The sequence below is a fragment of the Sciscionella sediminilitoris genome, assembly GCF_000737195.2.
GTDB classification, from domain to species: domain Bacteria; phylum Actinomycetota; class Actinomycetes; order Mycobacteriales; family Pseudonocardiaceae; genus Sciscionella; species Sciscionella sediminilitoris.
Window position 1 is genome coordinate 1 of record NZ_JALM01000016.1, and the last position, 57,127, is coordinate 57,127.

Annotated in this window: 55 protein-coding genes (1 of these 55 cut by a window edge); 36 read left to right on the top strand and 19 right to left on the bottom strand. The window is 69.0% G+C overall.

Annotated elements, in window-relative coordinates:
• A partial coding sequence (locus AD72_RS07435) for an alpha/beta fold hydrolase (RefSeq protein ID WP_031465669.1) occupies positions 1-264 on the bottom strand: 264 nt, incomplete at its 3' end.
• Positions 265-346: 82 nt separating this feature from the next.
• On the opposite strand from AD72_RS07435, the gene AD72_RS07440 reads away from it, so the two are divergent.
• A complete protein-coding gene (locus tag AD72_RS07440) occupies positions 347-1,243 on the top strand; it encodes a LysR family transcriptional regulator (RefSeq protein WP_037345121.1) in 897 nt (298 codons plus the stop codon).
• A gap of 9 nt (positions 1,244-1,252) precedes the next feature.
• Here AD72_RS07440 and AD72_RS07445 read toward each other — a convergent pair whose 3' ends face one another.
• The 5 genes from AD72_RS07445 to AD72_RS07465 all read right to left on the bottom strand — a co-directional run bounded on the left by AD72_RS07445 (position 1,253) and on the right by AD72_RS07465 (position 6,464).
• Positions 1,253-2,248 (bottom strand): TIGR03842 family LLM class F420-dependent oxidoreductase, encoded by a 996-nt coding sequence (locus tag AD72_RS07445; protein ID WP_031465671.1) that lies wholly within the window; start codon positions 2,246-2,248, stop codon positions 1,253-1,255.
• A 2-nt stretch (positions 2,249-2,250) separates the two neighbouring features.
• Positions 2,251-3,660: a dihydropyrimidinase gene (hydA, locus tag AD72_RS07450; RefSeq protein WP_031465672.1), complete on the bottom strand. Its 1,410-nt coding sequence runs from the start codon at positions 3,658-3,660 to the stop codon at positions 2,251-2,253.
• Positions 3,657-4,499, bottom strand: a complete 843-nt coding sequence (locus AD72_RS07455) for a nitrilase-related carbon-nitrogen hydrolase (RefSeq protein ID WP_031465673.1) — start codon at positions 4,497-4,499, stop codon at positions 3,657-3,659. The genes hydA and AD72_RS07455 overlap by 4 nt, the downstream gene beginning before the upstream one ends.
• A complete protein-coding gene (locus tag AD72_RS07460) occupies positions 4,496-5,983 on the bottom strand; it encodes an NCS1 family nucleobase:cation symporter-1 (protein ID WP_031465674.1) in 1,488 nt (495 codons plus the stop codon). Before AD72_RS07460 ends, AD72_RS07455 begins: the two co-directional genes overlap by 4 nt.
• Before the next feature lie 91 nt (positions 5,984-6,074).
• Positions 6,075-6,464: a cupin domain-containing protein gene (locus tag AD72_RS07465; RefSeq protein WP_031465675.1), complete on the bottom strand. Its 390-nt coding sequence runs from the start codon at positions 6,462-6,464 to the stop codon at positions 6,075-6,077.
• A 51-nt stretch (positions 6,465-6,515) separates the two neighbouring features.
• On the opposite strand from AD72_RS07465, the gene AD72_RS07470 reads away from it, so the two are divergent.
• A complete protein-coding gene (locus tag AD72_RS07470; protein ID WP_031465676.1) occupies positions 6,516-7,478 on the top strand; it encodes a helix-turn-helix domain-containing protein in 963 nt (320 codons plus the stop codon).
• A 15-nt stretch (positions 7,479-7,493) separates the two neighbouring features.
• Here the strand turns inward: AD72_RS07470 and AD72_RS07475 are convergent, their stop codons facing one another.
• On the bottom strand, positions 7,494-8,066 hold the full coding sequence (locus tag AD72_RS07475; RefSeq protein WP_031465677.1) for a TetR/AcrR family transcriptional regulator: 573 nt from the start codon (positions 8,064-8,066) through the stop codon (positions 7,494-7,496).
• 91 nt (positions 8,067-8,157) lie between these two features.
• Between AD72_RS07475 and AD72_RS07480 the strand changes: the two genes are divergently transcribed.
• Positions 8,158-9,297: an FAD-dependent monooxygenase gene (locus tag AD72_RS07480; protein ID WP_031465678.1), complete on the top strand. Its 1,140-nt coding sequence runs from the start codon at positions 8,158-8,160 to the stop codon at positions 9,295-9,297.
• On the opposite strand, the gene AD72_RS07485 is transcribed toward AD72_RS07480, so the two are convergent.
• The gene (locus tag AD72_RS07485; RefSeq protein WP_031465679.1) at positions 9,252-10,868 is read right to left on the bottom strand and encodes a PucR family transcriptional regulator; all 1,617 of its coding nucleotides are present in this window, start codon (positions 10,866-10,868) and stop codon (positions 9,252-9,254) included. The two genes, AD72_RS07480 and AD72_RS07485, sit on opposite strands and share 46 nt — an antisense overlap.
• Before the next feature lie 83 nt (positions 10,869-10,951).
• On the opposite strand from AD72_RS07485, the gene AD72_RS07490 reads away from it, so the two are divergent.
• Together AD72_RS07490 and AD72_RS07495 are read left to right on the top strand one after the other, a co-directional pair.
• Positions 10,952-12,448: a CoA-acylating methylmalonate-semialdehyde dehydrogenase gene (locus AD72_RS07490; protein WP_031465680.1), complete on the top strand. Its 1,497-nt coding sequence runs from the start codon at positions 10,952-10,954 to the stop codon at positions 12,446-12,448.
• Positions 12,449-12,508: 60 nt separating this feature from the next.
• Entirely contained in the window at positions 12,509-13,435 is a 927-nt protein-coding gene (locus AD72_RS07495) for a patatin-like phospholipase family protein (RefSeq protein ID WP_037345123.1), read from the top strand.
• A gap of 10 nt (positions 13,436-13,445) precedes the next feature.
• On the opposite strand, the gene AD72_RS07500 is transcribed toward AD72_RS07495, so the two are convergent.
• The 4 genes from AD72_RS07500 to AD72_RS07515 are packed head-to-tail and all read right to left on the bottom strand — an operon-like array spanning position 13,446 to position 16,902.
• Positions 13,446-14,777, bottom strand: a complete 1,332-nt coding sequence (locus tag AD72_RS07500; protein WP_031465682.1) for an acetyl-CoA carboxylase biotin carboxylase subunit — start codon at positions 14,775-14,777, stop codon at positions 13,446-13,448.
• A complete protein-coding gene (locus AD72_RS07505) occupies positions 14,774-15,013 on the bottom strand; it encodes an acetyl-CoA carboxylase (protein ID WP_031465683.1) in 240 nt (79 codons plus the stop codon). Before AD72_RS07505 ends, AD72_RS07500 begins: the two co-directional genes overlap by 4 nt.
• Positions 15,014-15,025: 12 nt before the next feature.
• Positions 15,026-16,006 carry a 5-oxoprolinase subunit C family protein gene (locus tag AD72_RS07510; protein ID WP_031465684.1) on the bottom strand — a complete coding sequence of 327 codons (981 nt, stop codon included), beginning with the start codon at positions 16,004-16,006 and terminating at the stop codon, positions 15,026-15,028.
• Positions 16,003-16,902, bottom strand: a complete 900-nt coding sequence (locus AD72_RS07515; protein ID WP_031465685.1) for a 5-oxoprolinase subunit B family protein — start codon at positions 16,900-16,902, stop codon at positions 16,003-16,005. The genes AD72_RS07510 and AD72_RS07515 overlap by 4 nt, the downstream gene beginning before the upstream one ends.
• 126 nt (positions 16,903-17,028) lie before the next feature.
• On the opposite strand from AD72_RS07515, the gene AD72_RS07520 reads away from it, so the two are divergent.
• The 3 genes from AD72_RS07520 (at position 17,029) to pdxS (ending at position 20,295) form a co-directional block, all read left to right on the top strand.
• Positions 17,029-18,495, top strand: coding sequence for a PucR family transcriptional regulator (locus tag AD72_RS07520; protein ID WP_051898160.1), 1,467 nt, complete (start codon positions 17,029-17,031; stop codon positions 18,493-18,495).
• A gap of 61 nt (positions 18,496-18,556) precedes the next feature.
• On the top strand, positions 18,557-19,327 hold the full coding sequence (locus AD72_RS07525) for a LamB/YcsF family protein (RefSeq protein WP_031465687.1): 771 nt from the start codon (positions 18,557-18,559) through the stop codon (positions 19,325-19,327).
• A 68-nt stretch (positions 19,328-19,395) separates the two neighbouring features.
• Positions 19,396-20,295 (top strand): pyridoxal 5'-phosphate synthase lyase subunit PdxS, encoded by a 900-nt coding sequence (pdxS, locus tag AD72_RS07530; protein ID WP_031465688.1) that lies wholly within the window; start codon positions 19,396-19,398, stop codon positions 20,293-20,295.
• 7 nt (positions 20,296-20,302) lie between these two features.
• Here pdxS and AD72_RS07535 read toward each other — a convergent pair whose 3' ends face one another.
• A complete protein-coding gene (locus AD72_RS07535; RefSeq protein ID WP_051898167.1) occupies positions 20,303-20,887 on the bottom strand; it encodes a helix-turn-helix domain-containing protein in 585 nt (194 codons plus the stop codon).
• Between the two features lie 51 nt (positions 20,888-20,938).
• Between AD72_RS07535 and AD72_RS07540 the strand changes: the two genes are divergently transcribed.
• From AD72_RS07540 to AD72_RS07565, 6 genes are read left to right on the top strand one after another with little or no spacing between them, the layout of a single operon-like run.
• A complete protein-coding gene (locus tag AD72_RS07540) occupies positions 20,939-21,640 on the top strand; it encodes an AzlC family ABC transporter permease (protein ID WP_031465690.1) in 702 nt (233 codons plus the stop codon).
• Entirely contained in the window at positions 21,631-21,939 is a 309-nt protein-coding gene (locus AD72_RS07545; RefSeq protein ID WP_031465691.1) for an AzlD domain-containing protein, read from the top strand. The genes AD72_RS07540 and AD72_RS07545 overlap by 10 nt, the downstream gene beginning before the upstream one ends.
• A gap of 53 nt (positions 21,940-21,992) precedes the next feature.
• Positions 21,993-23,432, top strand: a complete 1,440-nt coding sequence (locus AD72_RS07550) for an amino acid permease (protein ID WP_082468802.1) — start codon at positions 21,993-21,995, stop codon at positions 23,430-23,432.
• Between the two features lie 4 nt (positions 23,433-23,436).
• Entirely contained in the window at positions 23,437-24,045 is a 609-nt protein-coding gene (gene pdxT / locus AD72_RS07555; RefSeq protein WP_031465693.1) for a pyridoxal 5'-phosphate synthase glutaminase subunit PdxT, read from the top strand.
• A gap of 15 nt (positions 24,046-24,060) precedes the next feature.
• Positions 24,061-24,810 carry a YebC/PmpR family DNA-binding transcriptional regulator gene (locus AD72_RS07560; protein ID WP_031465694.1) on the top strand — a complete coding sequence of 250 codons (750 nt, stop codon included), beginning with the start codon at positions 24,061-24,063 and terminating at the stop codon, positions 24,808-24,810.
• Positions 24,811-24,864: 54 nt separating this feature from the next.
• Complete coding sequence (locus tag AD72_RS07565) at positions 24,865-25,386, top strand: DUF4262 domain-containing protein (RefSeq protein WP_031465695.1); 522 nt, start codon at positions 24,865-24,867, stop codon at positions 25,384-25,386.
• A gap of 19 nt (positions 25,387-25,405) precedes the next feature.
• On the opposite strand, the gene AD72_RS07570 is transcribed toward AD72_RS07565, so the two are convergent.
• Positions 25,406-25,840 carry a cupin domain-containing protein gene (locus tag AD72_RS07570; RefSeq protein WP_031465696.1) on the bottom strand — a complete coding sequence of 145 codons (435 nt, stop codon included), beginning with the start codon at positions 25,838-25,840 and terminating at the stop codon, positions 25,406-25,408.
• Between the two features lie 85 nt (positions 25,841-25,925).
• On the opposite strand from AD72_RS07570, the gene ruvC reads away from it, so the two are divergent.
• The 8 genes from ruvC to AD72_RS07610 all read left to right on the top strand — a co-directional run bounded on the left by ruvC (position 25,926) and on the right by AD72_RS07610 (position 34,802).
• On the top strand, positions 25,926-26,495 hold the full coding sequence (gene ruvC / locus AD72_RS07575; protein WP_031465697.1) for a crossover junction endodeoxyribonuclease RuvC: 570 nt from the start codon (positions 25,926-25,928) through the stop codon (positions 26,493-26,495).
• On the top strand, positions 26,492-27,085 hold the full coding sequence (gene ruvA / locus AD72_RS07580) for a Holliday junction branch migration protein RuvA (protein WP_031465698.1): 594 nt from the start codon (positions 26,492-26,494) through the stop codon (positions 27,083-27,085). Before ruvC ends, ruvA begins: the two co-directional genes overlap by 4 nt.
• Before the next feature lie 15 nt (positions 27,086-27,100).
• Complete coding sequence (ruvB, locus tag AD72_RS07585; RefSeq protein WP_031465699.1) at positions 27,101-28,150, top strand: Holliday junction branch migration DNA helicase RuvB; 1,050 nt, start codon at positions 27,101-27,103, stop codon at positions 28,148-28,150.
• Between the two features lie 165 nt (positions 28,151-28,315).
• Positions 28,316-28,702 (top strand): preprotein translocase subunit YajC, encoded by a 387-nt coding sequence (yajC, locus tag AD72_RS07590; RefSeq protein ID WP_031465700.1) that lies wholly within the window; start codon positions 28,316-28,318, stop codon positions 28,700-28,702.
• 197 nt (positions 28,703-28,899) lie between these two features.
• The gene (secD, locus tag AD72_RS07595; protein ID WP_031465701.1) at positions 28,900-30,546 is read left to right on the top strand and encodes a protein translocase subunit SecD; all 1,647 of its coding nucleotides are present in this window, start codon (positions 28,900-28,902) and stop codon (positions 30,544-30,546) included.
• Positions 30,543-31,853 carry a protein translocase subunit SecF gene (gene secF / locus AD72_RS07600; protein WP_037345126.1) on the top strand — a complete coding sequence of 437 codons (1,311 nt, stop codon included), beginning with the start codon at positions 30,543-30,545 and terminating at the stop codon, positions 31,851-31,853. The genes secD and secF overlap by 4 nt, the downstream gene beginning before the upstream one ends.
• 2 nt (positions 31,854-31,855) lie before the next feature.
• A complete protein-coding gene (locus AD72_RS07605; RefSeq protein ID WP_031465703.1) occupies positions 31,856-32,374 on the top strand; it encodes an adenine phosphoribosyltransferase in 519 nt (172 codons plus the stop codon).
• Between the two features lie 67 nt (positions 32,375-32,441).
• A complete protein-coding gene (locus tag AD72_RS07610) occupies positions 32,442-34,802 on the top strand; it encodes a RelA/SpoT family protein (RefSeq protein ID WP_037345128.1) in 2,361 nt (786 codons plus the stop codon).
• 54 nt (positions 34,803-34,856) lie between these two features.
• Here the strand turns inward: AD72_RS07610 and AD72_RS07615 are convergent, their stop codons facing one another.
• Positions 34,857-35,744, bottom strand: a complete 888-nt coding sequence (locus tag AD72_RS07615; RefSeq protein ID WP_031465705.1) for a peptidylprolyl isomerase — start codon at positions 35,742-35,744, stop codon at positions 34,857-34,859.
• Between the two features lie 168 nt (positions 35,745-35,912).
• Here AD72_RS07615 and AD72_RS07620 point away from each other — a divergent pair, with 168 nt between their 5' ends.
• The 3 genes from AD72_RS07620 (at position 35,913) to AD72_RS07630 (ending at position 38,600) form a co-directional block, all read left to right on the top strand.
• Entirely contained in the window at positions 35,913-36,605 is a 693-nt protein-coding gene (locus AD72_RS07620) for an MBL fold metallo-hydrolase (RefSeq protein ID WP_031465706.1), read from the top strand.
• Positions 36,606-36,691: 86 nt separating this feature from the next.
• The gene (hisS, locus tag AD72_RS07625) at positions 36,692-37,957 is read left to right on the top strand and encodes a histidine--tRNA ligase (RefSeq protein WP_031465707.1); all 1,266 of its coding nucleotides are present in this window, start codon (positions 36,692-36,694) and stop codon (positions 37,955-37,957) included.
• Positions 37,947-38,600, top strand: coding sequence for a hypothetical protein (locus tag AD72_RS07630; RefSeq protein ID WP_031465708.1), 654 nt, complete (start codon positions 37,947-37,949; stop codon positions 38,598-38,600). The genes hisS and AD72_RS07630 overlap by 11 nt, the downstream gene beginning before the upstream one ends.
• A 20-nt stretch (positions 38,601-38,620) precedes the next feature.
• On the opposite strand, the gene AD72_RS07635 is transcribed toward AD72_RS07630, so the two are convergent.
• Positions 38,621-39,163 (bottom strand): hypothetical protein, encoded by a 543-nt coding sequence (locus tag AD72_RS07635; RefSeq protein WP_156365079.1) that lies wholly within the window; start codon positions 39,161-39,163, stop codon positions 38,621-38,623.
• Between the two features lie 224 nt (positions 39,164-39,387).
• Here AD72_RS07635 and AD72_RS07645 point away from each other — a divergent pair, with 224 nt between their 5' ends.
• From AD72_RS07645 to AD72_RS07690, 10 genes are all read left to right on the top strand, one after another.
• Positions 39,388-40,374, top strand: coding sequence for an Rv2578c family radical SAM protein (locus AD72_RS07645; RefSeq protein WP_231644752.1), 987 nt, complete (start codon positions 39,388-39,390; stop codon positions 40,372-40,374).
• A 129-nt stretch (positions 40,375-40,503) separates the two neighbouring features.
• Positions 40,504-42,309 carry an aspartate--tRNA ligase gene (aspS, locus tag AD72_RS07650; RefSeq protein WP_031465712.1) on the top strand — a complete coding sequence of 602 codons (1,806 nt, stop codon included), beginning with the start codon at positions 40,504-40,506 and terminating at the stop codon, positions 42,307-42,309.
• Positions 42,310-42,315: 6 nt separating this feature from the next.
• On the top strand, positions 42,316-43,251 hold the full coding sequence (locus AD72_RS07655) for a DUF389 domain-containing protein (protein WP_031465713.1): 936 nt from the start codon (positions 42,316-42,318) through the stop codon (positions 43,249-43,251).
• A 109-nt stretch (positions 43,252-43,360) separates the two neighbouring features.
• Positions 43,361-44,569, top strand: a complete 1,209-nt coding sequence (locus AD72_RS07660) for a hypothetical protein (RefSeq protein WP_031465714.1) — start codon at positions 43,361-43,363, stop codon at positions 44,567-44,569.
• Positions 44,570-45,623: 1,054 nt separating this feature from the next.
• Complete coding sequence (locus AD72_RS07665) at positions 45,624-48,644, top strand: nitrate- and nitrite sensing domain-containing protein (RefSeq protein WP_031465715.1); 3,021 nt, start codon at positions 45,624-45,626, stop codon at positions 48,642-48,644.
• Between the two features lie 30 nt (positions 48,645-48,674).
• Positions 48,675-49,115, top strand: a complete 441-nt coding sequence (locus AD72_RS07670; RefSeq protein WP_020501899.1) for a roadblock/LC7 domain-containing protein — start codon at positions 48,675-48,677, stop codon at positions 49,113-49,115.
• Positions 49,116-49,122: 7 nt separating this feature from the next.
• Positions 49,123-49,620, top strand: coding sequence for a DUF742 domain-containing protein (locus tag AD72_RS07675; RefSeq protein ID WP_231644753.1), 498 nt, complete (start codon positions 49,123-49,125; stop codon positions 49,618-49,620).
• Positions 49,601-50,209 (top strand): GTP-binding protein, encoded by a 609-nt coding sequence (locus tag AD72_RS07680; protein ID WP_020501901.1) that lies wholly within the window; start codon positions 49,601-49,603, stop codon positions 50,207-50,209. Before AD72_RS07675 ends, AD72_RS07680 begins: the two co-directional genes overlap by 20 nt.
• Before the next feature lie 37 nt (positions 50,210-50,246).
• A complete protein-coding gene (locus tag AD72_RS07685; protein WP_031465717.1) occupies positions 50,247-51,344 on the top strand; it encodes a pyridoxal-phosphate-dependent aminotransferase family protein in 1,098 nt (365 codons plus the stop codon).
• A complete protein-coding gene (locus AD72_RS07690) occupies positions 51,341-52,510 on the top strand; it encodes a DNA glycosylase AlkZ-like family protein (RefSeq protein WP_031465718.1) in 1,170 nt (389 codons plus the stop codon). The genes AD72_RS07685 and AD72_RS07690 overlap by 4 nt, the downstream gene beginning before the upstream one ends.
• 15 nt (positions 52,511-52,525) lie before the next feature.
• On the opposite strand, the gene AD72_RS07695 is transcribed toward AD72_RS07690, so the two are convergent.
• From AD72_RS07695 to AD72_RS07705, 3 genes are all read right to left on the bottom strand, one after another.
• Positions 52,526-54,715 carry an FUSC family protein gene (locus AD72_RS07695; protein ID WP_031465719.1) on the bottom strand — a complete coding sequence of 730 codons (2,190 nt, stop codon included), beginning with the start codon at positions 54,713-54,715 and terminating at the stop codon, positions 52,526-52,528.
• Positions 54,716-54,738: 23 nt separating this feature from the next.
• Positions 54,739-56,100 (bottom strand): FAD-dependent oxidoreductase, encoded by a 1,362-nt coding sequence (locus AD72_RS07700; RefSeq protein ID WP_031465720.1) that lies wholly within the window; start codon positions 56,098-56,100, stop codon positions 54,739-54,741.
• 127 nt (positions 56,101-56,227) lie between these two features.
• Positions 56,228-56,848: a PadR family transcriptional regulator gene (locus AD72_RS07705; protein WP_037345133.1), complete on the bottom strand. Its 621-nt coding sequence runs from the start codon at positions 56,846-56,848 to the stop codon at positions 56,228-56,230.
• A 104-nt stretch (positions 56,849-56,952) separates the two neighbouring features.
• Between AD72_RS07705 and AD72_RS07710 the strand changes: the two genes are divergently transcribed.
• A protein-coding gene (locus AD72_RS07710) for a replication-associated recombination protein A (protein ID WP_051898233.1) crosses the window boundary here: on the top strand, positions 56,953-57,127 show its beginning. 1,157 nt of this gene lie beyond the right edge of the window; the window shows 175 of its 1,332 coding nt (coding positions 1-175); it begins with the start codon at positions 56,953-56,955; the stop codon falls past the right edge of the window.

Sequence of the window (57,127 nt, forward strand, 5' to 3'; positions counted from 1 at the left end):
CAGTAGTTCCCCGAGCACCCGGGCCTGCATGGGGTTGCTGACGTCCTGTCCCTCGTACCGATCGGACCGGCCGTAGCCGGGCAGGTCGTAGGTGTAGACGCGGAATCGGTCGGTGAGGCGGTCCACGACCCCGCGCCACAGGTAGGAGGAAGCGGGAGTGCCGTGCACGAGCACCAGCGGCTCTCCGGTGCCGCGCACGTCGTAGGCGACGGTTCCCGCGGAGGATTCGAATCGGTGCTCTGGCTGCCATGTCTTGTTCGTCATGCCTCGATCCTGCGTCCAGACACCGTTCGCGTCCAACGATGGTTCACGATAAGATCGATCGCAAATGTAGATGGGAGTGCGGATGGAACTGCGGCACCTGGTCACTTTCCGTGCGGTCGCGCAAGGGTTGAGCTTCACCGGGGCCGCCGGGCGGCTCGGCTATGTGCAGTCGGCGGTCACCCAGCACGTGAAGGCCCTGGAAGAAGAGCTCGGGGTGCCGCTGTTCGACCGGCTCGGCAGGCGGATCGCGCTGACCGAGGCGGGCACCCGGTTGTTCGACTACGCCACCCGGATCGACCGGCTCGCCGAGGAGGCCGCAGATGTGGTGCGCGGGCCCGGCGAACCGGAGGGGCCGGTCACCGTGATCGCGCCGGAAACGCTGTGCGCCTACCGCCTTCCGCCGTTGCTGCACCGGCTCTATCACGAACATCCGCGGGTCCGGCTCGCCTTCGAATCCAGCCCGAGCGGGGCACTCGACGCCGGGCTCGTACGGCGGCTCGCGGGTGGTGAACTCGATCTCGCCCTGGTGCTGGAGGAAACGCTCGAACCGGCCGCGCCACTGGCCGCCGAACTGTTCACCGAGGAACCGCTGTCCCTTGTCACCGCGCCGGATCATCGGCTCGCGGGCAACCGGCGGGTCACCGCGGCGGACCTGGACGGGGTGCCGATGTTGTTGACCGACAAGGGATGCCGGTTCCGGGCCGCCTTGGAGCGCGCGCTGGCCGGGCAACCCTGCCGCCCGGATGTGGTCGGCGAGTTCGCCAGCAACGAGACCATCAAGCGGGTGGCCGCGGCGGGTGGGACGGTCGGTGTGGTCGCCGCGGCCTCGGTCGAATCGGAACTTGCCTCGGGGAGCTTGCGGGAACTCGCCTGGGCGGGAAGCCCGCTCGCGGTGCGTTCCTACCTCGTCCGGAATGCCGCGCGCTGGCCCCGTCCCGCCGTCGAGGCGGTGCTCGGCACCTTCCGTTCGGTGCGCTGAGCGCGGTGCTCAGCGCACGGCGGGAATGATCTCGCTGCCGTAGGCGGCGAGGGTGCGCTCCCGCTGATCGTGCATGAGATAGAGGGCGAACTGGTCCACCCCGAGCTCGGCGAGCTCGGCCAACCGATCCCGGTGCGCGCTCGCCGGTCCGGTGAGGCAGAACCGGTCCACGATCTCGTCGGGGACGAACTCGGTGTCCGGATTGCCCGCGCGGCCGTGATGCGTGTAGTCGTAGCCCTCTCGCCCGGCGATGTAGTCGGTGAGCGCCTTCGGCACCGGTCCCTCGTCGCCGTACCGCTCGACCAGATCGGCCACATGATTGCCCACCATGCCGCCGAACCAGCGCAACTGTTCGCGCTGGTGTGCCAGATCGGTACCCACGTACGCGGGTGCGGCCACGCACATCCGCACCTCGGCGGGATCCCGCCCGGCCTGTTCGGCGGCCGCGCGCACCGAACCGATCGTCCAGCGCGCGATGTCCGGATCCGCGGTCTGCAGGATGAAACCGTCCGCGAGCTCGCCGACCATGCGCAGCGCCTTCGGCCCATAGGCGGCCATCCAGACCGGCAGCTGCCCGTCCCGCACCCAGGGCAGCCGCACCTTGGTCCCGTCCCGCTCGATTTCCCTTCCCTCGGCCAGGTCCCGGATCACCCCGATCGACTCGCCGAGCATGGCCAGGGTCACCGGTTTGCGCCCGATCACCCGCTGCGCCGAATCACCCCGCCCGATTCCGCACACGGTCCGATTGCCGTACATATCGTTGAGCGTGGCGAACAGGCTCGCGGTGACCGACCAGTCCCGGGTGATGGGGTTGGTCACCATCGGTCCGACGATCAGTTCACTGGTCGCGGCCAGGATGCTCGAGTAGATGACGAACGGTTCCTGCCACAGCACGCAGGAATCGAAGGTCCAGCCGTAGCCGAAACCGTTGTCCTCCGCGACCCGCATCAGTTCGACCACGGTGCTCGCCGGCGGATCCGTTTGCAGTACCAATCCGAAATCCATCGCTACCTCAACAATTGACAGGAATCGCGGGGAAGGTATTTGCCATGGCTCTTGCGGCCGCGGAATTCGTCACCGGAGATCACCACCGATCCGCGGGAGAGAACCGTGTCGACCTTACCGGTCACCCGCATTCCCTCGTACGCGGAATAGTCCACGTTCATGTGGTGCGTGTTCACCGAGAGCACCTGTTCGGCCGCCGGATCGTAGACCACGATGTCCGCGTCCGAACCGGGGGCCAGCACGCCCTTTCTCGGATAGAGTCCGAACATTCGTGCCGGGGTGGTCGCGCAGGTGTCCACCCAGCGGGCCAGCGAGAGCTCACCGGCGACCACGCCCTGGTGCAGCAGGTCCATCCGGTGTTCCACGCCGGGAATTCCGTTCGGGATCTTGGTGAAATCCTCGCGTCCGAGTTGTTTCTCCTCGTTGAAACAGAATGGGCAGTGGTCGGTGGAGACCACCGAGAGGTCATTCGTGCGCAGACCCTTCCACAGGCTCGGCTGATGGGATTTCTCCCGCAGCGGGGGAGAGGCGACGTATTTCGCGCCCTCGAAATCCGGGCGGGCCAGGTCGTCGAGGGAGAGATACAGATACTGCGGGCAGGTCTCGGCGAACACATCGCGTCCGGCGTCCCGGGCCTCGCTGACCGCCTCCAGGGCCTGATGCGCGGACAGGTGCACGATGTACAGCGGCGCACGGGTCACCTCGGCGAGGCGGATCGCCCGGGAAGTCGCCTCGCCCTCGAGCTCCGGCGGCCGGGTCAGCCCGTGCTGCACCGGTTCGGTGCGCCCGGAAGCGAGCGCCTTCGCGGCCAGCTCGTCGATCGCGATGCCGTTCTCCGCGTGCATCATGATCAGACCGCCGATCTCCGCGGCGGTGTCCATGGCGCGCAGGATCTCCCCGTCGGTGGAGTACAGCGCACCCGGATAGGCCATGAACAGCTTGAAGGAGTTCACCCCCCGATCCAGGCAGGTGCGCATCTCCTTGAGGGTGCCGTCGTTCACATCGGAGAGGATCATGTGGAAGCCGTAGTCGATGGCGCACTGCCCCTCGGCCTTGGCGTGCCAGGCGTCCAATGTGGACTCGAGCCCGGTTCCCTTCTCCTGCTTGGGGAAATCGATGATCGTGGTGGTGCCGCCCCAGGCCGCCGCCCGGGTCCCGGTCTCGAAGGTGTCCACCGCGAACGCCCCGCCGAAGGGCATCTCCATGTGCGTGTGCGCGTCGATCCCGCCGGGGAGCACGTACTTGCCGCGTGCGTCGATCCGCTCGTCGACCGCGCCGGGTTCGGCACCCGGCCGCAGCAGGGCGGCGATGGTCTCGCCCTCCACGAGCACGTCCGCGGCGAACGGGCCAGAGGCGGCGAGCACCGTGCCGCCGTGAATGAGCGTCCTGTTCACCGGCGATGATTCGCTCATGGCTGCACCAGCGTTTCGTAGGTTTCCGGGCGGCGATCGCGGTAGAACTGCCACAGATCACGCACCTCGGTAAGCGCGCCCATGTCCAGATCGCGCACGAGCAGTTCCTCCTCGTTCTCCGAGGCGATCTCCCCGACGTACTGACCGCGCGGATCGGCGAAATAGGACTGACCGTAGAAGTCGTTGTCGCCCAAGGGTTCGGTGCCGACCCGGTTGATCGTGCCGACGAAGTACTCGTTGGCCACTGCAGCGGCACGCTGCTCCAGGTGCCACAGATAGGCCGAAAGGCCGCGGGATGTGGCCGAGGGGTTGAACACGATCCGCGCACCGGCGAGCCCCAGAGCCCGCCAGCCTTCCGGGAAATGCCGCTCGTAGCAGATGTACACGCCGATCCGGCCGACCGCGGTGTCGAACACGGGATAGCCGCCGTTGCCCGGCCGGAAGTAGAACTTCTCCCAGAATCCCTTCACCTGCGGGATGTGGTTCTTGCGGTGCTTGCCGAGATACCGGCCGTCAGCGTCGATCACGGCAGCCGTGTTGTAGTACACGCCCGGCTGCTCCTGCTCGTACATCGGCGCCACGATCACGATGCCGTGATTCTTCGCGGTCTCGCACAGCAGCCGGGTGGTCGGCCCGTCCGGGATCTGCTCGGTGTAAGAGTAGTAGTCGGCGTCCTGTACCTGACAGAAATACGGTCCGTAGAACAGTTCCTGCAGGCACACCACACCGGCACCGGCCGATGCGGCCTGTTCCACGTAGCGCACCGCAGCCTCGGTCATCGACTCCTTGTCGCCGGTCCACCGCTGCTGGACGAGCGCCGCCCGAACGATCTCCGTCATTGCAGACCTCGCTTTCTCGAATTCGGCGGCGCGAGCAGCACCGCGATCACCAATCCCGCGACCAGACCGATTCCGGTGCTGTAGTCGTAAAGGGGACGGAGGAAGGGAATGAGACCGTCCACGGGGAACGGCCCCTTGCCCGGATCCGAATAGGCGCCGCCGACCGAGAGCACCGCGGCGAGCACGGTCGCCAATACCGCGCGCCAGTTCCACCCGCCGCGGTACCAGTAGCGCCCGCCCGCACCACGGAACAGATCCGGGACGTTCAGCTCGGTCCTGGCCACCACCCAGTAGCCGGCGATCAGCACACCGGCCACCGAGGCGACCACTCCGCCGTAGAAACCGAGCCAGGTGTAGATGTAGATGTTCGGGTCCGCCAGCAGCCGCCACGGCTGGATCACCACGGCGATCACGCTCGCGATCAGTGCCCCGGTGCGGAATCCGATGAACCGCGGTGCCGCATTGGCGAACACATAGGAGGGGCTGACCACATCGGCGGCGATGGTCGCGCTCATCGTGCCGAGCAGTGCGACCAGCAGGCCGAGGATCACCGCGACCGGGCTGTCGAAGCGGGCCGCGAGCTGCACCGGATCCCATATCGGTGCCCCGTAGACCACCGCGCTGGCCGAGGTCACCGCGATGGAGACCAGGGAGATCCAGGTCATCGCGGTCGGCAGGCCCAGTGCCTGGCCGAGTCCCTGCGCCCGCTGGCTTTTGGCGAACCGCGAGAAATCCGGCATGTTCAGCGACATGGTCGCCCAGAACGCGAGCATGCTCATGAGAGAGGGTGGGAAGACGGCCCAGAATTCCGCGCCCCAGCCCAGTTTCGACGGCTGGGACAGGATCGGCCCGACCCCACCGGCCCGGATCAGCATCCACACCAGCAGTGCCGCGAAGGTGAGCGTCAGCAGCGGGGCGGCGAACACCTCGAAGCGGCGCAGCGCCTGCATCCCGCGCCACAGCACGAACAGCTGCAGCAGCAGGAAAGCCGCGAAACACAGCCATTGGGTCCACGGATAGTCCCCGAGTTTCGCCGCCCGGGTCCAGCCCGGTCCGGCGAGCTGACCCACGATCACGTGGATCGCCTGCCCGCCGATCCAGGTCTGAATGCCGAACCAGCCGCAGGCGACCAGCCCGCGGGCGAGCCCGGCGAAGTGCGCCCCGCGCATCCCGAACACCGCGCGGGTGTAGACCGGGAAACCGATGCCGTACTTGGTTCCGGCGTGCGAGTTCAGCAGTAACGGGATGAGCACGAGCAGATTGGCGAGCGCCACGGTGATCAGCGCCTGCACCCAGTTCATCCCGACCGCGATGAGCCCGGAGGCGAGCAGATACGCCGGGATGCACTGCGACATGCTCGTCCACATCAGCGCGAAATGCCCGGTGCTCCAGGTCCGCGCAGCGGGCGGCACCGGTTTGGTGTCCTCGCTGAGATAGCGGGCATCCGGGGCCGCGTCCTCGGTGCTCAGCTCGGCGGCGTCCATGGCTTCATCCTGGTGTCGGGGACCAGGCCGCAAGAACTGACACCTTGTGCACTATTGAGTGATGCACGACACACAGTGCCCGTTGTGGCTGCTACACGGGTGTCCCCGTCGTCGCCGTGATGTGCGCGGGCAGCGCGTCGTGCCGGTCGCCGACATTGGCCGTCCCCGTCGGGTCGAGCAGCAGCACCGAGGCATCGTGCACCGAGGACGGCTTGTGCTCGGTCCCGCGCGGCACCACGAAGAGCGAACCGCGCCGCAAATGCACCGCGCGTTCCCCGGATTCCTCGCGCAGCCCGATCGTCAGCTCACCGTCCAGCACCAGGAACAGCTCATCGGTTTCCGCGTGCGAGTGCCACACGAACTCACCGGCGATCTTGGCGATCCGCACGTCGTAGTCGTTCATCCGGGTCACGATGCGCGGGCTGAACACCTCGCTGAACTCGTCGAGTGCCGCGTACAGATCGATGGCTTCGGTAGTCATGTGTCCTGTCTAGCGATGCGCGCGCCCGCCCGGTAGTGCTAGGAATCGCATATGCCGCATGGATCCTCGCATCGGATCGCGATGCTCGTCGACGAGTGCTCCAATCCGTTCGAACTGGGGGTCGCGACCGAGTTGTTCGGGCTCCGCCGCCCCGAGCTGGGCCGCGAGTGGTATCGCTTCGCGTTGTGCGGCACCCGGGAGCGGATCCGGATGCACCAGGGCCTGTTCACCATGTCCGCGATCGCACCGTTGAGCGAACTCGAACACGCGGACACGGTGATCGCCTCCAACCGGCCGGATCCGCTCGCCGAACCGGATCCCGCGGCGCTGGACGCGATCGCGCGGGCGGCCCAGCGTGGTGCCCGGATGGTCAGCTTCTGCACCGGCGCTTTCACCCTCGCCGCGGCAGGGGTGCTGGACGGGCGGCGCGCCACCACGCACTGGAACTGGAGTGCGGCGTTCACCGCGCGCTACCCACGGGTGCGCCTCGAACCCGAGGTGCTCTTCGTGGACGAGGGGAATGTGCTCACCTCGGCGGGCAGTGCCTCGGCGCTCGATCTCGGCCTGCACCTGATCCGCAAGGACCACGGGGCGGAGATCTGTGCCGCGGTCAGCCGCAGGCTGGTCTTCGCCGCGCACCGGGACGGCGGGCAGCGCCAGTTCATCGAGCGGCCCCTGCCCGAGGGGCGGGATGGATCCCTGGCCCCGATACTGGACTGGGCACGCGAACGGCTCGGGAAGCGGCTGTCCGTGGCGGATCTGGCCGCCCGCGCCGCGGTGAGCGAGGCGACCCTGTACCGGCGCTTCCGGACCGAACTCGGCCTGACCCCGCTGGCCTGGCTCACCGCCGAGCGGGTGGACCTCGCGCGCAGACTGCTCGAACGCGGGCGGCTCGGCCTGGACGCGGTGGCGCGGCACAGTGGTTTCGGTACCGCGGCGAACCTGCGGGCGCAGCTGGTGCGGCACACCGGACTGAGCCCGAGCGCCTATCGGGAACGGTTCCGGGCGGATTGAGCGCCGGTCTGCCGCCTACCGGTTTCCGTACACCAGCGGGAGGAAGATGGTGTCCACGATCTCCTCGATGACCGGATCCGGCACGGGCTGTAGCGTCATCAGCGCCTCGTAGCGGAACAGGTGCACCGGTAGCTGCGCGATCCGGTCGCTGACCTGGCCGGGCTCGACCTCGCCCCGTTCGATCGCCCGGTCGAGCACTTCCCGCATGACCGAGTCCCCGGAGCCCGCCTCGGCGAGGTCGGCGAGGGTGGTTCCGCTCGCCCGGTAGAAGCCGTCGAGCCGGGTCATGAGCACGGTAACGAGCGCCTGGCGCCGTTCGTTCGTCTGCCGCAGCAGCGCCACCACGTCGCCGCGGAGGCTGCCGGTGTCCGGGGCGGTTGCCGGTCCTTCGCCGGTGTTGTGCTCGACCGCCGCGCGCACCAGATCCTGCTTGCTCGGCCAGCGCCGGTACAGCACCGCGCGGCTGGTGCCCGCCCTGGTGGCCACCCGGTCGATGGCGAACTCGTCGTAACCGCGTTCGGTCAGTTCCGCCCAGGCCGCGTCGAGCAAGGCGTTCTCCAGCTCCTTGCCGCGCCGCCGCCGGGCCACTCCATCCGCATTAAGAGACATTGCGTTTCTTACTGTCCAGTCCTACCCTTGAGGTACACACTGTATCTTAAATCGCCCTCGGGAGGAACACATGCGCATTCTGGTCTCCGGTGCCGGGGTCGCCGGGCTCAGCGCGGCCATCGACCTCGGCAGGGCCGGGAACGAGGTCACCATCGTGGAGCGGGCGAACCACCTGCGGGTGAACGGATCGCCGATCGATATCCGTGGCACGGCACTGGACATCGCCGCAGAAATGGGTGTGCTCGAGCGGATCCGGGACAGTCGGCTGGACATGTCCGAACGCCTCCAGTTCGTCGACGCATCGGGGACCCCGCTTGCCGCGCCGCCAGCGGAGGAGGTCAGCGATTCCGCCGAGGACCTGGAGATCGCCCGCGAGGACCTGGCCCGGTTGCTCTACGAGGCACTGCCCACCTCGGTCACCCTGGTGTTCGAGGAGTCGATCGGCGAGCTCGAGCAGGACGCCGACGGCGTGACCGTGCGGTTCTCTTCCGGCGGCCGGGAGCGCTACGACCTGGTCGTGGGTGCCGACGGCTTGCACTCGAGGACCCGCTCGCTCACCTTCGGCCCGGAGCGGGACCTCCTGCGGCACCTCGGTTTCTACGTCGCTCTCGCCGAGTTTCCCGGTGCGCGGGACGACGATCCGATCAACCCGATGTACAACTTCCCCGGTCATCTGGCCGGTATCGCCAAGTACCGGGACCACGCGCTCGCGGTGTTCCAATTCCGTGCCCCGTGGATCGAGTACGACCACCACGATCTCGAAGCGCAGCGGGAGATCCTGCGGGACCACTACGGGCGGCATCGGCAGTGGCGGGTGCCCGAACTGCTCGAGGCGGCCTGCGCCGATCCCGAGCTCTACTTCGACTCGGTCAGCCTGATCGAGATGGACTCCTGGCACCGTGGCCGGGTGGCGCTCGTCGGCGATGCCGCGCACTGCGCCTCGCCCCTTTCCGGCCGCGGCACGAGCCTCGCACTGACCGGCGCCTGGTTCCTCAGCGAGGCGCTGCGCGAGTACCCGGCCGACCTCGAACGGGCGCTCGCCGAATACGAGGACCGGCAGCGCCCGCACGTCACCAGGGCGCAGGCGACCGCGGGACCGGGCGGGGACCTGATGCTGCCCGCCACCCAGGAGGAGATCGACGCCCGCAATGCGCGGCTGTCGGGTCAGCCGGCCGACTCCCGGGTCTCGGTGGCCAGCAGGGCCACGTAGAGGCTCAGCATCGACTCGGGATCGGCGAGACTGACCCCGAGAACCTGTTCGATGCGGTCGAGTTGCTGGTAATACGCGGTGCGCGAGACGTGCGCGGCGGCCGCCGCGGCCGACTTGTTGCCGCCGTGCGCGCAGAAATGCCGCAGCGCCTCGACCAGCCTGCTGCCGGTGCGCGCGTCCCTGGCATACAGCGGGCCGAGCTCGCGGTCGGCGAAGGCGGACAGCCGGGAGTCCGCGCGCAGCAGGTGCAACAGCCCACGCAACCGGACATCCTCGAGCCGGTAGAGCTCGCGGTCGCCGTCCCGGGGCGCGGCGGCCGCGGCGTGCTCGGCCTCGGCGAGGGTGCGGTGCGCATCGGCCATCTCGGTCACCGGGGTGCCGACCGCGACGAGCACATCCACGGGCTGCCGCCATCCGGCACCGGAGCGGCGGATGTGGCGGGCCAGCCGCAGCAGGGTGCTCTCCTGGTGCTCGGTGAACGAGAGCAGCCCGCGCACGCTCGTGTCGTCGAGCACCGCGACCAGTGCCGGGATCGATTCCCGGCGCGCGGCGAGGCTGACCGTATCGGCCAGATCGCGCAGCACCGCCTGGGTGGCCAGCGCCGGCGCGGGCGAATGGGGGAGCGCGCGCAGGTGCACCGCGATGCCCACCAGGGTGCGCTCGGTCAGCGGCACACCGAGAGCGTGAGCGCGCGGCAGGATGTCCGCGTCGTAGCCCCTGCCGAGCAGTTCGGTCAGCAGGGTGCGATGGGTCTGCCGTTCGAGGGTTTCGCGTTCCCTGCTCAGCAGCCGGTGCACGGCCAGCGCGGAGGCGGCGCGCTCGAGCACGACGATCTCGCGGTGCGGTGGCTGTTCGGTACCGGGGATCACGAGGCGTCCCCAGTCGTCACCGCGCGCCCCCACCACGGTGAGCAGCCAGCCGGAGGCCTCGTGGTACCCGGTGCGTTCGTGAATGGTCACCGCGCTCGCCCTGGTGTGCCAGTCGGCGAGCAGCTGCGCGGTCGATTCCCCCGCGGCGTCGAAGGCCAGCACCTCGTGTGACAGGTTCTCCAACACGACGGGTTTGCCGAGCAGCCGGACCACCTCGTGCAGCACAGTGGCCGGTTCGGCGCCGCTGCTGGTGAGCGCGGTGAACGTCTCGTGCACCCGTTCGGCCGCGCGCAGCTCGGCGAGCTGGGCGTCCCGGATGCGTTCGGTGAGCGCCTCGGTCACATGCACGAAGCGGGTCTCGGCGGCGAGGCTGATCAGCGGAAGGCCCGCCGACTCGGCCGCGCTGACCAGCGCCTCGGGCAGGCCGGCGGGGTAACGCCGGAGCAGTTCCACGACGAGGCCGCTCGCACCGGCCCCGGCGAGCCCGGTCACATAGGAGCGCAGCGCCTCCGGCTCCTCGGGGAGCACGATCCCGGTGGTGAGCAGCAGTTCCCCGCCGGAGAGCAGTTCACCGATATCGCTGATCTCCGCGATGTGCACCCAGCGCACCGGGTTGGACAGCCCGCGGTGCCCGGCGACGACGGTGGGCCGGCCGCGGCGGAGCACGGGAACGGTGAGCGCCTCGGCGACGGTCGGGTACATGTGCACAACGTAATCCGAACCGGCGGACGGCGATACAACCTGTCCATGGTCAGCAGGGACCCGGGCCGGGCAGACTTGGCGCCATGACGGAACGGATCGCGCACTGGATCGGCGGCAAGCCGCATGACGGAACACCGGAACGCACGGGGGAGGTGTACGACCCGGCGACCGGTGCGGTGAGCGGTCTGGTCGACTTCGCCGACACCGCCGTCGTGGAGGAGGCGGTGCGCGTTGCCTCGGACGCGGCCCGCGAATGGCGGCGCACCTCCCTCGCCAAACGCACCAGTGTGCTGTTCCGGTTCCGCGAACTGCTCGCCGCGCACACCGAGGAACTGGCCGCGATCATCACCGCCGAACACGGCAAGGTGCTCTCCGACGCGGCCGGTGAGATCGCCCGCGGTCTCGAGGCGGTCGAATTCGCCTGCGGCATCCCGCAGTTGCTCAAGGGCGGCAACACGCAGAACGCCTCGACCGGTGTGGATGTCTCCTCGACGCTGGCACCGCTCGGGGTCGTCGGCATCATCTCCCCGTTCAACTTCCCGGCCATGGTGCCGCTGTGGTTCGCGCCGAACGCGATCGCCTGCGGGAACGCCGTGGTGCTCAAGCCGAGCGAGAAGGACCCCTCGGCCGCGCTGTTCCTGGCGAAGCTCTGGCAGCAGGCCGGGCTGCCCGACGGGGTGTTCAACGTCGTGCACGGGGACAAGGTCGCGGTGGACGCGCTGCTCGAACACGAGCGGATCAAGGCGATCTCCTTCGTCGGCTCCACCCCGATCGCGCGGTACGTCTACGAGAACGCCTCGCGCACCGGCAAGCGGGTGCAGGCTCTCGGCGGGGCCAAGAACCACATGGTCGTACTCCCGGACGCGGACCTGGACGCCACCGCGGACGCCGCCGTCTCCGCGGGCTTCGGTTCCGCGGGGGAGCGGTGCATGGCGGTGTCCGTCCTGGTCGCCGTGGACTCGATCGCGGACGAACTGGTCGCCAAGATCAAAGAACGGATGGGCGCCCTGCGGGTCGGTGACGGGCGCAAGGACAGCAGCGAGATGGGCCCGCTGGTCACCGCCGCGCACCGGGACAAGGTCCGGTCCTATGTGGACGGCGGTGAGGCGGAGGGCGCCACGCTCGCCTTCGACGGCCGTGGCCACGAGATCGACGGGGACCGAAACGGCTTCTGGCTCGGTCCGACGCTGTTCGACAACGTCACCACGGACATGCGGCTCTACCGCGACGAGATCTTCGGCCCGGTGCTCTCGGTGGTGCGGGTACCGGACTTCACCTCGGCGGTGGACCTGGTCAACGCCGGAGCCTACGGCAACGGGACCGCGATCTTCACCGCGGACGGGGCCGCGGCGCGAGAGTTCAGCGCGGAGATCGAGGTCGGCATGGTCGGGGTGAACGTGCCCATCCCGGTCCCGGTCGCCTACTACTCCTTCGGCGGCTGGAAGGACTCGCTGTTCGGCGACTCGCACGCGTACGGCCCGGAAGGGGTGCACTTCTACACCCGCACCAAGGTCGTCACCTCGCGCTGGCCGACCGCGCAGACCCACAGCGGGGTCAATCTCGCCTTCCCGAGCAACTGATCATCGCCGCGAACTCGCCCGCCCCGGTGCGCCGGTGGCGGGCGAGTTAGTCTCGCCAGCGTGAACGTGCTCGACCTGATCCGCCTGCGGGCCAAGGAGAACAGCAAACCGGGCTCCCGTACCGATCCGCACCGGCTCGCCCTCGCCGTCGAGGGAGGCGGCAGCCGGGGAGCCTATTCCAGTGGCATGGTCACCGAGCTGGAGCGCCGCGGACTCACCGAGGTGTTCGACGATGTGTACGGCTCGTCGATGGGCGCGATCAACGCGATCTGGCTGCTCGCCGGGCAGGCCGAGCACGGAGTGTCCTTCTTCTGGCACCCGGCGGTCATGCCGAACGTGATCCGGCCGGGTGCGCTGTTGCGCGGTAAACCCGCGGTGGACCTGCGATTCCTCACCGACCGGGTCTACGAGCGCTGGGCGGGCCTCGACTTCGACGCGGTGCTGGCCAACCCGATCGGCCTGCACCCCATCGCCACCGATGCCGCGACCGGAGGCGTGCTGGACGTCGGCGAGTTCGTGCACGACGCCGCCACGGTCAAGCTCGCCATGCGGGGTTCCTCCGGGCTGCCGCTGCTGACCGGACCGCTCGTGGAACTGGGCGGGCACCGCCTGCTCGACGGCGGCCTCGCCGAGGCGATCCCGTACCGCACCGCACTGCGCGACGGGGCCACCCATGTGCTCGTGCTGCGCACCAGGCGCGCCGACGAGCCGGTGAAGCGGCCCTCCCGGATCGAGGACCTCGCGGTGACCGCCTTCCTGCGGCGGACCGCGCCCGCCGCGGTGGCCAGCTGGCGCTCGCGCACCGAACGCCGCGCGGGCGACGACGAACGGCTCACCGCGGCCTCCGGTGAACGGCTGCAGCAGATCCTCGTCCCGCCCGGTTCCCCGGATGTGTCCAGGCTGGAGACCGATGGCGGGCTCATCCGGCGCGCGGTCGAGCTCGGGGCGAGTGCGGTCGCCGGGGCACTGGAACCGGCAACCGGCTGAACCCCGGGGATCAGAGGCGCTGTTCGAGCCATTTGGTGTGCACGCCACCGGTGAGGAACTCGGGATCGGCGAGCAGCCGCTGGTGCAGCCCGATCGTGGTGGGCACGCCCTCGACGGTCAGCTCGGTCAGCGCCTGGCGGGCGCGGGCGATGGCGGTGGCCCGGTCCGGTCCGTGCGCGACGACCTTCGCGATCATCGAGTCGTAGAACGGGCTGATCCGGCTGCCGCACAGGAAACCGGTCTCGAACCGGACACCGGGACCCGCGGGGAAGTCGTACCGGGTCAGCTCGCCCGGACTGGGTGCGAAGTCGCGGTCCGGATCCTCGGCGTTGATCCGGAGCTCGACCGCGGCACCGTGCCTGCCGATCTCCTCCTGGGCGACCGAGAGCGGGGCACCAGCGGCGATCCGCAGCTGTTCGGCGACCAGGTCGATCCCGGTGATCTCCTCACTGATGGGGTGCTCGACCTGGATACGGGTGTTCATCTCGATGAAGTGGAACTCGCCGGTCGGGGAGAGCAGGAATTCCACGGTGCCCGCTCCGGTGTAACCGACGCTCTCGGTCAGGCGCACGGCGGCCGCGGTGATCGCCTCGCGGGTGTCCTCGGCGAGTCCCGGGGCGGGAGCCTCCTCGATGAGTTTCTGCCTGCGGCGCTGCACGGAGCAGTCGCGTTCGAAGGTGTGCACGACGTGGCCGTGGGTGTCGGCGAGGACCTGAACCTCGATGTGCCTGGCGTTCTCGAGAGCGCGCTCCAGGTATACGGTTCCGTCCCCGAACGCGGAGCGTGCCTCGGCCTGTGCCGCGGGGACGACCTCGGCGAGCTCCTCGGGGGTCCGCACCGGGCGGATACCCCGGCCTCCGCCGCCCGCGGCCGCCTTGACCAGGAGCGGGTACCCGATCTCCTCGGCTGCGGCGAGAGCGGCCTCCGGGGCCTCGAGCGCACCGCTTCCGGGTACGACGGGCACCCCGGCTGCGGTGGCCGCGGTGCGGGCGGCCGCCTTGTCGCCCATGCGTTCGATCACCTCGGCGGAGGGGCCCACGAAGGTCAGCCCGGCCTCGGCGACGGCCGCGGCGAACGCGGGTTGTTCGGAGAGGAAACCGTAACCGGGATGGACGGCATCGGCGCCGCTTTCCCTGGCCGCGCGCAGGATCGCCTCGGCATCGAGGTAGGACTTGGCGGCCGCGGACTTGCCGATGTGCACCGCGTGGTCGGCGAGCTGGGTCCAGCGGCTGTCCCGATCGGCGTCGGAGTGCACGGCGACGGCTTCGAGCCCGAGGGTGTGGGCGGCCCGGATGACCCGGACGGCGATCTCGCCCCGGTTGGCGATCAGTACCCGCTTCACGCCGGCTCCAGTTCAGCGAGGTCCTGGCCGATCTCGACCTCGTCGCCGTCCTCGACGAGGAATTTGCCGATCGTGCCATCGGCTTCGGCCTTGATCTCGTTGTAGGTCTTCATGACCTCGATCAGCGCGATCGTCTGGCCCGCGGCGATGGTGCCACCCTCGCTGACGTAGGGCTCGTCCTCGGGTGCGGGACGGCGGTAGAAGATGCCGGGCATGCCTGCCTTGATGGTGACCATGATGATCCTCCTCTAGTTGCCGGTGAGGGCTTCGCGGATGGTGTCGATGCGGGCCGCCCGTTCGCGGCGCGCGGTGAGCGCGGTGTCGAGGTCTGTTTCGACGAACCGCACCGTTTCCCCGGTCTTGGCCTGGCCGATGCGGTCCCGGTCCACCGAGATGACCGTGCCGGTGGTGGCGTACCCACCGCCGGTGACCGCGTCGTTGAGCAGCACGATCGGTTCGTCCCCGCCGGGGAGCTGGATCGAACCGACGGGGTAACCGAGGTCGACCACATTGGCCGGATCGCTGCCCGCGCCGAAGGGCTGCGCGCGGTCGGTGAATTCGAGGCTCCCGCCCCGGAGCCGGTAGCCGACCCGGTTGGCGTCCTTGGTGATCTTCCAATCGGTGTCCAGGAAGGTCTGCAGGCCCTGCTCGGTCAGCCGGTAGGAGCACAGGCCGATGATGGTGCGCAGTTCGGCGGGGGTGTCGAAGTCCGGCCGCAGCGACTCGGGAACGCTGCGGCCCGCGCGGGCGCGGGTTCCGGCCTCGCCGAGCGGCAACCGGTCCGCATCCGCGAGTTTGCGGCCGTCGAATCCGCCGATGCCGGTGAGCGTGTAGGTCGAGCGCGAGCCGAGATAGACCGGGACATCGATGCCCCCGGACACCGCGATGTACAGGCGCGCGCCCGCGGTGAGCATGCTGAACCCGAGCACATCGCCGGGCCCGACCGCGACCGCGGTCCACGCCTCGACGGGTTCGCCGTTCACCGTGACCGGTGCCGTCGCTCCGGTGACCGCGATCAGGCGGTCGTCGGTGAACTCGAGTGTCGGCCCGATGTAGGTCGCTTCCAGCAGCCCGGTGTTCGGTTCGTTGCCCACGAGCAGGTTCGCCGCGCTCGCGGAGTACTGGTCCATGGCACCGGAGGGCGGCATGCCGATGCGGTAATACCCGGGCCGCCCGAGATCCTGCACGGTGGTGAACAGTCCACCGGCGTGCACGCGGATGTCGCTCATCGGTACAGCACCTCCAGCAGTTCGCGGTTGACCGTGTCCGGATCGGCGATCAGCCGTGCGGGTTCGAACGAGGCCTCGCGGATGCGGTAGCGGAAGCTGCCGTCCTCCACCTGACCGCGTACCCGATCGAACTCGGCCCGGTCGATAGCCCGGTAGCGGAGCACGTCACCGGCCTTCGGGAACACGATGCCCTCGGCGAAATCCGGGAGCCGCTGGGCGAGATCGAACACCGGGGCCGGGGCCATGCCGAACAACTGGTACCCGCCTGCCCCGCGAACCGGGTACACCACGGAGAACGCGCCGCCGAAGCCGAAGGAGCGCTCCGGGGTGTCGGTGCGCGGCCGGACGTATTTGGGTACCTCGATCTGGCGTTCTTTCGGGACGAGCTGATAGCAGAACGGCAGCCCGGGAACGAAGCCGAGCATCGTCACGATGTACGGCGCCGAGGAGATCGCCTCGATCAGCGCGCCGACGTTCTCGAACCCGTTGATGCGGGCCGCGTATTCGAGATCCGTCCCGCTCGGATCCTGGTGGTTGTCCCGGAACCGCATCAGCGTCTCTCTGGTCCACGGGTCGTCGAAAAGCACCGGAACATCGACCACCCGGGTGTGCAGCACGTAGTCCCGCGGCAGTTCACCCACCGAGGCCTCGAGGCCGCGCAGTTCCTCCACGAGCTCACGGGGATCGAGCCGGTCCGGGTCGATGCGCACCATGTAGGACGCGTTGGAGGGGCAGATGTCGATCACGCCGTCGATGTCCAGCTCCCGCAGGGCATTGGTGACGGCCATTCCCTTGAAGTTCGCTTCGAGGCTCATCGCCTGGTCGAGTTCCACGAACAGGAACTCGTCGCCGCCGTACTCATAGCGCGCGGGTGGCAGCTTGGTCGGGGTGTCCACGGGTAGGCTCCTCGCCGTCGTTGGCGGAATGGGTGTCCACAGCCTGACCCCGGCGCGGCTTCCGGGCCAGTCGACGAATCGTCGAATTTCCCGGCGGGTCACTGTCCGAAATGGTAGTTTCCCGCCATGGGTCCGACGGTGCGCGTACTTCTGGACCATCCAGCGCTTGGCCTGAACCTCCGCGCCGGTCAGGCCTGCGAGGAGCCGATCTCCTGGGTGCACGCCAGCGAGCTGCTCGACCCGACGCCGTTTCTCGGTGGCGGGGAGCTGTTGCTCACCGCGGGCCTCACGCTGCCCGCGGCCGAACGCGAGCAGGCCGAGTACATCTCCCGGCTCGCGGGCGCCGGAGTGGCCGGGCTCGGTTTCGGTGTCGAACTCGGCCACGACCGGATCCCCGAAGGCCTGATCGCCGCCGCGGACCGGGTCGGTCTAGCCCTGCTCGAAGTGCCGCACCGCACCCCGTTCATCGAGATCTCCAAAACCATCGCGCAATGGCTCGCCGAGGAGACCAACCGGGAATCCCTCCGTGCCGAACGGGCCCGTCAGGCGCTGATCCGCACCGCGCTGCGCGCCGGTGGTCTGTCCGGCCTCGCCACTCAGCTGGGCAAGCACCTGGACTGCTGGGCCGTGTTTCTCGATGCCACCGGGCAACCGGTCGGGGCCGAACCCGCCACCGCGACCGACCGGCTGCCGCCGCTCGCGGACCAGCTCCGCCTGCTGCGCACCGCACGCGCTCCGGCCGGGATGAGCCTGACCGTGGAAACGGAAACGGTGGCCGCCCAGTCGCTCGGTTCGGGCACGCATCCCGTCGGGTTCCTGATCGCCGGTCGCCGCACCGCGTTCAACCCGACCGATCAGCACATCCTGCACATCGCCGCCGCTCTGCTCTCGGTGGCGCTGCGTACGACGAGCCCGGTCGCCGACGCGCGGGTGCGCACCGTGGCACTGCGGTTGCTGCTCGACGGCCGGGCCGAGCTCTGCGCCGAGCTCGGTGTGCCCGCACCTCCGGACGAGCTCGTGGTGCTCGCCTGCACGGGATACACGGAGTCCTTCGTCCGCGACTGTCATGCCGCGGGGATGTTCACCGCCGAACTCGAGGATGCGCTGATCGTGCTCGCCCCGGCCGAACGGCGCCCGCCCTCGGCGCGGCACATCGGCGTGTCCGCGCCGGCCGGGCCGAGTGGCATCGCCGAGGCCTACCGGCAGGCCCGCACCGCACTGCGCGCGAGCATCCGGCACGGCACCGCGGTCACCAGGTTCACCGAGCTGGGTCTGGGGATTTTCGCTCAACTGCCGGACATTCCGACCGAGACCGTGCTGCGCCCGCTCGTCGAGCACGACCAGGCCCAGCGCGGTGACCTGCTCGGCTCGCTGCGCACCTGGCTCACCTGTCACGGACAGTGGGAGCAGGCGGCGAACCGGCTCGGCGTCCATCGGCACACGCTGCGCAACCGCATCGAGAAGGCCGAGACACTACTCGGCCGCAGCCTCGATTCACCGGACATTCGCGCCGAACTCTGGTTCGCGCTGCGCCGGCGCGAGGAAATGTCCAATCTGTCCAACCCGGCCGGGGAGAGCACACCGAATCGGTAGATTCCGCGGTGGAGCTGCCCGCCCTACAGTCGCCGGTGAACAGAAGGACGGAGGGTTCGTCATGAAGCACCTGATCGACCTCAACGCCGATGCCGGGGAAAGCTTCGGGCGCTGGCGACTCGGCGACGATGCCGCGGTGATTCCCCAGGTGACCTCGGTCAACGTGGCCTGCGGCTGGCATGCCGGTGATCCGGCGACGATGCGGCGCAGTATCGAGCTCGCCCGCGACCACGGTGTCGCCCTCGGTGCGCACCCCGGCTTGCCCGATCTGGCGGGCTTCGGCCGCCGCGCCATGACGCTGGCCCCCGGCGAGGCCGCCGACGCCTGCCTCTACCAGTACGGCGCGCTGCGCGGCATCGCGGACAGCCTCGGCACACCGGTGACCCACATCAAACCGCACGGCGCCTTCTACGGCCTGACGATCCGCGAGCCCGGGGTGACCGACGCGATCAGCGATGCCGTGCAGGCCCTGCCCGGGGATGTGCTGCTCGTGCTGCTCGCCGGGCCGACCGCGGACCGTGCCCTGGCCCGCAATCCGCGCATCGCCCGGGAGGCGTTCGCCGATCTCGACTACGACGACGAGGGCCACATCATCATCGAACCCGATCCGCAGCCCAAGGATCCGCAGGCCTGCGCCCGGCAGATGCTCGACATCCTGCGCGGTGAGGTCACCAGTGTGCGCGGCAAGACCATCCCGGTGGACGCGGACACCGTCTGTATCCACGGTGACCGCCCGAACGCCCCGGAGATCGCCCGGGTCATCCGCGAACAGCTCGCCGAGCACCAGGTCGAGATCGCCCCGATCCATGAGGTGCTCGCCGCTCGTGGGTGAAGTGGACTGCTGAACTCGGCCGGTAATGGCATGCTCGAAAGGTCCACCTCCGGCCTACTGTCGGAACCGTGACAACAACACTCGACTCCAAGATCGGCACCGCACGGGTCAAGCGCGGGATGGCCGAGATGCTCAAAGGCGGCGTGATCATGGACGTGGTCACGCCGGAACAGGCGAAGATCGCCGAGGACGCCGGTGCGGTCGCGGTGATGGCACTCGAACGAGTGCCCGCCGACATCCGTGCTCAGGGCGGCGTTGCCCGGATGAGCGATCCCGACCTGATCAGCGGCATCGTGGACGCCGTGTCCATCCCGGTGATGGCCAAGGCACGGATCGGGCACTTCGTCGAGGCACAGATACTGCAGTCCCTCGGCGTGGACTACATCGACGAGTCCGAGGTGCTCACCCCGGCCGACTACGCCAACCACATCGACAAGTTCGGCTTCACCGTCCCGTTCGTCTGCGGGGCGACCAATCTCGGCGAGGCGCTGCGCAGGCTCACCGAGGGCGCGGCGATGATCCGGTCCAAGGGCGAGGCGGGCACCGGGGACGTCTCGAACGCGACCACGCACATGCGCGCCATCCGTGCCGAGATCCGCAAACTCACCTCGCTGCCCGAGGACGAGCTCTATGTGGCGGCCAAGGAACTGCAGGCACCCTACGAACTGGTGCGTGAGGTCGCGAGCAAGGGCAAGCTCCCGGTGGTGCTGTTCACCGCGGGCGGGATCGCCACCCCGGCGGACGCGGCCATGATGATGCAGCTCGGCGCCGAGGGCGTGTTCGTCGGTTCGGGGATCTTCAAATCGGGCGACCCGGCACGGCGCGCCGCCGCGATCGTCAAGGCCACCACCTTCTACGACGACCCGGATGTGCTCGCCAAGACCTCCCGCGGACTCGGCGAGGCGATGGTGGGACTGACCGTGGACGCGATCCCGGAACCGCACCGGCTCGCCGAACGCGGCTGGTGAACGCGTCTCAGGCGTACTCGCCGACCAGGACCGCGCTCGTACCTTCCTGCAGCGCCTTGAAGGTGTGCGGAATGTCCGCGGGGTAGGAGACGTAGTCGCCGGGATGCAGCTCCACGGCGTCCTCGATCGGCCCGACGAGCGCGCGCCCGGCACACAGCAGCACGTGCTCGACCGCCCCGCGCATGTGCGGGTCGGAATCGTGTGCCGGGCCCGGTTCGGCGGTGATGTGGTACAGGTCGTGGCGTCCGTGCGCGGGTAGCGAGGCGAGCAGCCCGGCCTGGTACGGCGCGTGTTCCGCGGTGAGCTTCGGCCCCTCGCCGGCGCGCACCACGCGCACCACGGGCTGGGGTGGGTCGACGAGCCGGGAGACCGCGATCTCCAGTGCCCCGGCGAGTGCCCAAAGGGTCTCCAGGCTCGGGTTCCCGATCCCGGTCTCCAGCTGGGACAGGGTGGACTTGCCGATGCCCGCCCGCTTGGCGAGCTCGGAGAGCGACACCCCGGCGCGGTGCCGCTCGGCCCGCAGCGCCGCGGAGATCCGTTCGATCGGCACCGGAGTGGGCTGTGCCGGGGGCCGCTGTCCCGTATCCGTCATCACGACACCTCCGGTTGACGCGCGCCTTCCACGAGGTTCATCATAACGAACATGCGTTCGTTCTACAGAACACTGCGGGCGAACCTCGATGCCAAGACGGTACGGGACATCAGCCTGCTGCTGGCCGCCGCGGTGCTCGACGGGATTTCCTTCGGTGCCATCGCGGTCGGCTACGGTCTGCCGGTCTGGGTCCCCGTGGTGATGACCCTGCTGGTGTTCGCCGGTGGTTCGCAGCTGCTGCTCGTCGGCCTGGTCGGGGCGGGGGCGAGCCCGGCGATGGCGGTGGCGGCCGGGCTGCTGGTGAACCTGCGGCACCTGCCGTTCGGTCTGGCGGTCTCGGACCTGATCGGCAAACGCCTCGCGGCCAGGCTGGTCGGCACCCACCTGATGGTCGACGAATCGGTGGCGTTCGCCCTCGCCAAGGAGGACCGGAACAAGGCGCGGGCCAGCTACTGGACGGTCGGCGTGGGGATGTTCTTCGCGTGGACCCTCGGAGTGGTCATCGGTGCGCTGGTGGGCCGGGCGGTCGGGGATGTGCGGGCCTTCGGGGTCGACGCGGCGTTCCCCGCGGTACTGTTCGCGCTCGTCCTGCCCGCGCTGAAGGACCGGAACACACTGGCCGCGGTGCTGCTGGGCTGCGCGCTCGCCCTGACCACGACCACGGTGCTGCCCGCCGGGGTTCCGGTGCTGGTGGCGCTGCTCGGACTGGTGGTGCTGGCGGTGCGGCGCTCGGAGCGTGCGGCATGCCCCTGATCGCGATCCTGATCCTGGCGCTTGGCACCTACGCCATCCGGCTCACCGGTCCGCTCCTTGCCGGTCGGGTGGAGTTCTCGGCACGCACGAAACGGGTGCTGACCGTCTCGGCCACGATCCTGCTCGCCGCCCTGGCCGCGACGACCGCGGTGTTCGCCGGGGAGCAGTTCGCGGGTTGGGCCCGGCCTGCCGGGGTCGCGGTGGGCGTGCTGCTCGCGCTGCGCCGGGCACCATTGGTGGTGGTCGTGCTGGCCGCGGCGGGCACTGCCGCCGGGCTGCGTGCCCTCGGTGTCGCCTGAAAGTAGTGGGGTGCGCGCGGACCGTCCCGCCGCCTGGGATAGCTTCTCCCGTCGTGGTGGGAGTGAACAAGGACGTCGAGCACACGGTCGGGCGCGAGGGCTACGGCACTGGGCTGAGCAGACGCCACGTGCAGATGATCGCGATCGGCGGCTCGATCGGGGTGGGACTGTTCCTCGGTTCGGGCGGCCGGATGCACTCGATCGGCCCGGCGCTGGTGCTGGCGTACGCCCTGTGCGGGCTGGCCGGGTTCTTCGTGATGCGCGCCCTGGGCGAACTGGCCCTGTACCGGCCGAGCTCGGGCAGCTTCGTGACGTACTCGCGGGAATTCATCGGCCCGTGGGCGGGGTTCGCCTCGGGCTGGATGTACTGGATGAACTGGGCGACCACCGGGGTCGCCGAGATCACCGCGGTCGGTACCTATGTGCAGAAGTGGGCACCGGGGATGCCGCAGTGGATCACCGCGCTGCTGGCGCTGGGTGTGCTGCTGCTGATCAACCTGATCTCGGTGAAGGTGTTCGGGGAGCTGGAGTTCTGGTTCTCCGTGCTCAAGGTGGTCGCGATCTGCGCGTTCCTCGCGGTGGGGATCTTCATCGCGATCGACGGCTCGAACATGGGCGGCGGGGTGACCGCGGGCCCGCACAACCTGGTGGCGGGCGGCGGGTTCTTCCCGAACGGTTTCGGCGTCGTGCTGATCTCGCTGCAGGCGGTGATCTTCGCGTACTCGGCGATCGAGATGGTCGGGATCACCGCGGGGGAGACGGCCAACCCGCAGAAGGTGCTTCCGAAGGCGGTCAACGCGGTGGCCTGGCGGATCGCGGTGTTCTACATCGGTTCGATTCTGCTGCTGGGCATGGCGCTGCCGCACACGATGTACAACGGGGACGCCTCACCGTTCGTGATGGTGTTCTCCAAGGTCGGGATCCCGGCGGCCGGGGACCTGATGAACGTCGTGGTGATCACCGCGGCGCTGTCCTCGTGCAACTCGGGCCTGTACTCCACCGGCCGGATCCTGCGCAGCCTCGCCCAGCGCGGGGAGGCACCCCGGTTCGCCGGACGGATGAGCTCCCGGCAGGTCCCGGTGGGCGGTATCGCGCTCACCGCGATCGTCTACCTGGCCGGGATCGTGCTGAACTTCTTCGTCCCGAAGGAAGCCTTTGACCTGGCGACCTCGGTGGCCGGGGTCGGCGTGATCGCGACCTGGGCGGCGTTCCTGTACTCGAACGCCCGGTTCAACGCCCGGACCCGGCGCGGGGAACTGGAACGGCCCAGTTTCCGGATGCCCGGGGCGCCCTGGACCAACTACGGCACCCTGATCTTCCTGGCGCTGGTCGTGGTCCTGATGGGGTTCACCGACGAGACCGCGCAACGCATCGCGTTCTTCATCGCCGTGCCGGGAGCCGCCGTGGTCCTGATCATCGGCTGGCTCTGCGTACGCAAGCGCAGCCACGCGGCGGCGAGGGCGGAAGAGTCCGAACAGGCACAACTATCATGACCGCATGACACCGAACATCGGCGTACTCGCGTTGCAGGGCGACGTGCGTGAACACGTCCTCGCCCTCGAGTCCTGCGGGGTGCGCGCCTGCCCCGTACGGCGTCCGGAAGAGCTGGCCGCGGTGGACGGGCTCGTACTCCCCGGCGGCGAGTCCACGGCCATGAACCGCTTGCTCGAGCAGTTCGAGCTCGGGGAACCGCTGCGGGCCCGGCTCGCCGAGGGAATGCCCGCCTACGGTTCCTGCGCGGGCATGATCCTGCTCGCGAAGGAGATCCTGGACGGGCGCGAGGACCAGCAGCCACTCGGCGCGCTGGACATCGTGGTCCGCCGCAATGCCTTCGGCAGGCAGGTGGACTCGTTCGAGACCGAGCTCGCGTTCTCCGGGATCGCGGACCCGGTCCACGCCGTGTTCATCCGCGCCCCCTGGGTGGAATCGCGCGCCGAGCACGTGGAAGTGCTCGCCACCATCCCCGAGGGCGCGGAGCACGGACCGGCCGCCGGTAGGATCGTCGCCGCTCGCCAGGGTTCGGTGCTCGTCACCGCGTTCCACCCGGAGCTGACCGGAGACGCGCGGGTGCACAACCGGTTCGTCGAGCTCGTACGCGAGCACTGAGGAGGAGGAAATACGATGAGCGGCCACTCCAAATGGGCCACGACGAAACACAAGAAGGCGGGCATCGACGCCAAGCGCGGCAAGCTGTTCGCGAAACTGGTGAAGAACATCGAGGTCGCCGCGCGTTCCGGCGGTGGGGATCCGGACGGGAACCCGACCCTCTACGACGCCATCCTCAAGGCGACCAAGAACTCGGTGCCCAAGGACAACATCGAGCGGGCGCGCAAGCGCGGTGCCGGCGAGGAAGCTGGCGGTGCCGAATACCAGACCATCATGTACGAGGGCTACGCGCCCGGTGGGGTCGCACTGCTCATCGAGTGCCTGACCGACAACCGCAACCGCGCGGCCGGTGAGGTGCGCACCGCGATGACCCGCAACGGCGGAACCATGGCCGACCCGGGCTCGGTGCAGTACCTGTTCGAGCGCAAGGGCGTCGTGCTGGTGACCAAGGGTGAACTGAGCGAGGACGACGTGCTCGGGGCCGTGCTGGACGCGGGTGCGGAGGAGATCAGCGATCTCGGTGAGCAGTTCGAGATCATCTCGGAAGCCGGCGATCTGGTCGCGGTGCGCACCGCACTGCGGGATGCGGGCTACGAGTACGACTCCGCGGAGGCGAACTTCCTGCCGTCCATGACCGTGGATCTGGACGCGGACAACGCCCGTAAGGTCTTCAAGCTCGTCGACGCGCTCGAGGACTCGGACGATGTACAGAACGTGTACGGAAACTTCGACGTGGCCGACGAGGTTCTTGCCGAAGTCGGCTGATCGCAAGAAAATTCGGCGTGGGGTGCATGACTCCGGCCGGGGGTCCTTGGCAGAATGTGCGCCGTGACAACGCTGCCGCTCTCCGAGGAAGACACCGCACTCCGCCGCTGGATGCTGGCGCAGGCCGAAGAACACGGCTGCGCTCTCATTCAGGTCGACGAGGACGACACCGGTTCCGGCTACACGTTCTCCGCCGGAGCGTGGCGTCGTTACGGTGTGCCGGAGGCCGTTGTCGTCGGTCTGGATCCGGAAATGGCCGCGGAACTGATCCACCGCTACGTGCACCGCGCGGCGGCGGGGGAGCGGTTCGTGCCCGGCGGGCTCTACGGGGATTTCTTCGAGGGCGTTGCACTGACCGTGGAGCGGGTCGCCCCGAGCTGGTATCCCGAATACCTCGGCAGCGCGTTCCTGTTGTACAGCAACGGGGATTTCCCGGCGCTGCAGATCATCGTGCCGACCTCGGAGGGCTACTGGCCGTGGAGCCTGGACGCCCCGGCTGGGTTCGCGGCCTGGCAGCCGGTGCTCACCGAGAGCGGTAAGCCGGAAAGCTGGCGGCCGGGCCACGACGGTCCGTGATCCGGAAACCCTTGGCAGTTCACCGAGTCCGGGCCAGCCGCCGGATGTCCGCGGCGGCCGAGGGATACCGGTCCGCCAGTTCCGGATCGGCGAATCGCACGCAGTCCTCGGTGTAGGGCGGGACCACGACGGTGCCGAGCAGCGAGTAGTCGCCGAGTGTTTCGGTGGCCTGCCAGGTGTTCGCGGGAACGAACACCTGTGGACGTTCGCCCGCTCCGACACCCAGCACCGGGCGGGTCACCGAACCGTCCGGATGCAGCAACAGCATCCTGGCCGGTGCGCCCCCGTGGAAGAGGAACACCTCGGCACGGTCGAGGCGGTGCAGCGCGGAGAAGGCGGGTGCCTGCAACAGGTAGTAGATCCCCGAACTGTCCGCGTCCCGGTGGCTCTGCGCCCAGAGACCGCCCTCGACCGGCAGCGGGGACAGGCCGAGCTCACTGATGTAGTCGTGCATCCGGCCACGATAGCTGTGTGTCGCTCGCCGGAGCGGGCATTCCGCACGGTAGGGTTCGAACTGATGTTCGTAGGGAGGTGTGCCCGTGCGGGTACTTGGCGTTGACCCGGGCCTGACCAGGTGCGGGCTCGGCGTGGTCGACGGGACCGGTGGGCGCACCGTGCGCTGTGTGGATGTCGGCGTGGTGCGCACACCCGCCGATGCGGAGCTCGCCACCCGGCTGCTGCTGGTGGCCGAGGCCGCCGAGCGCTGGCTCGAGGAATACCGCCCGGAAGTGGTCGCGATCGAGCGGGTGTTCAGCCAGCACAACGTGCGCACCGCGATGGGCACCGCGCAGGCCGGCGGGGTGGTGGCGCTGGCCGCGGCACGGCGCGGTATCACCGTCGCGTTCCACACCCCCTCGGAGATGAAGGCCGCGGTCACCGGCTCGGGACAGGCGGACAAGAAGCAGGTCACCGCGATGGTGACCCGGCTGCTCGGGCTCGACCAGCGCCCGAGCCCGGCGGACGCGGCGGACGCGCTCGGGCTCGCGATCTGTCACGTGTGGCGCGGTCCGATGAACAACCGGATGTCCGAGGCCAGGCGGCGCTCGGCGGAACTCGCCAAGGCGCACCGGGCGAAGCTGGCCAAGGCGCAACGGGAGGCACGGCGATGATCAGTCAGCTGCGCGGCACGGTGGTCGGTATCGGACTCGACTCCTGCGTGCTCGACGTGGGCGGGGTCGGCTACGCGATCCTGGCGACCCCGGCGACCCTGGCCGTCCTGCGCACCGGAACCGAGGCGACGCTGGCGACCTCGCTCGTGGTGCGCGAGGACTCCATGACCCTCTACGGGTTCACCGACACCGAGGCGCGGGACCTGTTCACCCTGCTGCAGACGGTCTCCGGGATCGGCCCGCGGATCGCGCTCGCGATGCTGGCCGTGCTCGAACCGGACGCGCTCACCACGGCGATCGCCGAGGAGGATGTGCGCACCCTGACCACGGTGCCCGGGATCGGGCGCAAGGGCGCCGAACGGCTCGTGCTCGAACTGCGCGACAAGGTCGGTGCGGTGCGCGGGGCGAACTCGGCGGCTCAGCCGGCCAGTGGCGGGGTCCGCGCCTCGGTCGTCGAAGCGCTCACCGGGCTCGGGTTCGCGGTCAAACAGGCCGAGTCCGCGGTGGACAAGGTGCTCGCCCAGAACGAACAGCCGCACGAGAACTCCGCCGTGCTGCGCGGCGCGCTTACTATGCTCGGGCGCAAGTAACGAGGAGCGCCCGCGATGGACAGTGACGACGAGCAGGAACGGGAAGTCGCCCCCGAGGCGATGGTGGCCGACCTCGATGTGGAATCGACGCTGCGGCCCAAGACGCTGCGCGAGTTCATCGGCCAGGAGAAGGTCTCCGAACAGCTCGAGCTGGTGCTGCACGGTGCCAAGCAGCGTGGCGAATCCCCGGACCACGTGCTGCTCTCCGGCCCGCCCGGGCTCGGCAAGACCAGCCTCGCGATGATCATCGCCGCCGAACTGGGCACCTCGCTGCGGGTCACCTCCGGTCCGGCGCTCGAGCGGCCCGGCGATCTCGCGGCCATGCTGTCCAATCTCGCCGAGGGCGATGTGCTGTTCATCGACGAGATCCACCGGATCGCGCGCCCGGCCGAGGAGATGCTGTACCTGGCCATGGAGGACTTCCGGGTGGACGTGGTCGTCGGGAAGGGGCCCGGTGCCACCAGCATTCCCCTCGACGTGGCGCCGTTCACCCTGGTCGGGGCGACCACCCGGTCCGGGGCGCTGACCTCCCCGCTGCGCGACCGTTTCGGGTTCACCGGGCACATGGAGTTCTATCGCCCGGCCGAACTGGAACTGGTGGTGCGCCGTTCCGCGGGGATCCTCGGCATCGAGCTGCACGCGGACGGCGGCACCGAGATCGCGCGGCGGTCCCGGGGTACCCCACGGATCGCGAACCGGCTGCTGCGCCGGGTCCGCGACTACGCCCAGGTGCGCGCGGACGGAGCGGTGACCCTGGAGACGGCCCGCGCCGCGCTCGAGGTCTACGACGTGGACGAACTGGGCCTGGACCGCCTGGACCGCGCGGTGCTCAGCGCCCTGGTGCGCAGCTTCAACGGCGGACCGGTCGGCGTGTCCACGCTCGCGGTCTCGGTCGGCGAGGAATCGAGCACCGTGGAGGAGGTCTGCGAACCGTACCTTGTACGGGCGGGTATGCTCGCTCGCACTCCGCGTGGGCGGGTGGCCACCGCCGCGGCATGGGCGCACCTCGGACTGACCGCGCCACCGGATGCGGTGGGTGACGGGCAAGCTACCCTTTTCGGGTGACGGGCTGCGCTACACTCGGTTGTCGAGGGCGTCTACCTCGGCAGGTTGTCGCGGCGTGGCACACTGGGTAGCGCGGAATCGGACAATCTAAGAACTTGAGCACCGCTCAGACGGGCGAGTGCCCAGCACGACGACGTGGCGCCGAAGCCACCCGAATGGAGAGCAATGTCCCAGACCCTGATCCTCCCGCTCCTCATCCTGGTCCTCGCGATTCCGATGTTCTTCAGCTTCCGCAAGCAGAAGCGGATGCAGCAGCAGCAGCGGGATCTGCAGAGCTCGATCGGCCCCGGTGACCGCGTCATGACCACCTCCGGCCTGTACGGCACGGTGAGCAGGACCGACGACACCACGATCGACATCGAGATCGCCCCCGGCATGGTCACGACCTGGCTGCGCCAGGCGGTCCGCGAGAAGGTGCAGCCGGAGACCGAGGCGGACACCGCGACCACCGCGGAGACCCCGGCCGAGAGCAGCGAGAACACCGAGCCCGCCGAGGTCGAGGCCACCAGTGGCGCCAGCGTCGCGGAGCCGCTCGAGCACAAGACTCGCTGAGGCTGGCGTAACTCCGGCCCGGAACACCGACCGAACACCGGTGCGAGTACGGTGTGGCCAACCTATTACCGCCCGCTGTCTCCGCTCCGGCGTGCAGACCACCGGCAGGCGCGCAGTCGCCTCTGGTGGTTTTCGCGTGTACGGGCTGCGGAGCGCGATGAGGACCGTTCAGCGGCAATTGAGGAGATCGACGGACCGTGGCACCCCCGGCTGCGCGAATTCGCCCGGCACGTTACCTGTGGACGTTCCTGGCCATCGTGGTGATCCTGTACGGCTTGGTGTTCTTCACCGGTAACGGGAAACCGGAGCCGAAACTCGGCATCGACCTGCAGGGCGGAACGACCGTCACGCTCACCGCGCGCAGCCCGGACGGCAAGAGCCCACAGCGTGACCAGCTCAACCAGGCCCGCGAACTCATCGAGCAACGGGTCAACGGCATGGGTATCGCCGGTACCGAGGTGGTGCTGGACGGCAACAACATCGTGATCACCGCCCCCGGGCAGGGCGGCGACGATGTCAAGAGCCTCGGCCAGACCGCGAAGCTGAACTTCCGTCCGGTCGTCGGCCAGCCGGTCCCGTTCACCCCGCCACCGCCGGGGAAACAGCAACAGGGCGATCAGCAGAAGCCACCGGGCAACGCCTCGAACTCGCCGAAACCGCAGGGGCGTCCGGCCCCGGCAACCGACGCGGCCTCGCGCGCGGCCCCCAACGGGTCGGGAGCGGTGGACCCGAAGGTGGCCAAGGAAATCGCGGAGGCAAAGGCCACCCGGCAGAGCACTGATCCGAAGGTGCAACAGGCGGCGATCAAGGCGCTGGACTGCTCGAAGCCGGATCCGCTCGTCGGCAATGATGATGCGGACAAGCCGCTGGTCACCTGCAACAAGGAACATACGCAGAAGTACGTGCTCGGGCCGACTTTCCTGGACGGCCAGCAGGTCGCGAGTACCAGCTCCGGCATGGACCAGAGCAGCGGCGGCTATTCGGTGAACCTGACGTTCAAATCCGAGGGCGCCAAGAAGTGGGGCGACTTCACATCGAAGAACGTCGGCAAGCAGGTCGCGGTCGTGCTGGACAGCACCGTGCAATCCGATCCGGTCATCCGGGCGGCCACGTCCAGCAGCACCTCGATTACGGGGAACTTCAACCAGGAGGAGGCCAAGCACCTGGCCGAAATCCTCAAGTACGGTTCGCTTCCGCTGTCCTTCCACTCGTCGAACGCGGAGACGATCTCCGCGACCCTCGGCCTCTCCTCGCTGGAGGCGGGGCTGATCGCGGGCGGTATCGGGCTGGCGGTCGTGTTCATCTACTGCCTGATCTACTACCGGCTGCTCGGGGTGCTCACGATCCTGTCGCTGGGACTCTCGATCGGGCTGGTGTACGCGGTGCTCGTGCTGCTCGGCCGGTGGATGGGGTACAGCCTCGACCTCGCCGGGGTGGCTGGGGTCATCATCTCGATCGGTATCACCGCCGATTCCTTCGTCGTGTTCTTCGAACGATTAAAGGACGAGGTACGGGAGGGCAGAACCGTCCGGTCCGCGGTGCCGCGCGCCTGGGTGCGTGCGCGGCGCACGATCCTGTCCGCGGACGCGGTGAGCTTCCTCGCCGCCGCGGTGCTCTACATACTCGCCGTCGGGGATGTGAAGGGCTTCGCGTTCACGCTCGGCCTGTCCACGGTGCTCGACCTGGTCGTCGTGTTCCTGGTGACGCATCCGCTCGTCGCCTTGGCTTCGAAGTCGAAGACGCTTACCAAGCCGAGCTTCTCCGGGCTCGGTGCCGTGCAGAAGATGGGTGCGACCGCGCGTAAGCAGGCCGCTTCCGGGACCAGCGCCGGGGGTGCGAAGTGACCACGACCTCGACGAGCTCGACAGGGGACAACCGGGAAGAGGGCGGCTTCTTCCACCGGTTGCACACCGGGACCGGCGCGCTGGACATCGTCGGCAAGCGCAAGCGCTGGTACATCGTATTCGCGGCGCTGCTGGTGATCGCGGTCATCTCGATGGTCGTACGTGGGTTCAACTTCGGCATCGATTTCGAGGGCGGGACCAAGCTCGAACTGCCCGCGCACGGGGCCAATGGCACGATCTCGGTGGAACAGGCCGGTGACGCTTTCACCAAGTCCCTCGGCCACACACCCGAGGCGGTGCAGTCCGTGGGTACCGGTTCCTCGGCGAGCATTCAGATCCGCACCACCGACCTGAATGCCGCGCAGACGGCCAAGGTCAAGAGCGAGCTGTTCAACGATCTCAAGCCGATCGGTGCCGACGGACAGGCGAGCCAGGAATCGATCACCGATTCCGCGGTGAGCGCGTCCTGGGGCGGGGACATCTCCCAGCAGGCGTTGATCGCGCTCGCCGTGTTCCTGGTGCTGGTCGCGGTGTTCCTCGCGTTCTACTTCGAACGCTGGATGGCGGTCGCGGCGATCATGGCGCTGTTCAACGACATCATCGTCACCGCCGGCGTGTACTCGCTCGTCGGTTTCGAGGTCACCCCGGCGACCGTGATCGGTCTGCTCACCATCCTCGGGTTCTCGCTCTACGACACGGTGGTGGTGTTCGACAAGGTCCGGGAGAACACCCGCGGCCTGCTCGGGCTGACCAGGCGCACCTATCCGGAGGCGGCGAACCTCGCGGTCAACCAGACGTTGATGCGCTCGATCAACACCTCGCTGATCGCGCTGCTCCCGGTGCTCGGCCTGCTCATCGTGGGTGTCGCCCTGCTCGGTACCGGCACCCTCACCGACCTGGCTCTCGTGCAGATGGTCGGCATGATCTCCGGTGCGCTGTCCTCGATCTGCCTGGCGACACCACTGCTCGTGGACTTCAAGATGCGCGAGCAGCCGTACCGCCGGCAGCAGGCGCGGGTGTTCGAGCGCAGGCGCAAGCTGGCCGGGCGAGTCGCGGCCACCGAGGATGTCGACACCGGTGACGACGAGGCACTCGCCGCCGAACTGCGCAACGAGCAGGCCATGGCCGCGGCCTCGAGCGTGCCCGCGCGACCGGGCAAGAGCGGGGCCGCCCACCGCGCCGGTCAGCAGAAGGGCGGTAAGCCGCCGCAGGGCAAGGGCCAGAGCAAGACATCACAGGGCAAGGGGCAGCAGCAGCCGCGGCCGACCGGCAAGAGTAACCGGCCGAGCGGGAAACGGCGTTCATGACGATGCGCCTGGAGCGGGCCCTCGACCTGATCAGTGAGGTGCCCGACTTCCCCGAGCCGGGGGTGCGCTACCGCGATGTCACCCCGCTGCTCGCCGATCCGGACGGGTTCGCCGGGGTGACCGAGGCGCTCGCGGCGGAGATCCCGGACGAGGTCGAGCTGGTTGCCGGGATCGAGGCGCGCGGTTTCGTGTTCGCCGCCTCGATCGCGCAGGCGCGCGGGCTCGGCATGCTCGCCCTGCGCAAACCGGGAAAGCTCCCCAAGGTCGCCGCCGAGGTGTCCTACCAGCTCGAGTACGGTTCCGCCCGACTCGAACTGCCCGCGGACACGGTGCGGCCAGGGGCACGGATCGCGCTCGTGGACGACGTGCTGGCCACCGGGGGCACGCTCGCCGCCGCCGGCCGGCTCATCGAGTCCGTCGGTGCCACGGTCGTCTCGGTGAGTGTGGTGCTCGAACTGGCCGAGCTCGACGGCCGGACGGGGCTGACGGACCGGAAGGTGCACGCCCTGCGCACGTCCTGACAACGCTGCTTGGCCGCGCGAGTTATCCTGGTGGCTTCCCGACTACGGTCGAACCTGAATTAGGGGAGTGCGGTTGAGCCAAGAGGCCAAACCAGCCGTCGACACGCCCGAGGACACCACAGCCGGTCCCGGCACCAGCGAGACCACGGGCACGACGACGGCGACGAACGGCACGCAGCGCGGTGCTTCGGCGACGCGCCGTGTCCGGGCGCGCTTGGCGCGGCGGATCACCGCACAGCGCGCCGCCCCGGTCAAGCAGGTGCTCGAGCCTCTGGTCACGGTGCACCGTGAGCTGCACCCGAACGCGGACCTGGCGCTGCTCCAGCGCGCCTACGACGTGGCCGAACGGCTGCACCGCGAGCAGCGCCGCAAGTCCGGCGACCCCTACATCACCCATCCGCTCGCGGTGGCCACGATCCTCGCCGAACTCGGTATGGACACCACGACCCTGGTCGCGGCGCTGCTGCACGACACCGTGGAGGACACCGGGTACGCCCTCGACCAGCTCGGCAAGGATTTCGGCGACGAGGTGGCGCACCTCGTGGACGGGGTGACCAAACTCGACAAGGTCAAGCTGGGCAGCGCCGCGGAGGCGGAGACGATCCGCAAGATGGTGATCGCCATGGCCCGCGATCCTCGGGTGCTGGTGATCAAGCTGGCCGACCGGCTGCACAACATGCGCACCATGCGGTTCCTGCCGCCGGAGAAACAGAAGACCAAGGCGCGGGAAACCCTGGAGGTGCTCGCCCCACTGGCTCACCGGCTGGGCATGGCCACGGTCAAATGGGAGCTCGAGGACCTCGCCTTCGCGATCCTGCAGCCGAAGAAGTACGACGAGATCGTGCGGCTCGTCGCCGACCGGGCGCCGTCGAGGGACACCTATCTGCGCGGGGTGATTGACGAACTTTCCGCGCGGCTCAAGGAATCCCGCGTGCAGGCGAAGGTCGAAGGCAGGCCGAAGCACTACTACTCGATCCACCAAAAGATGATCGTGCGCGGCCGCGAGTTCGACGACATCCACGATCTGGTCGCGGTGCGCATCCTGGTCGACGATGTGCGCGACTGCTACGCGGTCATGGGTGTGGTGCACGCGTTGTGGCAGCCGATGCCCGGGCGATTCAAGGACTACATCGCCCAGCCGCGGTTCGGTGTTTACCAGTCGCTGCACACCACGGTGATCGGACCGGACGGCAAACCGCTCGAGGTACAGATCCGAACCGAGGAGATGCACCAGACCGCCGAGTACGGGATCGCGGCGCACTGGCGGTACAAGGAAACCAAGGGCGCGCACAACGGCAGCAACGTCGAGGTCGACCAGATGGCCTGGATGCGCAAGCTGCTGGACTGGCAGCGTGAGGCCGCGGATCCCGGTGACTTCCTCGAGTCGCTGCGCTATGACCTCGCCGCCAGAGAGATCTTCGTGTTCACCCCCAAGGGGGATGTGATCACCTTGCCCTCGGGTTCCACACCGGTCGACTTCGCCTACGCGGTGCACACCGAGGTGGGGCACCGGTGCATCGGGGCGCGGGTCAATGGCAGGCTCACCGCACTCGAACGCAAGATGGACAACGGCGACGTGGTGGAGATCTTCACCTCCAAGGCCGTGGATTCGGGACCGTCCCGCGACTGGCTGTCCTTCGTGGCCTCCCCGCGGGCGAAGACGAAGATCAAGCAGTGGTTCGCCAAGGAGCGCCGCGAAGAGGCGATCGACACCGGCAAGGAGGCGATCGGCAAGGAAGTCCGCAGGGTCGGTTTTCCCTTGCAGCGCCTCGTTTCTGGCGACTCCATGGGCGCGGTCGCCCGCGAGCTGCACCTGCAGGACATCTCCGCGCTCTACGCGGCGATCGGTGAGGGGCAGGTCTCCGCTCAGCACGTGGTGCAGCGGCTGGTCGCCCTGCTCGGCGGGGTGGAGCACGCCGAGGACGAGCTCGCCGAACGGCTGACCCCGTCCACCGTCACCGAACGGCGTGGTTCCGGGGATGCCGGGGTGATCGTGAAGGGCGCCACCGACGTCTGGGTCAAACTCGCCCGGTGCTGCACCCCGGTGCCCGGGGACGAGATCCTCGGCTTCGTCACCAGGGGCGGCGGGGTGAGTGTGCACCGCACCGACTGCACCAACGCCGATGACCTGCGCTCCACCCCGGAGCGGCTGGTGGACGTCGACTGGGCACCATCGGAGTCCTCGGTGTTCCTGGTGGCCATCCAGGTGGAGGCGCTGGACCGGTCCCGATTGCTCTCCGATGTGACGAAGGTGCTCGCGGACGAGAAGGTCAACATCCTGTCCGCCTCGGTGACCACCTCGAAGGACCGGGTCGCGGTGAGCAGGTTCTCGTTCGAGATGGGCGACCCGAAACACCTCGGGCACGTGCTGCGCGCGGTGCGCGGCATCGAGGGCGTCTACGACGTCTACCGGGTGACCTCGAACTGAGACGGCACCGCCGGGACCGGGTCCGGGTGTGTGCCACCCGAACCCGGTGCGCGCTCAGGACTTCGCCGCGGTGGCCTTGGTGATCGTCACCGGCTTCTTCGGCGCACCGTCCCCGGGCGTCGGCTGACCGGTCTGCGGATCGGTCGAGGGCTTGATGCCGGCCTTGGCGACCGCATCGATGGTGCGCAGCCCCTCCTCACCGATCGTGCCGAACACGTTGTAGTTCGGCGGCAGGTAGGTGTCCTTGAACACCAGGAAGAACTGGCTTCCGTTGGTGTTCTTGCCGCTGTTGGCCATGGCGATCGTGCCGCGCGGGTAGACGCGCATCTGCTGCCCCTGTGCCTGGGCGAGCTTCACCACCTCGGGCGGCGGGTTCTTGAGGTCCTTGGGCAGCTCGTCCGGACTGGTGTAGCCGGGACCACCGGCGCCGGTACCGAGTGGATCACCGCACTGCAGGATGCCCGCGGACAGCGGCTTCTGCTCGGCGACCATCTCCCGGTGGCACTTCGTGTTGTCGTAGAAGCCCTTGTCCAGCAAGTGCTGGATGCTCTGCACCGTGCACGGGGCCTTGGCGCGGTCCATCGTGACCGGGATCGGTCCCGCGGTGGTCTGGAAGTCGACCTGGACGGTGCCCTTCTTCGGGGTGCCGTACGGGTTCGGAGGCAACCCGACCTGCTTGTTCTTGGGCAGCTGCTTCTTCTCGGCCTCATTGGCCTTGTAGGCGCAGGTGTGTGCCCGGATGTCGGCCTCGCGCTCCGCCCGTACCTTGGCCTGGTGGTTGTTCCACCACACGATGCCGACCACGACAAGCACCACGACGACGAGCCCGAGCGCGGAGAAGATCAACAGCCGCTTGCGACGCTTGGCGCGGATCGCGGCGCGCTCGTTCCTGTGCGCCAGCTTGCGCTTCGCGGAGGCACGGCGCTGCTCATTGGTCGGCACCTGGAGAACTCCCTCGAAGGTCGATGAGTGATCACGTCTGGGGGTGCAGTGTATGGGCAGGCCGTGTGAATCCCGCGTACCCCTCGTCGGGATACCCTGGGGACACTGCTCATCGCGCGTCCGGCATGGTCGCCGCGCGATGTCTGTCGATATCCGGAGGTACAGTAAGTGCTCGTCGTTGGGTTCCCGGCCGGTGCGCTGCAGGCGAACTGCTACCTGCTCGCCGGCGGCGAGGGACAGCCGTGCGTGATCGTCGACCCCGGTCAGGACGCGGTCGAGCCGATCACGGAGGCGGTGCGGAAGTACCGCCTCTCGCCTGCCGCTGTGCTGTGCACCCACGGGCACTTCGACCATGTGTACTCCCTGGCCCCGGTGTGCGCGGAGTACGAAGTCCCCGCGTGGATCCATCCCGCGGACCGGATGCTGCTCACCGACCCGCTGCAGGGCCTTTCCGCGGACACCGTGGCCATGTTCGGCGGCCGGTTCGAGCTGCATGAGCCGGACGAGGTGCATGCCCTCGAGGACGGCGCGGAGCTGGACCTCGCCGATCTGCGGTTCACCGTCGTCCATACCCCCGGCCATACCGAGGGCTCGGTCGTGTTCCGCACCAGCACCGAGGACGGTGGCCAGGTACTCCTGTCCGGGGACACCCTGTTCGCGGGTTCGATCGGGCGCACCGATCTCCCCGGCGGTTCCAGCGAGCGGATGACCGCGACGCTGCGGGACCGGATCCTGCCGCTGCCCGACGAGACGGTCGTCCTCCCAGGCCACGGCTCCTCCACGACGATCGGCCAGGAACGCGCCGCGAACCCGTTCCTGCGGCAGCTGGAGGAGGCCACCGTCCCCGCAAGCGGACTGTGAGTCCGCCGCGCCGAGCGGGCCCCGGAACACGCCGAAGCCACACCGCACCATTGACGCGTCGAACAAGACAGGACATCACACACCCCATGAGCACCTTCAACGCGCCGAAAGGGATTCCCGAGTACTTCCCGCCGTCCTCGGCCGGGTTTCTCGCGGTCCGGGACGCACTGACCGACTCCGCCCGCCGCGCCGGATACGGCTACATCGAGCTGCCGATCTTCGAGGACACCGCGCTGTTCGCCCGCGGCGTCGGCGAATCCACCGATGTCGTGACCAAGGAGATGTACACCTTCGACGATCGCGGCGGCCGTTCGGTCACGCTGCGCCCCGAGGGCACGGCCGGGGTCATCCGGTCGGTGATCGAACACGGGCTCGACCGCGGTCAACTGCCGGTGAAGCTGTATTACACGGGCCCGTTCTTCCGTTACGAGCGCCCACAGGCCGGGCGGTACCGGCAGCTGCAGCAGGTCGGCATCGAGGCCATCGGGGTCGATGACCCGGCTCTCGACGCCGAGGTCATCGCGGTGGCCGACCAGGGATTCCGCTCGCTCGGGCTCACCGGCTACCGGGTGGAGCTCACCTCGCTCGGCGACCAGGACTGCCGTCCTGCCTACCGGGCCAAGCTGCAGGAGTTCCTTTCGGCGCTGCCGCTCGACGAGCAGACCCGGCACCGCGCGGAGATCAACCCGCTGCGGGTGCTCGACGACAAGCGTGCCGAAGTGCGCGCGCTGGTCGAGGACGCCCCGCTGATGGTCAATCACCTCTGCGAGCGCTGTGCGCAGCACTACGCGAGTCTGAAGGCAACCCTCGAGGACCTCGGCGTGAAGTACACCGAGAATCCGCGGATGGTCCGTGGGCTCGACTACTACACCAAGACGACCTTCGAGTTCGTGCACGATGGGCTCGGCGCGCAGTCCGGCATCGGTGGCGGCGGACGGTACGACGGGCTGATGGCCGAGCTCGGTGGTCAGGAGCTCGGCGGCATCGGCTTCGGCCTCGGCGTGGACCGCACCCTGCTCGCCGCCGAGGTGGAGGGGATCCCGATCGGCGAGGCCGCGCGCTGCGAGGTGTACTGCGTACCGATCGGTGCGGCCGCCAAACGCCGCCTGGCGGCGATCGCGGGTCGGCTGCGCGCTTCGGGCAGGCGCGTCGACCTCGCGTACGGCGACCGCGGTCTCAAAGGCGCGATGAAGGCAGCGGACCGCTCGGGCGCCCGGCTCGCGCTCGTGCTCGGGGACCGCGATCTCGAATCGGGGACCGCGGCGCTCAAGAACCTCGAGACGGGTGACCAGTCCACCGTGAGCCTCGACGCCGCCGTCGAGGAGGTTCTGCGAGTCCTGAATGACGGCTGAACAGCCGGGGGAGCGGTCCGAGCGGGTTCCCCTGGATCTCGCGAGCGAGGCGGTCGCCAAGCGCACCGGCCTGTACGTGGTCATCGGCGGTGTCGTGTTCGCCGCGGCGCTCGGCGGGGTGCTCGGCCTGGCCTTCGGGCGGCTCACCGGCCTGATCGTGGCCGTCGTGGTCGGTGTTCCCCTGATCCTCATGGGCCTCGCGGAACGCCGCAAGCGCATCTGGCTGGAGGGCACCACCATCCGCCAGCGTGGTTTCCGGGTCCGCGGGGTCGATCTGATGCGGGTCGGCCGGATGGAGATCCTGGTCGCCGATCTGCGCGGGAAACGCACCGTCGGTATCACCGTGGCGGGCCCGCCGGGGAACAAGGCGATCAACGTCGCGCTGGCCGCCTATTCGGGGCCCGCCGGCGCCGAACTCGGCATCCTCGCCCTTCGCCGTCTCGCGGATGTGTTCGCGAACGCCGAGCACAGCTCCGGTCTGGTGTACTCACAGCTGCTGGTCGCGCAGCTGCGCGCGGAGGCACGGGGCGCGGGTGCATCCGAACGGCCGTTGCATCAGCTGGCCATGATGTCCGGTGGCGGCGTGCGTCCCCGGCGTATCGACACCAAGGTCCTGGTGCGCTTCGTGGCCGAGCTCGGCTGAGGTTCGTGCGGGGGACCCGATCAGCGCGAATTCGGCCGGCTCACCGCGTGCTGCTCACCGGCCACTCGGCGCGTCGGCTGGTCCGCTGTGGTGCGCAGGGACTCGGTGAGCGCCCGCATCGAGCCGATCGCGTCCCGCAGCTGCCGCTCGGTGTGCTCGAGACGTTCGGTCGCCTCCCGCTCCGAGCCGGATGCCTCGAGCCGCCGGTGCACCGCTTCCAGCTGATGGCCGATCTCGGGCAGCTCCTCGGCGAGGAACAGGCCGAGCTTTTCCAACCGGTCCAGGGTCGCGCGCAGTCTCGTCAGCTCACGCAGGTGTGTCTCGGTGGAGCCGATCCGCTCGAGTGAGCCGGCGATCCTGGGCAGTGCGCGGGCCGCACCGAGCACCGTGGTCGCCGTCGACCAGGTCGCGCGGGCCATGGCGAACGGGTTCAGCAGGGTACTCAGCCGGGGCGGAGACCAGGATTGCGCTGAAGGCGAGCGCCGTCCCGGAGACGAGCTTCCGTTCGTGCTCGCGTTCGTCGCGGTTCCGGGTGCCGTCCGGTTCGTCGATGCGGTCGCCATCGGTACGGGCTCCTTCTGCTCGCCCCCGATCGGGGCCCACCTTACGGCGCTCGCGCGCGGGTAGAACCCCCTCTCGGCGATCGGGGACCGCGTACTTCCGCCGGGTGATCCGCGGGCTTACCCAAAGTCGCAGTTCTTGCAAAGTCTTCGAACATGTGTTCGACTCTAGAGTCATGAGGTGGTCCAGTCAAGCGGCAGCAGTCGAGCAGCCGACCCTGCACGGTATGCCCGGTTTTCGGCGGACCGTGCGGATCCCGGAGTTCGACGGCATCACCTTTCACGAGGTGCACGCGCGCACGGTGCTGAACAGCGTCCGAGGGCAGGGCATGCTCCCGTTCCGGTGGACCGTGAACCCGTACCGGGGCTGCAGTCATGGCTGCACCTACTGCTTCGCCCGCCGCACGCACGAGTACCTCGAATTCGATTCGGGGGCCGACTTCGACACTCAAGTGGTGGTCAAGGTGAACGCCGTGGAAGTGCTGCGCGGTCAGCTGCGTTCGGGCCTGCGCACCGGCCGCTGGCGGCGGGAACACGTCGCGATGGGCACCAATACGGATCCCTATCAGCGGGCCGAGGGACGGTATCGGCTCATGCCGGGGATCATCTCCGCCCTGGCCGAGAGCGGCACGCCGTTGTCGATCCTGACCAAGGGAACGGTCCTGACCAGGGATCTCCCGTTGCTGGCCGAGGCGGCGGGCACGGTGGAGGTCGGGCTTTCGGTCTCGATCGCCCTCCTCGACCGGGAAACCCAGCGGCACCTGGAGCCCGGTACCCCGAGCCCGGCAGCCCGGCTTCGGCTCGTGCGCAACATCCGGGACGCCGGGCTGTCCTGTGGTGTGCTCGTGGCTCCGGTGCTTCCCCTGCTCACCGACTCCACGGAGCGGCTCGACGCGATACTCGGCGCGGTCGCCGAGGCGGGAGCCACGAGCGCGACGGTGTTCCCGCTGCACCTGCGGCCGGGTTCGCGGGAATGGTTCGCCCGCTGGCTCGCCGAACATCACCCAGGGCTGGTCGAGCCGTACCGTGAGCTGTACCGCGCGGGCAGTTATGTCACCGCCCGGTACCGGCAGCAGCTGCGGGACCGGGTACGCCCGCTGCTGGCGAAGCACGGATTCGACCGGGAGAGCGCGCCCCGATGGCCGGAGAAGGGTGAGCTCCCGGACGGCGGAGCGGCCCTGCGGCCGGAACGCGAACAACTGCGGCTGTTGTGAGGACCCGTCCGCGTAAACCTGGTTGAGCAGCGAAGGGGTGGGTTGGTTAACCTGACCAGGTTCCATCGTCGGGGGTCGTCGTGGCCGGTCGTCGGCGTCGCAAGAGCAAACGAACAGGAGAGCAGCACCGTGATGCGCACCCATGAGGCAGGGACGCTCCGCGCCGAACAGGCAGGGCAGTCCGTCACCCTGAGCGGCTGGGTGGCCCGCAGGCGCGATCACGGCGGTGTCATCTTCATCGATCTGCGCGATGCGAGCGGCGTGGCCCAGGTGGTTTTCCGCGAGGGTGAGATGGCCGAGCGCGCGCACCGGTTGCGTGCCGAGTTCTGCGTGCGGGTGCGCGGCGAGATCGCGGTGCGCCCGGAAGGCAACGAGAATCCGGAGATCCCCACCGGAGCGATCGAGGTCACCGCGGACGAACTCGAGGTGCTGAGCGAATCGGCCGTGCTCCCGTTCCCCCTCGACGAGCATGTGGACGTGGGCGAGGAGGCGCGGCTGCGGTACCGCTACCTCGACCTGCGCCGTGAGCGCCCCTCCCGGGCGATGCGGCTGCGCAGCGAGACGAATCGGATCGCCAGGCAGGTGTTGCACGACAACGGGTTCATCGAGGTCGAGACCCCGACCATGACCCGATCCACCCCGGAAGGCGCGCGCGATTTCCTGATTCCGGCGCGACTGCGGCCGGGTTCCTGGTACGCGCTCCCGCAGTCTCCGCAGCTGTTCAAACAGCTCCTGATGGTCGCGGGAATGGAGCGGTACTACCAGATCGCGCGCTGCTACCGGGACGAGGACTTCCGTGCGGACCGGCAGCCGGAGTTCACCCAGCTCGACATCGAGATGAGCTTCGTGGACGCCGAGGACGTGATCGAACTGTCCGAGAAGGTGGTCTCCGCGCTGTGGCAGGAGCTGCTCGGGGTGACCCTGCCGAGCCCGCTGCCCAGGATCACCTACGCGGACGCGATGAACCGGTACGGCTCGGACAAGCCGGATCTGCGGTTCGGCACCGAGCTCACCGAGCTCACCGAATACTTCGCCGAGACCCCGTTCCGGGTGTTCCAGGCGCCCTACGTCGGGTGCGTGGTCATGCCCGGTGGCGCCGACCAGCCGCGCAGGCAGCTCGATGCCTGGCAGGACTGGGCCAAGCAGCGTGGGCACAAGGGCCTGGCCTATGTGCTCGTGGGCGAGGACGGCAGCCTCGGCGGACCGGTCGCGAAGAACCTCTCCGACTCCGAACGGGACGGGCTGGCGAAGGCCGCCGGGGCGAATCCGGGTGACTGCGTGTTCTTCGCGGCCGGTGACCCGGACGCGGCTCGTGGCCTGCTCGGCGCGGCGCGGCTGGAGATCGGCAAGCGCTGCGGCCTGATCGATGAGGACGCCTGGTCGCTGGCCTGGGTGGTGGACTTCCCGATGTTCGAGTCGATCGAAGAGGCCAACGCGGCCGGGGATGTCGCCGTGGGCAGTGGCCAGTGGACCGCGAAGCACCACCCGTTCACCGCGCCCGCTCCGGATTATGTGGACAGCTTCGACACCGATCCGGGTAGCGCGCTGGCGTCCGCGTACGACCTGGTCTGCAACGGCAACGAACTCGGCGGCGGCTCGATCCGTATCCACCGCCAGGACGTGCAGCAGCGGGTGTTCGACATTCTCGGCGTCTCGGCCGAGGACAGCAGGGAGAAGTTCGGCTTCCTGCTCGACGCGCTGTCCTTCGGTGCTCCGCCGCACGGTGGCGTCGCGTTCGGCTGGGACCGGCTCGCGATGCTGCTCGCTGGTGAGTCCTCACTGCGTGAGGTGATCGCCTTCCCGAAGTCCGGCGGCGGCTACGACCCGCTCACCGGGGCACCGGCTCCGATCACGGCCGCGCAGCGCAAGGAGGCCGGGGTGGACGCCAAACCACGCAAGGAAGGTGCCGAAGGCACCGGATCGAATCAGGGCTGAGCGCTCGTGCTGCACCTGCGGGTGGTCTGCCCGCGAGAACACTCCGACGAGGTCGTCCGGTTGCTCGACGGTCACGCCGGTGTAGCACACCTCGTCCGGCTTCCCGATGCGGTGCTGCGGCCCGCCGGTGATCTCATCGAGGCCGACGTGGCCCGGGAATCGGCCGACGACGTCCTGGCGCTGCTCTGCGATCTCGGTGTCGACCACAGCGGCGGCATCACCCTGGAGAACATCGACACCGCGATGTCCGATGCCGCCGACGCGGCCGAGGAGCGCGCACCGGGGGAGGGTGCGGACGCGGTGGTCTGGGAGGAACTGATCTCCCGGACCGGCGAGGAGTCCAGGCTCACCGCGACCTACGTGGCGTTCGTGACGCTCGCCTGCATGCTGGCCGCGGTCGGTGTCGTGACCGATTCACCGGTGACCATCGTCGGCGCCATGGTCGTGGGGCCGGAGTTCGGCCCGCTGGCCGCGATCGCGGTCGGCCTCGTCGGCAAACGCTGGGATCTCGTGCGCAGGGCGCTGCTCGCCCTCGTCGCGGGTTTCGCGTTCGCGATGGCGGTGACCGGTGTCTGTGCCTGGCTCGGTGAACGGTTCGGCCTGTTCACCATCGAGAAGGTCATGCACGCCGCCCAGGTCGATTTCATCTACCGGGTCGGCCCGTTCTCGCTGATCGTGGCACTGCTCGCGGGCGCGGCCGGGATGCTCTCGATGACCTCGGCCAAGTCGGCGGCGCTTGTCGGCGTGTTCATCTCGGTGACCACGATTCCGGCCGTCGGCTATGCCGTGATCGCGGCGGTGACCGGGCAATGGGGCCGGTTCGGCGGCTCGCTCGGCCAGCTCGCGGTCAATCTCCTCGGCATCGTGGTGGCCGCGACCGCGGTGCTCTTGCTGCGGAAACGACGGCGCGCGGCCATGACGAGACCGCTGAGCAAGGGTTAAGAGTATGGCGGTCACTTGTGCGGCGCGAGTAGGCTCGAGTACGGCTGAATTCATGGGTGCAAAGAGGGAAACCGTTGCCGGGCAACGGATTTGCCAGGTCAGGGGCTGAATGGGCGCGCGAGCCGATGTTGCGAGCACGGGCGGGAACACCGTCCGTTCCGGCGAGCGAGCCCTCGAGCTCGCCGTCACCGCGGCGCAGAATGTGCTTTCCGGGCGGTTCGGTGCCGCCGTGCGTCTTGCCGAACCCGAGGACCTCGGCGGCAGTGAACGGTCCACCGTACTGCGGGCTAAGGTCGCGGAGACACCGTTCACCCTGCCCAAGACGTTGGTGGTGAAGCACTACGGTCCGAGCGCGGGCGCGACGGCAGCGGAATCCTTCGCCAGGGAGGCGGTGAGCTACCAGCTGTTCACCGCGCTCTCCGAGGACGAGCGGATGTGCCCGGAACTGTTCGCACACGACGCGGGGGAGCGGGTGCTGGTGCTCGAGGATCTCGGGCACGCGCCGACGCTGGCGGACAAACTGCTCGGCAGGGACGCGACGGCTGCCGAGCGTTCCCTGCTCACCCTCGCCCGCTCGCTCGGCAGGTTGCACGCCACCACGGCGGGCCGCGAGGCGGACTTCGACGCCCTGGTGCGCCGGATCGGAACCGACTGCGGGCCGGATCCGCTCGCCCGGCAGTGGCAGCGGGCCGTCCGCGAGCTGCCGGAGGTCTTCACCGAGGCACTGGGCATCGATCTGCCGCAGGCAGGCACCACCGTGCCCGAACAGGTGGCCTGGCTGCTCGAGGGATCCAAGCATCGCGCGTTCAGCCCGGACGATCTGTGCCCGGACAACAACATGATCACCAGCAAGGGCGCCCGGTTTCTGGACTTCGAGGGCGGCCGGGTGCGGGAAGTGCTGCTCGACGCGGCCTACCTGCGCGTCCCCTTCCCCTCCTGCTGGTGCGCCTTCGACCTGCCGCGCGGGATGAGTGAGGCAATGCTCGCGGCCTGGCGGGCCGAGGTGACCGGGATGTGGCCGGAGTTCGCCGACGACGAGGTGCTGGAGCCGCAGCTGCTCGACGCTCAGCTGTTCTGGGTACAGCTGTCCACGTGGTGGTTCCTGCCGCGCGGCGCGGAGCGCAACGCCCGGATCGACGAGCATCTGCCCTCGCCGAAGCGGGCGGCTGCCCTGTACGCACGGTGGCAACGGCTGGCCGAGGACGCGGAGCGTCTCGAGCGCTACTGGCTGTACGACTACGCATCGGCAGTGGTCGATGGGCTCGCCGCCCGCTTCGAGGGCGAATTGACACTGGCGTCCTATCCGGCTTTTCGATAAGGCCGACATCTACCGTGCGTAGTATTGACGGTTGACAGAACTCCGGCCGGTTCGTGGGACTCCGAACTGTGCGCTCTGCATGTTGCCAACCATGGATAGTCGGCAACACCGTTTCCCCGGCGCGTAGTCGGGCCGAAACGGCGGAGCTTTTTCGTATTGCCGAACCCGATGGTGGGCGCGCCGAGGCGGCGCCGGGTCAACTCGATTGAACAATTGTGCCACGCCGGTGAGTTGGGAAAACCGGATCCAGCCGCCGAGGAAAGGAGTTGCCGAAGGCTGAAAAAAGATTCGGAGGAGTCCGTATTATTGCGGGTATATTGATCCGGAGACAGCCCTGAAATTCTCGTAACACCAATTCGTTTTACCGCCGTGATCGCGGCGTCGAAGATCCTTTTGTGGCGCAATGGATGCCCATGCTAATTCTCTGGCGAACTCGATGCCTCAGTGGGAAAATTCTGACTTGAGGGCATGGCGTGTCACTCAATAGGGGGCAATGCGCTCGCAGCGTGTGTTTGGGTACACCTGATCGGATGATGGGCCGCATTCACACGGTTCAGTGCAGCTCGTAAGCCGTACTGGCGGTGCTTCGCCGTGAGGGTGACAGCATCCGGGGGTTGAGCTGGCGGACGGTAACCGCAGGGACACGGTATTCACCGGAATAGGTCACGCGAATGGGTGAAATACCGACCACCTTGCGGTGCTGTCCCGAAAGGCAATTCTGCATCGCATATGGTGCTGTAGCGAAGTTTACGAGGCTGTTATGGTGAACGCCCCCTGGCGCGGTTGATGGAAAGAATGGTGCTGGCTTGCGGGTTCATGTTCAAGTTCGGAGCGCTCGCGGCCGATATCGGATAGCAGAACACAGTTGCGGGTCCGTTCGTCCTCGTGCGGACGGGTGCGCAACAGCGACCGACCGCCATGGCATGGACAGGAGGCTGCCGATGACCTTCGGGGTACCCGGCAACGAACGGGGCCGGTGCACCGTACGGGGCTTTCGGTTTCCGGAGGTAGAACCGGCGTGGCAGACGGATCGGCGCGATCGGAGCGAGCGCGCGTGACCAACTCGACTTCGGAGTCCGCGACGGCCCAGAACTCCCGGCCGAACCGGTTCGGCCTCGCCGCGCGTCTCGCGGTGCTCGCCCTCGTCCCGCTGGTCCTGCTCATCGTGGTGGGCGCGGTGCTCTTCGCCGGGCGGCTCAGCAGCTCGGCGCAGCGCGGAACCGACGCCGACCTCGTCGGGCTCGGCAAACAGGTGAATACCCTGATCACCGCGGTGCAGGTGGAACGAAGGACGGCGGCGGGCGGACCGCGTGGCCAGGCTCCGCGTGCGGTCGACGACGCGATCGGCGCGCTGCGTTCCGCGGTCGCGGACACCGAACTGCCCGACGGACCGGCGAAGGACGCCTGGCAGCGCACCGACAAAGGACTGGCGGCGCTGGGCGCGATCCGGTCCTCCGCTGCGCGCGGCGGCGGCGCGGGCATCACCGAGTACACGGGGCTGATCGATTCGCTGCTCGGCTTCGAGCGCGCGGTGGCCGGTGCTCCGCGCGACGGTGGGCTTACCACCAGGGCGACCTCGGTGACCAGCCTCGACGAGGCCCGTGAGGAACTGTCCGATCAGGAAGCCGTGCTGCTCTCCGGGATCGCGCGCGGCCAGCTCACCCAGCCGGAGTCGGTGACGGTCCGCGATGCGGGTGTCCGGATGGACGCCGCGCTCGAGCGGTTCCGCGCGGTGGGCACCGAATCGGATGTCGCCAAGCTCGACACGAGCCTGAAGAAGACCGACCTGGACCGGCACTCCGCCCTGGTGACCGAGGCGTTCAAACCAGGACGCATCAAGGTCAGCGCGGCGGACTGGTCCGCGTCCTCGGCGGCCGTCGCCGGACAGCTGCGCGGGGTCACCGAGAGCGTCGAGGGCGAACTCACCGCGCAGGCGAACTCGCTGCACGACTCGGCCCGTACCGCGGCGATCGTCACCGGGCTGCTCGTCCTGTTCGCGGTGCTCGCCGCCGCGGCCGTGGCGGCGTTCGCCGGACGAAGCCTGGTCCGGGCGGTACGGCAGCTGCGGCGCAAGGCGCGGGAGATCGCCAGGCGCAGCCTGCCGACCGCGCTCGCCGAACTGCGCGAAGGCAAGCCGGTGAGCACCGAGATCGAACCGTTGCCCGCCGGTGGTGGCGCGGAGCTGGACGATCTGGCGCGCTCGTTCGACGCGGTGCACGGGGAAGCCCGTAACCTGGCCGCGGCACAGGCGAGTCTGCGCACGAACTACGGAACGGTGTTCGTCAACCTCTCCCGGCGCAGTCAGACCCTGGTGCAGCGTCAGCTCCGGCTGATCGAGCAACTGGAACGCGACGAGGAGGACCCGGACCACCTCGGCACCCTGTTCGCGCTCGACCACCTCGCGACCCGGATGCGGCGCAACAACGAGAACCTGATGGTGCTCTCCGGTGCCGAGCCGAACAGGGCATCCGCGCAGCAGCCGGTTTCCCTCGAGGACCTGTTGCGCGCGGCGGTCTCGGAGATCGAGCAGTATCGCAGGGTGGTGCTCGCGCCCCCGCCCGCCGCGACCGTGCTCGGTTACACGGCAGGAGACCTGGTCCGGCTGGTCGCCGAACTGCTGGACAACGCGACCGCGTTCTCCGCGCCCGACACCACGGTCACCGTGAGCACCTCGCTCGCGACGGACGACTCGGTGCTCATCGAGGTCAGCGATGCCGGTATCGGTATGCGCCCGGAGGAACTGGCGGCGGCCAACGAGCGGCTGGCCGCCGCGGAGGCCGAGGAGGTCCCGGCATCGCGGCGGATGGGCCTGTTCGTGGTCGGCAGGCTGGCGCACCGGCAGGGCGTGCACGTGGCGCTGCGCGCGGGCGAGGAAGGCGGCCTGCTCGCGGGTATCCGCATCCCGCGAACCCTGCTTGCCGGGGTCGCGGTCCCGGACGGCGGGCTCGGCACCGAACACACCCGTTCGGCGGGCCGGACCCGCAAGGACACCGATGACACGGTGGAGACCGTGCTGCCGCGCCCGGCGCAGCCCTACGGCAGCCGGGAACCGGCCACCCCGCCACGGCGGCCGCGCACGGAACAGCCGCCGCGAGCCGAGCAGCCGCCCGCACCTCAACCACCGGCGCAGCCACCGGCCCCACCGCAGGCCGCGGCCGCCGCGTCGAACGGGTTGCCGCGCAGGACGCCGAAAGAGCCGCCGGAGCGCACGCCGATCTTCGATTCGATGCTCTCGGCCTGGTTCTCCGATCCCGGTGTGGCCGCCGATCCGATCGCCACCCCGGCCGGTGCAGCGGCCCCCGAGGCCGAGGAGGCGGAGCAGGCGGCCCGGCAGGCTGCGGACCAATCGGCCGCCGAGCAGGATGCCACGGTGCTCGGCGGTTCGGAGACCGAGCCCGAACGGTGGCGGTTCGCCGCGGACGCCGGATGGCAGGCCGTCGAAGAGGTCGCCGAGGTCCGGCAGGACACCTTCACCGAGGCGGGCCTGCCGAAGCGGACTCCGAGGGCCAGGCTGCTCCCGGGCAGCGTTCCGGACCGGACCGGGGCCGACCAGGGCACCGAACGTGCCGAGCCCGGACCAGCGACGCAGGGAGCCAAACACCGCAGCGCGGACTCCGTTCGCTCGCGACTGGCGAGTTTCCAGCGCGGACTGCGCCAGGGCAGGCACAGCGTCGGCGACGAGCAACCACCCGTGCAGCGGGCGAGCGCGGACACCGAGTTGTTCACCCCCGAGCAGGAGGCGCCGCAACCGAGCGGGGACACTACGGGCTCGTGGGCGTTCGACCCGGATGGCGAACAAACAGCGAACGGAACCGCAACCGCCGCCCCCGGCGGCACGGACGCGGAGTCGTTCACCGAGGCAGGACTGCCGAGGCGGAGGCCGAAAGCGCAGCTCGTGCCGGGGAGTCAGACCCCGAATGGGAGGCCGGAGGCCATGGGGCCGCCGGACGCGAACGGGGTGCGCAGCAGGTTGGCCAGTTTCCAGCGTGGTCTCTCGGAAGGGCGCCGCAGTGTCGGCATTCCGGAACGGGAGCTGGACGAGGACCAGCATGCCTATCAGTGGGAGAACGAATGACGGATGCGCAGTTCGAAGTGAGGAGTGGGCATGAGTGAAGGGCAGTCGACACAGGACCGGTTCGGCTGGTTGGTCACCGACTTCGCCGACCGCGTGCCGGGCGTGGCACACGCCGTCGTCGTCTCCGCGGACGGGTTGCTGCTCACCGCGTCGGCCCGGCTGCCCGCCGACCGCGCGGACCAACTCTCCGCCGTGGCCTCCGGACTGATGAGCCTCACCCAGGGAGCGGCACGCTGCTTCGAGGCGGGCGTGGTGCGCGAGACCGTGGTGGAGATGGAACGCGGCGTGATGCTGCTGATGGCCATCTCCGACGGGTCCTGCCTCGCGGTGCTCGCCGCGCCGAGCTGCGACATCGGGCAGGTCGCCTACGAGATGACGCTGCTCGTGGACCGGGTCGGGCAGATGCTGACCCCCGAACTGCGCGCCGAACTGCAGGGCTCGGCGCACGACATGACTCGCCAAGCCGTGTGAGGGCACCATGAGTGACACCGACAGGGAAACTCAAGCGGAGGCCGAGGGGCCACCGGTGTCCGGCACCTCGGGTACCCCACCGGAACCGCGGGCGGGATCGGATGCCCTGTTCCGCTCACCGGCGGCGACGGCGGAGCGGGCACTCGAGGAATCCGAGGACCCGGAGGAAGCGGTCTCGCTGGTCCGGCCCTATGCGTGGACCCAGGGACGCACCGAGTCGAAGGTGCATCTCGAACTCGAGACCATGGTCTCCACGGCGGCCCGCTATGGTTCCGCGAAAAGCATGGGACTGGAGCACCAGTCGATCGCCGAACTGTGCCGCCATCCGCATTCGGTCGCCGAGGTGGCCGCGAAGCTCTCGGTACCGCTCGGTGTCGCGAGGGTACTGCTGTCCGATATGGCCGAGCTCGGCTTGATCAAGGTGCACCAGACGGTCGCGGACGACGATATGGCCGCGCATCTGGTGTTGATGGAAAGGGTGTTGCGTGGACTCCGTCGACTCTAGGGAACCCGCAGCGGGCTCGCAGTCGCTTACCTCGGCGAAAATCGTCGTCGCCGGGGGATTCGGCGCCGGTAAGACCACGTTCGTCGGCGCGGTCTCCGAGATCGTCCCGCTGACCACCGAGGCGATGATGACCACCGCGTCGAGCGGGACCGACGACCTCTCCGCGACGCCGAACAAGGCGACGACCACGGTCGCCATGGACTTCGGCAGAATCACCCTCGAGGACAATCTGATCCTCTATCTGTTCGGCACACCCGGTCAGCACCGGTTCTGGTTCATGTGGGACGACCTCGTGCGCGGCGCCATCGGGGCGATCGTGCTCGTGGACACCCGGCGGCTCGCGGACTCGTTCGCCGCGCTGGACTTCTTCGAGGAACGCGGCCTGCCCTACATCGTGGCCGTGAACTGCTTCGACGGGGTGCTCCGGCACGAGGTGGACGACATTCGCGAGGCCATGGTGATCGACGAACGGCGCCCGATCGTGCCCTGCGATGCGCGCAATCGGAAGTCGGTCAAGCAGGCCCTGATCACGGTCGTGGAGCACGCGGTCACCGAGCTGACCCAGCGCGCACCGACTCCGGTGCGCTGAACCCGCGGCGCGAGGGGCGCGGCGTTAGGGTGGGCGCATGTCGTTGGTAGATCGCGCTCTTCTCGGTCCAGGCCCGTGCAATCCCTACCCGGAGGCGACCACAGCGCTCGCCGCGCCCATCCTCGGGCACCTCGATCCCGCGTTCCTGCGGTTGCTCGACGAGACCTGTGAGCGGCTGCGGACCGTGTGGGGCACCGGAAACCGCCGGACCCTGCCGCTGTCCGGAACCGGCTCGATCGGCATGGAGGCGGCGTTCGCGAACTTCGTGCGCCCGGGTGACCCGGTCGTGGTCGCGGTGAACGGGCTGTTCGGGCAGCGGATGACCGATGTGGCGGCCCGGTACGGGGCGAACGTGATCGCGGTCGAGCACGAGTGGGGCCAGCCGGTGGACCCGGAGCGGGTGCTGGACGCGCACCCGTCGCCGCGGATCATCGCGGCCGTGCACGCCGAGACCTCGACCGGGGTGGAGTCGGACATCGGCGCGCTCGGGCGGGGGATCGCGGCGCGGTTCCCGGAGACGCTGCTGCTCGCCGACTGCGTGACCTCGCTGGCCGGGATCGAGGTCCGGGCCGACGACTGGGGTATCGACATCGGCTACTCGGGCACCCAGAAATGCGTCGGTGTGGCGCCCGGTCTCGCCCCGTTCACGGTCTCCGAGAAAGCCTGGGCCGCGCGGGTGGAGCAGCCGCCGACCTGGTACCTGGATCTCGGCATGATCGGGTCCTATGTGGACGGTCAGTCCGGCGGGCGGACCTATCACCACACCGCACCGGTCGCCATGATCGCCTCGCTGCACGCGGGACTCGGCAGGGTACTCGAGGAAGGGCTCGATGCGGTCCAGGCACGGCACGCGGAGGCCGGCGCCTACCTGCAGGACGGGCTCGAGGCGATGGGGCTCGAACTGTTCGCCGCGAAGGGATCCCGGCTCCCGGAACTGACCACGGTGCGGGTACCGGAGGGGGTCGACTCGGCGCAGGTGCGCGGCCGGTTGCTGGAGGAGTACGGCATCGAGATCGGCGCGGGCGCCGGTGCCTACGCGAGTACGGTGTGGCGCATCGGCCTGATGGGGCACAACGCCCGGATCGCGCGGGCGGAACTCGTGCTCGGGGCGCTGCGCCGCCTGCTGGGGCGATGAACACCCGGCTGCGTGCCTGGTGGTGGGCGCGTCAGGGACTGGACGGTTCGCTGGCCGGCGCGGCACCCGAGGAGGTGCTCGCGTCGACCGGCTGGGCCCGTTCGGTCGGTGGCTCGAATCCGTATCTGAGCCTGCACGCGCGCTCCGGAGGTTCGCGCCGGCTCGCCGATGAGGCCGTTGCCAGGCTGGCGATCCACGAACTGCCCAGTGCCCGCGGCTGCACCTATGTGGTGCCCGAACGGGACTACGCGCTCGCGCTGCAGGCCGGTGCGGGCGGCCCGGAGGCAGAGCTGAAGGTGCTGGACAAGCTCGGTGTGCCGGGTACGGAGATCGAGGATCTCGGCGCGGCGGTCCTCGAGGCGCTGACCGAACCACTGACCCCGAAACAGCTGCGGGACCGGCTCGGTGACGCGGTCCGCGGGCTCGGCGAGGAGGGGCGCAAACGCGGGCAGAGCACAACCCTGCCCGCGGCGCTCGGGGTGCTGCAGTCGCGCGGCGCGATCCGCCGTATCCCGCAGGACGGGCGGCTGGACCGGCAACGGTTCGCGTACGCCAGATGGGAAAACCCGCCACACTGGCCGGATGGGGAGGAGCAGGCGCGCACCGAACTGGCGCGGCACTACTTCGAATGGGCCGGTGCCGCGAGCCTGGCGCACCTGCGCTGGTTCACCGGATTCACCGCGAAGGCGGCCAAAGCCGCGATCGCCGAACTCGGTCTCGTCGAGCTGGGCGAGGGTCTGCTCGCCCTGCCCGAGGCGGCCGCCGAGTTCGGCGAATACGTCCCGCCGGACCGGCCGGACTACAACCTGCTGCACGCGCTGGACGGGCTTTTCCTGCTCCGGCGCGATATCGGGACGCTGATCGAGCCCGCCGACCGGGAGCGAGTGGTGCCGCACGAACGCGGCAGGACCCTCGGTGCGCTCACGGATTTCGCCGACCACGTCATCGTCGACCGGGGGACCGTGGTCGGGTTCTGGCAGTTCGACCCGGAACGCCAGGAGATCGCCGCGCAGAGCTTCGTGCCCGAGGACGAGGCACTGCGCGCCGTGATCGCCGAGACCGAGGCGTTCATCCGGGACGAGCTCGGTGACCACTCCTGGAACCCGCTGGACAGCCACACTTCGCGGGCACCACGGATCGCCGCGCTGCGCAACGCCGAATACTGAGCGGCACCGGACCGCTCAGCAGCGGTTGGCCGGGTGCTCGTCCGCGCGGTGATCCTGATCCGAGGGCACGGTCACGGTCTGCTCGAGTGGTGCCGCCATGCCGAGCAGCACCTTGTCCAGCCGGTCGATCGTGTTCACGGTGCGGCGCAGATGCAGCACCGAAAGCCGTTCGGCGACGCCCTCGTTGTTGATGGCGGCCAGTGCGCGCACATCCACGGTCGGGGCGAGCGTGGGCCCGCTGGTCAGTTTCGCCACCGTGCGCCGCGGACCGGTGGCCTCGGCCAGAGCGCTGGTGTTGGCGGTCAGCCGGTGCAGCGCCCGGATGCCCGCGGGGAGCCCGGCGAGTGCCCCGGGATCCGCGGCCCTTGCCAGGTTCCGGGCGGCCAGTGCGGATTCCTCCACCAGCGTGCTCAACCGGGTGGCCTGACCACGCCGGAGCCGCGCGGGACTCATCGGATGCGTCATCGGCAGGATCGCGGTGCGCGCGCTGCCCGCGGCGCGGTCCACCTCGCGGGTGCTGGCGATGAGGTCGGTGTGCTCGCGGTAGACGAGCAGCTGTTCGGCATCGCGCAGCTGCCCGGAAAGGGCCACGAAGTAGTCGTGTAGCGCGGCGACCGCCGTGGTCCGGGTGCGTTTGGGCAGCACGATGCTGGCGGCGATGCCCGCGGCCAGCACGCCGATGGCCGTTTCGGCCAGGCGCAGCAGCAGCACGCTGTCCGAGAAGGTACCGAGGATGTCGTAGAGCATCCCGAGCATGACCGTGATGAAGAAGGTCATCATCCCGTAGGACACCCGCATCGAGTAGAACGCGAGGAAGATACAGACCAGCAGCACGATCAGGTTGACGACCTGGTCGCCGTGCAGCGCCGTGCCCAGCACCGTCCCGATGATGATCCCGGCGAGCGTGCCCCACACCCGCCGCCAGCCTTTGACGAACAGGTCCCCGCGGGAGGTGGTGCCGCCGAACACCACGAAGCCCGCGATCACCGCCCAGTACCAGCGCTGTTCGGAGAGGAACTCACCGCCGACGATGGCCAGCGCCCCGCCGAGCGCGGCCTGGATGGCGCTGCGGGTGCTGTCCATCAGCCGTGGTCCCGGCCGCTCGGCGCTGTCCGTTTCCTCGGACTCCTGCTCGGCTTCCCGTTCCTTGGCCGCCGATTCCCCGGTGCGCACCGTGAGCCTGCGCAGTTGCACCACCGAGAGCAGGAACTCCCGGATCGCCCGGTGCACCAGCAGGGTGTGCTGGTCCGGTGCGGACGGCAGCAGGCTCGGGTCCCCGCGGATGTCATAGCGGGCGATCCGGGCGAGCAGGGCGTCGGTGTCCACTTCGAGTGCCGCGCGCGGATCCCGGTCCACAAAACGGTGCAGCCCGCGAAGATCCTCGACGAGGGTAGCCCGCGTCTCGGCGCTGAGCTCACCGCAGAGGGCGCGCACGATGGTGCGGGCGAGCCGGTCCGCGGCGAGTTCGCAGTCCACCAGATAGCGCTGCCAGCGCGGGGTGAGCCCGATCAGCTGGGCGTGGTCCTCGATCTGCAGCGTGGTCTCGTGCATGCGCGCGGTCTGCCGGGCGATCCGGGGCGGCAGAGCGTCGCTCTGCGGAACCTCACCGGACTCGAGCACGTGCGCCAGTTCCTCGACCAGCCGCGCCACCTGGGCCCGCACCGAGACCGTCGCCCGCTGTAACAGGCTCTGCGGGTTCTCCCGGAAGATCAGCAGTGCGGAGATCGCGCAGCTCGTCGCACCGATGCAGATCGCGAGGTACATCGCGGGCAGCATCTGCGGTGAGGCCTTGAGGAAGGTGGCGAAGAAGTAGGCGATGAACGCGCCCATACCGAGGCTCAGCCCCAGCTGATCGAACCGGCGCACGTACACCGCGAGGAACATGACCACGACGAACGCGATATCGCCGAACACCCGGTGCGGCGCGAGCAGCGTGGACAGGGTCAGCGAGGCGATCATGACCGGGGCGAACAACAGGATGTTCGCCCCGCGCTGCCACGGGGTGCCGGTGCGCAGCGTGGTCGAGCACATCATGCCGCCGATCGCGCCGAGCAGCAGCACCGGAAGCGGGAAACCGAGCAGGTACTGCACGAGCACGGCGAGCCCGACGGTGACCACCGCGCGGGCCGCGAACCGCAGCCGCAGCAGGCCGTGGTCCGCCGCGAAGAACCGGTCGGTGAGCGATTCGAAACGGCGGGCAAGCACGCGACGACTTTAGGCCATGCTCGTCACCCCGCACGTTCCGAGTCGCGGGTGCGTTGCATCGAGTCGACCATGTGCCGCTTCATCGCGGGCACCTTCCCGGTCAGTCGCATCCCGGTCCGCATTCCCGCGGTGAACAATGCCCGGCGCACCGGTTTCCGGTCCAGCTCGTAGTCCTTCATGTTCGCCAGCGATTCGCGCACCGCCACCGCGCTGTACTCGCGCATCGCGGCTTCGTACGCGCCGACTGCCTCGACCAGGTCTCCGCTGCCGTCCCGGTGGTCCACGAGCCGGTCGCGCAGCACCTGAGAATCGCGCAGTGCGGTGTTCGCACCCGCGCCCCGGCCCGGGGTCATGGTGTGCGCCGCGTCGCCGAGCACGGTGACCCGGCTCGGCCGCCACGCCTCGACCGGTTCCGAGGTGCGCACGGTGAGCGCGAAGGACGCGCCCGGCTCGGAATCCCGGACCAGTGCGCGCAGATTCGGGTGCCAGTCGTGGATGAGCTCGGTGACCACGTACTTCTGCAGCGCCTCCCCGGGCAGCTGGAGCACATCGCGCGGCGCGAGCCGGGCGGGTACCGAGACACCCCAGGAGAAGTAGTCGGTGGTGTTGTCGAACCGCAGTCCGGGCCAGTCCCTGAGCAGTTCGGCATCGGAGGAGCCGATGCCGTGTTTGAGTTCCCGGTCGCCCTGCCAGGGGAACTCCATCACGTGCAGGATCCCGAAGGTGCCCCGGCGGTCGGTGATCATCGACATGCCCTGGCGCGAGGTGCCGGGCAGCAGGTGGCTGTTCTCCGGTGTGATGGCCAGCTTCCCGCCGATCGCGATCAGTCCGGTGTCGCGGTGCTCGGCGTGCGGCAGCAGCTGTTTGCGGACCCGGGAGTTCGCGCCGTCGGCGCCGACGAGCAGGCCACCGGTGGCGCTGCTGCCGTCCTCGAAGTGCGCGGTGACCGTATCGCCGTCCTCGGTGTAGTGGCTGAACTTCTTGTCGAAGTGCACGATGTCCTCGAGCCCGGTCAGCAGCACCTGGCGCAGCGTCATCCGGCTCACCGAGTAGTCCCGGACCACCTCATCGGTACCCGGCCCGTTGAGTTCGTCCATGGAGATCGTCAGCAGTGGCTGCAGCTGCTCGGTCATGTTGGTGTAGTAGCGGTACTCCTTCGCGGTGGTCGCGACGAAGATGTCGAACAGCTCCGGGGGCAGGCAGTCGCGCAGTGCGCGCACGCCGTTGGGGGAGATGCCGACCCGGAAGCCCTGCAGGCCCCCGGTGCGGTGCCGGTCGCGTTCGTAGACCTGGACCGGGACCCCGGCCTGGCGCAGGCCGTGGGCGAGGGCGAGTCCTCCGGTGCCCGCGCCGATGATGAGCACGGGTCTGGTGTTTTCGGACATGGGTGTACTCCGTTTCCAATTCGGTGTTTCGAATTCGGTGTTTCGACCCGGGAACGGCGCACTACCGATTCCGGGAGGGAAAAGAGATATCCCGTCGGCGAACGGGCGAAAGAGGAAAACCGGCGGGTCAGCCCTCCGGTGCCTCCTTTTCGAACGCTTCGGGGAAGGCTTCCTTCGCCCAGTCCTCGAGCTGGGCGAGATCCCAGGTGAACGTGCCCGCCCGCAGTTCGGCGAGCAGGGCTTCGATCCATTCGATATCGGTGCGCAGATGCGCGAGCATGTATTCGCTCTCGATGACGAACAGGCGGGGCAGGAAATCGGCCTCCGCCATGCCCTTTTCCAGTTCGCCCGCTTCCGCGCGGACCGCGGACAACCGCTTCTCGAGCGCGCCGATCGTCTGGTCCGTGGTGAGCACGGGCAGATAGGCCAGCCCCGCGGTGAACTCGGGGAAGTCCCGGCGCGGGCTCGCGAGCATGTCGTAGGTCCAGGTGACCGTGAGCTTGCGGCCCTCATCGGTGATCTCGTACAGGGTCCGTTCCTGACCGGCCGCACTGCGTTCCACCTTGGCCACCCTGACCAGCTTCTCGGCCTGCAGGCGGTCGATCGTCTTGTACAGCTGCGAACGCTGACCGACGTTCACCACGAGATCCTTGCCCCGCTCCTTGATGTGCTGCTGCATGAGATACGGATGCATCGGCCGCTCGAAGAGGAGGGCGAGAACGGCGAGGGCGAGACCTGAGCGCTGCATAGTGTCCAAGCTACTAGTGTCTCGGACACTATGCAAGCGATGTGGGTCATGTCGTCCTCTCCGCATAGCATCGGGGTGTGAGTGACGATCTGTTCGACGGTGGCCTGTTCGCGGCGCAGGCCGAGGAGGCCGCGGAGGAGAAGCTGGCCGGGAACGCGCCGCTCGCGGTGCGGATGCGCCCGCGAACCCTCGAGGAGGTACTCGGCCAGGAGCATCTGCTCGGCAAGGGGGCGCCGCTGCGCAGGCTCGTCGAGGGCGGATCGGCAGCCTCGGTGTTGC

Coding starts and splice junctions, on each gene's coding strand:
- AD72_RS07445 (WP_031465671.1), bottom strand. CDS start 2,248: ATGGATTTCGGATTGGTACTGCAAACGGATCCGCCGGCGAGCACCGTG.
- yajC (WP_031465700.1), top strand. CDS start 28,316: ATGTCCCAGACCCTGATCCTCCCGCTCCTCATCCTGGTCCTCGCGATT.
- AD72_RS07465 (WP_031465675.1), bottom strand. CDS start 6,464: ATGACTACCGAAGCCATCGATCTGTACGCGGCACTCGACGAGTTCAGC.
- AD72_RS07460 (WP_031465674.1), bottom strand. CDS start 5,983: ATGGACGCCGCCGAGCTGAGCACCGAGGACGCGGCCCCGGATGCCCGC.
- AD72_RS07635 (WP_156365079.1), bottom strand. CDS start 39,163: ATGGCGACCGCATCGACGAACCGGACGGCACCCGGAACCGCGACGAAC.
- AD72_RS07675 (WP_231644753.1), top strand. CDS start 49,123: ATGAGTGACACCGACAGGGAAACTCAAGCGGAGGCCGAGGGGCCACCG.
- hydA (WP_031465672.1), bottom strand. CDS start 3,660: ATGAGCGAATCATCGCCGGTGAACAGGACGCTCATTCACGGCGGCACG.
- AD72_RS07545 (WP_031465691.1), top strand. CDS start 21,631: ATGCCCCTGATCGCGATCCTGATCCTGGCGCTTGGCACCTACGCCATC.
- AD72_RS07505 (WP_031465683.1), bottom strand. CDS start 15,013: ATGGTCACCATCAAGGCAGGCATGCCCGGCATCTTCTACCGCCGTCCC.
- hisS (WP_031465707.1), top strand. CDS start 36,692: ATGAGCACCTTCAACGCGCCGAAAGGGATTCCCGAGTACTTCCCGCCG.
- AD72_RS07685 (WP_031465717.1), top strand. CDS start 50,247: ATGTCGTTGGTAGATCGCGCTCTTCTCGGTCCAGGCCCGTGCAATCCC.
- AD72_RS07470 (WP_031465676.1), top strand. CDS start 6,516: ATGCCGCATGGATCCTCGCATCGGATCGCGATGCTCGTCGACGAGTGC.
- AD72_RS07660 (WP_031465714.1), top strand. CDS start 43,361: ATGGGCGCGCGAGCCGATGTTGCGAGCACGGGCGGGAACACCGTCCGT.
- AD72_RS07480 (WP_031465678.1), top strand. CDS start 8,158: ATGCGCATTCTGGTCTCCGGTGCCGGGGTCGCCGGGCTCAGCGCGGCC.
- AD72_RS07535 (WP_051898167.1), bottom strand. CDS start 20,887: ATGACGGATACGGGACAGCGGCCCCCGGCACAGCCCACTCCGGTGCCG.
- pdxT (WP_031465693.1), top strand. CDS start 23,437: ATGACACCGAACATCGGCGTACTCGCGTTGCAGGGCGACGTGCGTGAA.
- AD72_RS07510 (WP_031465684.1), bottom strand. CDS start 16,006: ATGAGCGACATCCGCGTGCACGCCGGTGGACTGTTCACCACCGTGCAG.
- ruvA (WP_031465698.1), top strand. CDS start 26,492: ATGATCAGTCAGCTGCGCGGCACGGTGGTCGGTATCGGACTCGACTCC.
- AD72_RS07455 (WP_031465673.1), bottom strand. CDS start 4,499: ATGACGGAGATCGTTCGGGCGGCGCTCGTCCAGCAGCGGTGGACCGGC.
- AD72_RS07690 (WP_031465718.1), top strand. CDS start 51,341: ATGAACACCCGGCTGCGTGCCTGGTGGTGGGCGCGTCAGGGACTGGAC.
- AD72_RS07630 (WP_031465708.1), top strand. CDS start 37,947: ATGACGGCTGAACAGCCGGGGGAGCGGTCCGAGCGGGTTCCCCTGGAT.
- AD72_RS07645 (WP_231644752.1), top strand. CDS start 39,388: ATGCCCGGTTTTCGGCGGACCGTGCGGATCCCGGAGTTCGACGGCATC.
- AD72_RS07520 (WP_051898160.1), top strand. CDS start 17,029: ATGGGTCCGACGGTGCGCGTACTTCTGGACCATCCAGCGCTTGGCCTG.
- AD72_RS07525 (WP_031465687.1), top strand. CDS start 18,557: ATGAAGCACCTGATCGACCTCAACGCCGATGCCGGGGAAAGCTTCGGG.
- AD72_RS07565 (WP_031465695.1), top strand. CDS start 24,865: ATGTGCGCCGTGACAACGCTGCCGCTCTCCGAGGAAGACACCGCACTC.
- AD72_RS07540 (WP_031465690.1), top strand. CDS start 20,939: ATGCGTTCGTTCTACAGAACACTGCGGGCGAACCTCGATGCCAAGACG.
- AD72_RS07490 (WP_031465680.1), top strand. CDS start 10,952: ATGACGGAACGGATCGCGCACTGGATCGGCGGCAAGCCGCATGACGGA.
- AD72_RS07570 (WP_031465696.1), bottom strand. CDS start 25,840: ATGCACGACTACATCAGTGAGCTCGGCCTGTCCCCGCTGCCGGTCGAG.
- AD72_RS07440 (WP_037345121.1), top strand. CDS start 347: ATGGAACTGCGGCACCTGGTCACTTTCCGTGCGGTCGCGCAAGGGTTG.
- ruvB (WP_031465699.1), top strand. CDS start 27,101: ATGGACAGTGACGACGAGCAGGAACGGGAAGTCGCCCCCGAGGCGATG.
- AD72_RS07485 (WP_031465679.1), bottom strand. CDS start 10,868: ATGTACCCGACCGTCGCCGAGGCGCTCACCGTTCCCGTGCTCCGCCGC.
- AD72_RS07700 (WP_031465720.1), bottom strand. CDS start 56,100: ATGTCCGAAAACACCAGACCCGTGCTCATCATCGGCGCGGGCACCGGA.
- AD72_RS07605 (WP_031465703.1), top strand. CDS start 31,856: ATGCGCCTGGAGCGGGCCCTCGACCTGATCAGTGAGGTGCCCGACTTC.
- AD72_RS07670 (WP_020501899.1), top strand. CDS start 48,675: ATGAGTGAAGGGCAGTCGACACAGGACCGGTTCGGCTGGTTGGTCACC.
- AD72_RS07560 (WP_031465694.1), top strand. CDS start 24,061: ATGAGCGGCCACTCCAAATGGGCCACGACGAAACACAAGAAGGCGGGC.
- AD72_RS07705 (WP_037345133.1), bottom strand. CDS start 56,848: ATGCAGCGCTCAGGTCTCGCCCTCGCCGTTCTCGCCCTCCTCTTCGAG.